Annotated in this window: 41 protein-coding genes and 2 rRNA genes (2 of these 43 running past the window's edge); 19 read left to right on the top strand and 24 right to left on the bottom strand. The window is 66.0% G+C overall.

The window, feature by feature from the left end; all coding sequences use genetic code 11:
* Nucleotides 1–1,617, top strand: a 23S ribosomal RNA gene (locus FOB72_RS23950); it begins 1,262 nt to the left of the window's first position.
* Nucleotides 1,618–1,742: 125 nt separating this feature from the next.
* Nucleotides 1,743–1,856, top strand: a 5S ribosomal RNA gene (gene rrf, locus FOB72_RS23945).
* A gap of 70 nt (nt 1,857–1,926) precedes the next feature.
* On the opposite strand, the gene FOB72_RS23940 is transcribed toward rrf, so the two are convergent.
* The 8 genes from FOB72_RS23940 to FOB72_RS23905 all read right to left on the bottom strand — a co-directional run bounded on the left by FOB72_RS23940 (nt 1,927) and on the right by FOB72_RS23905 (nt 9,785).
* Nucleotides 1,927–3,774: an IucA/IucC family protein gene (locus FOB72_RS23940; protein WP_150375162.1), complete on the bottom strand. Its 1,848-nt coding sequence runs from the start codon at nt 3,772–3,774 to the stop codon at nt 1,927–1,929.
* Nucleotides 3,758–4,381, bottom strand: a complete 624-nt coding sequence (locus FOB72_RS23935) for a GNAT family N-acetyltransferase (RefSeq protein WP_150375161.1) — start codon at nt 4,379–4,381, stop codon at nt 3,758–3,760. The genes FOB72_RS23940 and FOB72_RS23935 overlap by 17 nt, the downstream gene beginning before the upstream one ends.
* Nucleotides 4,371–5,567, bottom strand: a complete 1,197-nt coding sequence (locus FOB72_RS23930) for an MFS transporter (RefSeq protein WP_150375160.1) — start codon at nt 5,565–5,567, stop codon at nt 4,371–4,373. Before FOB72_RS23930 ends, FOB72_RS23935 begins: the two co-directional genes overlap by 11 nt.
* A complete protein-coding gene (locus tag FOB72_RS23925) occupies nt 5,564–7,018 on the bottom strand; it encodes a lysine N(6)-hydroxylase/L-ornithine N(5)-oxygenase family protein (protein WP_150375159.1) in 1,455 nt (484 codons plus the stop codon). The genes FOB72_RS23930 and FOB72_RS23925 overlap by 4 nt, the downstream gene beginning before the upstream one ends.
* Before the next feature lie 83 nt (nt 7,019–7,101).
* Entirely contained in the window at nt 7,102–7,608 is a 507-nt protein-coding gene (locus FOB72_RS23920) for a sigma-70 family RNA polymerase sigma factor (protein WP_191002395.1), read from the bottom strand.
* Nucleotides 7,609–7,808: 200 nt separating this feature from the next.
* The gene (locus FOB72_RS23915) at nt 7,809–8,177 is read right to left on the bottom strand and encodes a BON domain-containing protein (RefSeq protein ID WP_223851778.1); all 369 of its coding nucleotides are present in this window, start codon (nt 8,175–8,177) and stop codon (nt 7,809–7,811) included.
* A 69-nt stretch (nt 8,178–8,246) separates the two neighbouring features.
* Nucleotides 8,247–9,035, bottom strand: coding sequence for an aldolase (locus tag FOB72_RS23910; protein ID WP_150375157.1), 789 nt, complete (start codon nt 9,033–9,035; stop codon nt 8,247–8,249).
* 30 nt (nt 9,036–9,065) lie between these two features.
* Nucleotides 9,066–9,785, bottom strand: a complete 720-nt coding sequence (locus FOB72_RS23905; RefSeq protein WP_150375156.1) for a haloacid dehalogenase type II — start codon at nt 9,783–9,785, stop codon at nt 9,066–9,068.
* A gap of 111 nt (nt 9,786–9,896) precedes the next feature.
* Between FOB72_RS23905 and FOB72_RS23900 the strand changes: the two genes are divergently transcribed.
* The 7 genes from FOB72_RS23900 to FOB72_RS23875 all read left to right on the top strand — a co-directional run bounded on the left by FOB72_RS23900 (nt 9,897) and on the right by FOB72_RS23875 (nt 20,408).
* Nucleotides 9,897–10,754: a LysR substrate-binding domain-containing protein gene (locus FOB72_RS23900; protein WP_150375155.1), complete on the top strand. Its 858-nt coding sequence runs from the start codon at nt 9,897–9,899 to the stop codon at nt 10,752–10,754.
* A gap of 461 nt (nt 10,755–11,215) precedes the next feature.
* Entirely contained in the window at nt 11,216–11,338 is a 123-nt protein-coding gene (locus FOB72_RS32825) for a hypothetical protein (protein ID WP_263364836.1), read from the top strand.
* Nucleotides 11,339–11,558: 220 nt separating this feature from the next.
* On the top strand, nt 11,559–12,716 hold the full coding sequence (locus tag FOB72_RS23895; protein ID WP_150375154.1) for an efflux RND transporter periplasmic adaptor subunit: 1,158 nt from the start codon (nt 11,559–11,561) through the stop codon (nt 12,714–12,716).
* 27 nt (nt 12,717–12,743) lie between these two features.
* On the top strand, nt 12,744–15,890 hold the full coding sequence (locus FOB72_RS23890) for an efflux RND transporter permease subunit (protein WP_150375153.1): 3,147 nt from the start codon (nt 12,744–12,746) through the stop codon (nt 15,888–15,890).
* Nucleotides 15,887–17,356, top strand: coding sequence for an AdeC/AdeK/OprM family multidrug efflux complex outer membrane factor (adeC, locus tag FOB72_RS23885; protein WP_150375152.1), 1,470 nt, complete (start codon nt 15,887–15,889; stop codon nt 17,354–17,356). Before FOB72_RS23890 ends, adeC begins: the two co-directional genes overlap by 4 nt.
* A gap of 240 nt (nt 17,357–17,596) precedes the next feature.
* On the top strand, nt 17,597–19,090 hold the full coding sequence (locus FOB72_RS23880) for a metallophosphoesterase family protein (RefSeq protein ID WP_411859895.1): 1,494 nt from the start codon (nt 17,597–17,599) through the stop codon (nt 19,088–19,090).
* Nucleotides 19,091–19,097: 7 nt separating this feature from the next.
* On the top strand, nt 19,098–20,408 hold the full coding sequence (locus tag FOB72_RS23875; RefSeq protein ID WP_150375151.1) for a cytochrome-c peroxidase: 1,311 nt from the start codon (nt 19,098–19,100) through the stop codon (nt 20,406–20,408).
* Nucleotides 20,409–20,426: 18 nt separating this feature from the next.
* Here the strand turns inward: FOB72_RS23875 and rocF are convergent, their stop codons facing one another.
* From rocF to FOB72_RS23855, 4 genes are all read right to left on the bottom strand, one after another.
* Entirely contained in the window at nt 20,427–21,335 is a 909-nt protein-coding gene (rocF, locus tag FOB72_RS23870; RefSeq protein ID WP_150375150.1) for an arginase, read from the bottom strand.
* A gap of 84 nt (nt 21,336–21,419) precedes the next feature.
* Nucleotides 21,420–22,865 (bottom strand): short-chain fatty acid transporter, encoded by a 1,446-nt coding sequence (locus FOB72_RS23865; protein WP_150375149.1) that lies wholly within the window; start codon nt 22,863–22,865, stop codon nt 21,420–21,422.
* A 49-nt stretch (nt 22,866–22,914) separates the two neighbouring features.
* Nucleotides 22,915–23,832: an ornithine cyclodeaminase family protein gene (locus FOB72_RS23860; protein ID WP_150375148.1), complete on the bottom strand. Its 918-nt coding sequence runs from the start codon at nt 23,830–23,832 to the stop codon at nt 22,915–22,917.
* 28 nt (nt 23,833–23,860) lie between these two features.
* Entirely contained in the window at nt 23,861–27,262 is a 3,402-nt protein-coding gene (locus FOB72_RS23855) for a molybdopterin-dependent oxidoreductase (protein WP_150375147.1), read from the bottom strand.
* 109 nt (nt 27,263–27,371) lie between these two features.
* Here FOB72_RS23855 and FOB72_RS23850 point away from each other — a divergent pair, with 109 nt between their 5' ends.
* The 3 genes from FOB72_RS23850 (at nt 27,372) to FOB72_RS23845 (ending at nt 29,643) form a co-directional block, all read left to right on the top strand.
* A complete protein-coding gene (locus FOB72_RS23850; protein WP_150375146.1) occupies nt 27,372–28,277 on the top strand; it encodes a LysR family transcriptional regulator in 906 nt (301 codons plus the stop codon).
* Between the two features lie 81 nt (nt 28,278–28,358).
* The gene (locus FOB72_RS32290; RefSeq protein WP_191002394.1) at nt 28,359–28,517 is read left to right on the top strand and encodes a hypothetical protein; all 159 of its coding nucleotides are present in this window, start codon (nt 28,359–28,361) and stop codon (nt 28,515–28,517) included.
* 163 nt (nt 28,518–28,680) lie between these two features.
* Nucleotides 28,681–29,643, top strand: a complete 963-nt coding sequence (locus FOB72_RS23845; RefSeq protein ID WP_150375145.1) for an alpha/beta fold hydrolase — start codon at nt 28,681–28,683, stop codon at nt 29,641–29,643.
* 7 nt (nt 29,644–29,650) lie between these two features.
* On the opposite strand, the gene FOB72_RS23840 is transcribed toward FOB72_RS23845, so the two are convergent.
* Nucleotides 29,651–30,400 carry a glucose 1-dehydrogenase gene (locus FOB72_RS23840; RefSeq protein ID WP_150375144.1) on the bottom strand — a complete coding sequence of 250 codons (750 nt, stop codon included), beginning with the start codon at nt 30,398–30,400 and terminating at the stop codon, nt 29,651–29,653.
* A 263-nt stretch (nt 30,401–30,663) separates the two neighbouring features.
* Between FOB72_RS23840 and FOB72_RS23835 the strand changes: the two genes are divergently transcribed.
* Entirely contained in the window at nt 30,664–31,596 is a 933-nt protein-coding gene (locus tag FOB72_RS23835; RefSeq protein WP_191002393.1) for a helix-turn-helix domain-containing protein, read from the top strand.
* Nucleotides 31,597–31,801: 205 nt separating this feature from the next.
* Nucleotides 31,802–32,239, top strand: coding sequence for a DUF3293 domain-containing protein (locus FOB72_RS23830; protein ID WP_150375142.1), 438 nt, complete (start codon nt 31,802–31,804; stop codon nt 32,237–32,239).
* 1 nt (nt 32,240) lies between these two features.
* Here FOB72_RS23830 and FOB72_RS23825 read toward each other — a convergent pair whose 3' ends face one another.
* The 10 genes from FOB72_RS23825 to FOB72_RS23780 all read right to left on the bottom strand — a co-directional run bounded on the left by FOB72_RS23825 (nt 32,241) and on the right by FOB72_RS23780 (nt 42,426).
* Nucleotides 32,241–32,849: an ankyrin repeat domain-containing protein gene (locus tag FOB72_RS23825; RefSeq protein ID WP_150375141.1), complete on the bottom strand. Its 609-nt coding sequence runs from the start codon at nt 32,847–32,849 to the stop codon at nt 32,241–32,243.
* A 4-nt stretch (nt 32,850–32,853) separates the two neighbouring features.
* Nucleotides 32,854–34,386: a catalase gene (locus FOB72_RS23820; RefSeq protein ID WP_150375140.1), complete on the bottom strand. Its 1,533-nt coding sequence runs from the start codon at nt 34,384–34,386 to the stop codon at nt 32,854–32,856.
* 142 nt (nt 34,387–34,528) lie between these two features.
* Nucleotides 34,529–35,149: a PPC domain-containing DNA-binding protein gene (locus FOB72_RS23815; RefSeq protein ID WP_223851775.1), complete on the bottom strand. Its 621-nt coding sequence runs from the start codon at nt 35,147–35,149 to the stop codon at nt 34,529–34,531.
* Between the two features lie 17 nt (nt 35,150–35,166).
* Entirely contained in the window at nt 35,167–36,444 is a 1,278-nt protein-coding gene (locus FOB72_RS23810; RefSeq protein ID WP_150375139.1) for a TRAP transporter large permease, read from the bottom strand.
* 18 nt (nt 36,445–36,462) lie between these two features.
* Nucleotides 36,463–36,963 (bottom strand): TRAP transporter small permease, encoded by a 501-nt coding sequence (locus FOB72_RS23805; RefSeq protein WP_150375138.1) that lies wholly within the window; start codon nt 36,961–36,963, stop codon nt 36,463–36,465.
* Complete coding sequence (locus tag FOB72_RS23800; protein WP_150375137.1) at nt 36,960–37,919, bottom strand: amidohydrolase family protein; 960 nt, start codon at nt 37,917–37,919, stop codon at nt 36,960–36,962. Before FOB72_RS23800 ends, FOB72_RS23805 begins: the two co-directional genes overlap by 4 nt.
* Before the next feature lie 24 nt (nt 37,920–37,943).
* Nucleotides 37,944–38,924 carry a DctP family TRAP transporter solute-binding subunit gene (locus FOB72_RS23795; RefSeq protein WP_150375136.1) on the bottom strand — a complete coding sequence of 327 codons (981 nt, stop codon included), beginning with the start codon at nt 38,922–38,924 and terminating at the stop codon, nt 37,944–37,946.
* 75 nt (nt 38,925–38,999) lie between these two features.
* Complete coding sequence (locus tag FOB72_RS23790) at nt 39,000–40,208, bottom strand: fumarylacetoacetate hydrolase family protein (protein ID WP_150375135.1); 1,209 nt, start codon at nt 40,206–40,208, stop codon at nt 39,000–39,002.
* 3 nt (nt 40,209–40,211) lie between these two features.
* On the bottom strand, nt 40,212–41,195 hold the full coding sequence (locus FOB72_RS23785) for a Bug family tripartite tricarboxylate transporter substrate binding protein (RefSeq protein WP_150375134.1): 984 nt from the start codon (nt 41,193–41,195) through the stop codon (nt 40,212–40,214).
* Between the two features lie 85 nt (nt 41,196–41,280).
* Nucleotides 41,281–42,426 carry an iron-containing alcohol dehydrogenase gene (locus tag FOB72_RS23780; RefSeq protein WP_150375133.1) on the bottom strand — a complete coding sequence of 382 codons (1,146 nt, stop codon included), beginning with the start codon at nt 42,424–42,426 and terminating at the stop codon, nt 41,281–41,283.
* 235 nt (nt 42,427–42,661) lie between these two features.
* Here FOB72_RS23780 and FOB72_RS23775 point away from each other — a divergent pair, with 235 nt between their 5' ends.
* Genes FOB72_RS23775 through FOB72_RS23755 form a run of 5 tightly spaced genes read left to right on the top strand, consistent with a single transcriptional unit; the run spans nt 42,662 to nt 47,107 of the window.
* Nucleotides 42,662–43,441, top strand: coding sequence for an enoyl-CoA hydratase/isomerase family protein (locus FOB72_RS23775; RefSeq protein ID WP_150375132.1), 780 nt, complete (start codon nt 42,662–42,664; stop codon nt 43,439–43,441).
* Between the two features lie 31 nt (nt 43,442–43,472).
* Nucleotides 43,473–44,711: a CaiB/BaiF CoA transferase family protein gene (locus tag FOB72_RS23770; RefSeq protein WP_150375131.1), complete on the top strand. Its 1,239-nt coding sequence runs from the start codon at nt 43,473–43,475 to the stop codon at nt 44,709–44,711.
* Between the two features lie 41 nt (nt 44,712–44,752).
* Complete coding sequence (locus tag FOB72_RS23765) at nt 44,753–45,739, top strand: tripartite tricarboxylate transporter substrate binding protein (RefSeq protein WP_223851774.1); 987 nt, start codon at nt 44,753–44,755, stop codon at nt 45,737–45,739.
* Nucleotides 45,740–45,764: 25 nt separating this feature from the next.
* On the top strand, nt 45,765–46,676 hold the full coding sequence (locus tag FOB72_RS23760) for an amidohydrolase family protein (RefSeq protein ID WP_150375130.1): 912 nt from the start codon (nt 45,765–45,767) through the stop codon (nt 46,674–46,676).
* Nucleotides 46,677–46,699: 23 nt separating this feature from the next.
* On the top strand, nt 46,700–47,107 hold the full coding sequence (locus FOB72_RS23755) for a thioesterase family protein (protein WP_223851773.1): 408 nt from the start codon (nt 46,700–46,702) through the stop codon (nt 47,105–47,107).
* Between the two features lie 14 nt (nt 47,108–47,121).
* Here the strand turns inward: FOB72_RS23755 and FOB72_RS23750 are convergent, their stop codons facing one another.
* On the bottom strand, nt 47,122–47,609 hold the 3' portion of the coding sequence (locus FOB72_RS23750; protein ID WP_150375128.1) for a transcriptional regulator GcvA. 451 nt of this gene lie beyond the right edge of the window; the window shows 488 of its 939 coding nt (coding positions 452–939); its start codon lies off the right edge, out of view; its stop codon occupies nt 47,122–47,124.

Below are 47,609 nucleotides of genomic sequence, written 5' to 3'. Positions count from 1 at the left end.
AAAGGGGGTGAAAGGCCCCCTCGCCGTAAGCCCAAGGTTTCCTACGCAACGTTCATCGGCGTAGGGTGAGTCGGCCCCTAAGGCGAGGCAGAGATGCGTAGCTGATGGGAAGCAGGTTAATATTCCTGCACCGTCGTATGATGCGATGGGGGGACGGATCGCGGAAGGTTGTCCGGGTGTTGGAAGTCCCGGTCCCTGCATTGGAGAAGGCGCTTAGGCAAATCCGGGCGCGGAATTCAAGAGTGTGGGGCGAGCGGCTTTATGCTGCGAAGCAATCGGAAGTGGTTCCAAGAAAAGCCTCTAAGCTTCAGTCATACGAGACCGTACCGCAAACCGACACAGGTGGGCGAGATGAGTATTCTAAGGCGCTTGAGAGAACTCGGGAGAAGGAACTCGGCAAATTGGTACCGTAACTTCGGGATAAGGTACGCCCTGGTAGCTTGACTGGCCTGCGCCAGAAGGGTGAAGGGGTTGCAATAAAATGGTGGCTGCGACTGTTTAATAAAAACACAGCACTCTGCAAACACGAAAGTGGACGTATAGGGTGTGACGCCTGCCCGGTGCCGGAAGATTAAATGATGGGGTGCAAGCTCTTGATTGAAGTCCCGGTAAACGGCGGCCGTAACTATAACGGTCCTAAGGTAGCGAAATTCCTTGTCGGGTAAGTTCCGACCTGCACGAATGGCGTAACGATGGCCACACTGTCTCCTCCCGAGACTCAGCGAAGTTGAAGTGTTTGTGATGATGCAATCTCCCCGCGGCTAGACGGAAAGACCCCATGAACCTTTACTGTAGCTTTGCATTGGACTTTGAACCGATCTGTGTAGGATAGGTGGGAGGCTTTGAAGCGTGGACGCTAGTTCACGTGGAGCCGTCCTTGAAATACCACCCTGGTTTGTTTGAGGTTCTAACCTTGGCCCGTGAATCCGGGTCGGGGACAGTGCATGGTAGGCAGTTTGACTGGGGCGGTCTCCTCCCAAAGTGTAACGGAGGAGTTCGAAGGTACGCTTGGTACGGTCGGACATCGTACCTAAAGTGCAATGGCAAAAGCGTGCTTAACTGCGAGACCGACAAGTCGAGCAGGTGCGAAAGCAGGACATAGTGATCCGGTGGTTCTGAATGGAAGGGCCATCGCTCAACGGATAAAAGGTACTCTGGGGATAACAGGCTGATACCGCCCAAGAGTTCATATCGACGGCGGTGTTTGGCACCTCGATGTCGGCTCATCTCATCCTGGGGCTGTAGCCGGTCCCAAGGGTATGGCTGTTCGCCATTTAAAGAGGTACGTGAGCTGGGTTTAAAACGTCGTGAGACAGTTTGGTCCCTATCTGCCGTGGGCGTTGGAATCTTGACGGGGGCTGCTCCTAGTACGAGAGGACCGGAGTGGACGTACCGCTGGTGTACCTGTTGTCTCGCCAGAGGCATCGCAGGGTAGCTATGTACGGAAGAGATAACCGCTGAAAGCATCTAAGCGGGAAACTCGCCTGAAGATGAGGATTCCCTGGAGGCTTGACCTCCTTGAAGGGTCGTTCGAGACCAGGACGTTGATAGGCTGGGTGTGGAAGCGCAGTAATGCGTTAAGCTAACCAGTACTAATTGCCCGTAAGGCTTGATCCTATAACCAGTGTGTCTTGCCTGGTGATAGCGTTCCGCTAATGTGCCGGCCATATACGACACAACCCCCCCTTTACTACACCCAGATTCGTCACGCTGACCTCCGGTCAGCGTGACAACCCCTTATGCCTGGTGACCATAGCGAGTTGGAACCACCCCTTCCCATCCCGAACAGGACCGTGAAACAACTCCGCGCCGATGATAGTGCGGATTACCCGTGTGAAAGTAGGTCATCGCCAGGCTCTTATGCTCAGAACCCCTCAGCGCTTCCCGCTGAGGGGTTTTGTTTTTTAAGCTGCCGATTTCATTACGTCAGTTGCGCCGATATTTCGCCAGCGGATTTCTCAGTGTCCCCGCCATCGTCAGGCTCGAAGCCGGATCCGCGAGGTTGACCATCTGCAGGTTATTGCGCAGCTGCAGGCGGTTCAGGCACGAATGCCTGAATTCCGGCTGGAACAGGTCGTACCGCCTGAACTTGTGTTGCAGCGCGGGATGCGCGGCCTGGTATTCGTGCACGGTATCGGCAACCAATTGCCAGAATGCATCCTCGGTGCAGACGCCATGCTCGACGAGCAGATGGCTCAGGTGCCGGAAGACGCCGTCGAACACATCGATAAACAGGCCAAGCAGCTTGTAGTCGTCGGGCACATCCACCGCGAGACGGGCGACGTCGTCCGGCAGCGCCGCATCCTTGTCGAGGATCGCGGATTCTTCGGCGATATCCTTCATGAACACGCGCGTGACGCGATGCGCCGAGAGGACCAGGATCAGGTTCTCGCAGTGCGGCATGAACACCAGATCGTGCGCGTAGAAGCAGTGGACCAGCGGTTCCAGATACGCGCGCAGGTAGCTGCGCAGCCACGCCAGCGCCGGCATGCCCGAGCGTCGAATCAGCGCCGGCAGCAGCGCCCGGCCCGCGGGATCGACATGCAGCAGCGCCGCCATCGTCATCAATCGTTCGCCCTGTTGCAGCTTGCCGATCGGACTCTCGCGCCAGAGGGCCGACAGCATTTTCTTGTACGGGCTATCGCTCTCGAGCGCCGCTTCGTAGTACCGGTTGCGGTAGCCGACCGAAGCGACTTCTCGCAGAATCGAGAATCCGTAGTCCCGCAGCGTACCGTCGCTCGCGATCCGTTCGTGGAGATAGGCGTTGATGGCCGGTGTTCCCGCCATATAGTGCGGCGATAGACCGCGCATAAAGCCCATGTTCAGTACCGACAGCGAAGTCTTGACGTAGCACTTCTCGGGGTGCGACGTGTTGAAATAGGTGCGCACCGACTGCTGCGCCGCGTAGAGGTCCTCGCCGTAACCGAGTGCGACGATCCTGCGATTGGCCACATCGGCGGCGAATGCGATGCTCAGCTTGTTGAACCACTGCCACGGGTGGGCGGGCATGAACAGGTAGCGCGACGGATCGAGGTCCAGCCGATGCAGCGTCTGGCGGAACGAAGCCAGACGGTCGGCGCCTAGCTCGCGCGCCAGCAGCGTGTCGTGGTCGAGTCCGGGCACGCTCGCGAAATGCGCGTAGTCGCGATGCACGGCGAGCCAGACGATGGCGAAGCGCGAACCCGTCTCGGGCGCATAGGTTCGATATTCGTCCGCATCGAACCCCAGGCGGCCATTGTTGGCCACGAAGCACGGGTGTCCTTCGGTCATGGCGGCTTCGTAGACCTGATAGTCCTGCTCCACGAGCTCGTCGGCGGTGAGGTAGGGGCGCGTGTGCTTGTAGGCCGCGCCGAAGAGCGTGCTGCTGATTTCGTCGAGATAGATCGGGAGCTTGTCCGCGGGAATCCCCAGCGTGCGCCGAAAGTCGTTGACGAACGTCAGCGCATCGAGCGGATCGCCGGACTTCGGGCCGTCGGCGATGCGTTCGATGGAGGCGGGATCGATGCGCCAGTGGTGCAGGGCCATGATTCGCGCGCGAAAACGGTAGTGGCATCCCGCGGTGTCGGCATCGACGCGATACGCGCGCCAGTTGTCGGCATCGGGCTTGCCGGCCGGCGCCGGGGCGATGACGGACTCGTGGGCGAACTCGGCGAGTGCCTTGCGGACCAGCAGCCGGTTGACCGTGGCCCAGACGCTCGGGTCGAGGTGATCAACGACATGTTGCGGCTCGCGCGCGCGTCGCGCGGGCAGCGATACATCAGGCGGTGTATGCATCGGTAACGTCTCCAGAGAGCGATCGTTCGAAATCCGATCGGGTACAGAAGGCCAGCCACGCGGTTTTCTGCGGCAGCTGGATCTGACGGTCGTAGCGGAAACCGACCGCTTGATTGAGGGCGTGAACGCGTTCGTTGCGGACGTCGGGCTCCACGACCACGCGCCGCGCGCCCAGCGCGTAGAACGCGAAGGCCATGACATGGCGCAGGACGTCGCGTGTGAAATGGGGAATGCGTACCGAGACCGGCGCCACGAGGAAGTGCATGCCGATATCGTCGGGATGCACGGCGAAGTGACCGGCGAGCGGCTCGTGAGTGGGGTCGTAGAACTCGGCGACGAAGGCCCGCTGACCGTCGTGCGACCCGACGCATGCGCAGCCGTGGCCGGCCGTGTGCAGGTCGGCGTAGAACTGCCGGGTTTCCGCGAGACTCAGATGCTGCATGTTCCAGTAGCGCGCATAGTCCATGACGAACCAGCGGTGCAGCGTGGCGATATCGTCGTCGAGCGACAGGGCCCGTATGGCGAAGCGCGGGGCGAGCACCGCGCGCACGATGGCGGGGATATCCTCGCGGGCGGGGCGATCGGTGTGCCAGCGGTCAGGTGACATGTTCGGTCCGGCAGGTGGGTGGACGATGACGGGGCGTGCGGAAGCGGTCGATGCGAAAGAGCCGATGGTTCAGCGTCGCGGTCAGCAGCAGGCCCGCCGCGGCGATCAGGAACGGCATGGCCGTGCCGAACCGGTCGACGACGACACCGGCGCAAAACGACGACAGCAGCACGCCGAGGTTCTGGAAGCCGTTGGCAATGCTGAAGTCGCGCGCATAGGCGTGCGGCGTGCTGACGCGAAACAGCGTGACGTCCAGCCGCACGCTCACGCGGAACAATGCAATGCCGAACAGGCAGCGGCCGATCAGCATGGCCGGTGGCCATGGGGCGGCCTGCAGCATTAGCCCGGCCGTGCCGAGCAACAGATGCAGCGCAGTGGAGGCCGTGTCGCCGCGCGCGCGGCGGTCCATCGACAGCACGAGCAGTGCCATCAGCCCCGGAATGGCGAACACGAGGCCCGTGAGCGTCTGGCTGCCGATACCCGTCGCGGCCTCCCAGTACACCGAGAAGAACGGGCGCACCAGATAGGCGCTGAAATCGAAGACCAGCATCAGCGCGCTCAGCCGCAGCACACGCGGCAGCGTGGGACGGCGCGCGTCTGTCATCGACGTGGGCGGGTCCGCGCCGAGCACGCCGACGATCTTGCCCGCGCGTATCAGGTGGATGCACAGCGCCATCTGCACGAAGTCTCCGGCGGCCGTGGCCAGCAGGCAGGCGTCGGGTCCCAGATGCTGGAGCAGCGAGCCGCCCGCCATCGCGCCGAAGATCCCGCCGAGATGGACCACGACCGCGAGCAGTCCGACGGTGGCGCCGTGCGTGTCGGGAGGTTCGACGCGCATCAGGTACGGAAACATCAGCAGGTAGCTGCTCTTGGTCATGAACATGAGCAGCGTCACCGCCCAGTAGGCGGCGACCGTCTCCGCGCCAAGGCTCGCGAGGCCGAGCAGGCCCGCGATGCCCTGCGTGAGGACGACGAGGTGCATCGTCTCCACATGGCGGGCGACGCGGGCCCATAGCGGCAGCGTGAGCATGACCGCTATCGAGATCGCGGCGACATAGGCGCCGACGTGGATGGGGTCGGTCACGCCATAGCGCATGGCGAAGAACTGCGGATAGAACGCGATGAGAATGGCGTCGCTGACCACCCCGCAGGCGGTCATGACGAGAATGGCGAGGCGCAGCGTCATGGGCGGGGCGCGTCGATGTTGTCGTCGAGCGCGTCGTTCACCGCGACGTCCGCGTCCCGGGGGCGAGGCGCGGTCTGGCGGGCGGGCGCGGCGTCGGCGTCGGGCGATGCGCCGAGTCTCGTGAACCCGCTGTCCGCGCGCGGGGCGAAATCCTGGAACGTGGTGCGGGCCTCGGCGCGATAGTGATCGGCACCGGTCAGCGCATGCAGCAGTCGCGCATTGCGATGGCAGGCAAGGCCCAGGTCGGGGTTCGTGATGCCGCCCTCGAAGCCCGCGTTCTGCACATAGATTTCGTCGCCCGCGATATCGACGGCATAGTTGTCGGCCTGCACGTAGTGTCCTTGCGCATCCCATCGGATGCGGTCGCGGATGCCGCGCACGAATGGCGGGATGCGATGCGTGTAGCCCGTGGCCATGACGAGGCCGTCGGTAAGGTGGCGATAGCGCTCGCCGAGTTCGTTGTGCGCGAATGTGAGCGCGAAGCGCTTGCCCGCATCGTCGAGCGAGCAAGCCGTGAGCGCGAGGTTCGGCATGAGTTGCGTGCGCAGGCCGGGCTGGTGGCGCGTCTCGTCGAGCTGGTCGTAGATGCGGTCGATCAGCGTCTTGTTGATGCCGCTGTAGACGGCGCGCTGCCCCTGCGTCGCGCGGTGTTTCGCGGCATCGCCGAGTTTCTGGAAGTGCCCGATATACGCGGGCAGCAGGAACTCGAGCGTGAGCTTGGCCGTTTCCATCTGGAAAAAGCGCGGTGCCCGCGTGACCCAGTTGAGCGTGTAGCCATACAGGCCGCATTCGCGCAGCAGGTCGTAGTAGACCTCGGCGCCGCTCTGGCCGCTGCCGACGATCGTGATCACGCGCTGCTGTTGCAGCCATGCCTTGTGCGCAAGGTAGTGGGCCGAGTGGATGGGCCCGCGCGAGCCGGCGCGCAGCCCTTCGCAGCAGTCGGGCAGGCGTGGCTCGCTGCCGATGCCGACGACGAGGCGGCGGGTGCGATAACGGAACGGGGTGCCGTTATGCGTATCGACGCCCGTTACGACGTAGCCGGGCATCGTGGCGTCATAGTGGATATCGAGCACGTTGCGGCGGTACCGCACGTTGCGCAGTTGCGCGGCGGCCCATTTGCAGTAGCGGTCGTACTCCTGCCGCGTGAGGTAGTAGTTCTCGCGCACGTAGTACGTGTACAGCCTTCCCTGCTGCTTGCAGAAGTTCAGGTAGCTGAAGCGGCTGGTGGGATCGGCGAGCGAGACGAGGTCCGCGAGAAAGGGGTTCTGGAGGATGGTGCCGTCGATCAGCATGCCGGTGTGCCAGCCGAAGGCTTCTTTCTTTTCGAGGAAGAGGCAGCGCATGCCCGGGAGGGGATCCGCGAGGCATGCGAGGCTCAGGTTGAAGGGGCCGAGGCCGATGCCGATGAAATCGTAGGGTGTGTCATCCGCGCTGGTAGTCGTGTTGGTCATGATGGCTCGCGTGGTTTGGGAGAAATGGGCCGCGTTGCCGCAGCCGGCATTCATCAAGACGAACCAGCGATCGGAAACAACAACTACAACGACAGTGTGCCGAGCGTGTCGCGCGCATCCTGGAGGATGAAGCTCACCATCGCGGGCGAGATACCGAGCCGCGCGGCGATGGTCCGCTGCGACTGGTCTTCGAAGTAATACTGCGTGAGCGCGTCGCGCGTGCGTGGCGGCAGGGCGCGCATCGCATCGCGTAACGAACGTTCGCGTTCGCGGGCGCTGGCAATGCGGTCGGGGGAGTTGGTGTCGAGCGGGGCATCGGCTTCAGCGAATTCCGATGCGAAGAGGCGCCGTTCGATCTGCTGCCGCCGATAGCCATCGAGGGCGAGATTGCGCACCACGCGGCAGATGTAGCTCAGTTCGCTGCGCCATGGCCCATCGGGCGTATGAAAGATCAGCTTGAGGTAGGCATCGTGCAGGACGTCTTCGGCCTGCACGGGGCAGCCGAGAATACGCGTGGCAATGCAAAGAAGGTGACGACGGTGGACGATGAAGGTGCGGGCGATGGATGTGTGGCCGGCATTCCCTGGCATGCGCGCTCCATGGGTCGTGACGATGGAGCGGGCCATGCTATGCCAGATGTCGCGCACGTCCGCGGATGCCCTTGTCGGCATCGCGGCTACCGGGCATGTGTTCCTAATGCAGAGTTAAACGAAGCGCCCACGCCATGGTTGGGATGGCGTGGCGTTCCATGTAAAAACTGCCGCGGCGGTACTTCGATCTTTTCCGAAGTTCACTGGCCGGCGGCGCGTAACTCGTCCGAGACGGCGGTCACGCCGCTCGTATCCTTTGCGGCCTTGAGAACGGCCGCGCGCTGCGATTCATCGCGCACGTTGCCCTCGAGGCGGACCACACCATCGACGGTCTTCACGTCGATGCGACTGGCGTCGGCGCCCGGTATCGTGGCCAGCCTGGCTTTCACCGCGGTGGTGATGGTGCGGTCGGTCGTGGCCGCCGTGTCGCGTGGCGCCGTGGTGCGGCCGGTGGACGATGGCGTATCGGCATCGCCACCGGCGGCGTTCACGAGAATAGGCGTCGCGGTGACGGCGACGATCATGGCGGTAGCGGCGATCACCGCACCCGGGAATAGACGGACCTTCATGATCTTGCCCTCCATGTGGTCGTTTTATCGGAGGGTGGTGCATGAAGCGTGCCAGTGGCGCGATGCAGCCTACCGGTCGAACGGCACGTGCTGCGCGCGCAGGCGGCGCATGCCGCTGTCGAGGTGCGCGCGCGCACTGTCGGGATCGCCGACGCGCATCTGTTCGTACGTACGCTGCGCGATGTCATGCGGCACCGGCTTCAGCGTGCGTCCCGTGCTCATGGCCTTGAGCTGGACCTCGGCTGCGCGTTCCAGATAGTAGAGATCGTCCCAGGCCTCGGCGATGGTGGGACCCACCACCATCACGCCATGGTTCTTCAGGAAGACGACATCGGCGTTGCCCATGGCGGCGGCGATGCGATCGCCTTCGGTCTCGTCGAGCGCAAGACCGTTGTAGTCCTCATCGACGACGGTGCGGCCGTAGAACTTGAGCGCGGTCTGTCCGGCCCACACGAGCGGCTCGCCATCGAGCAATGCGAGTGCGGTGGCGTTGGGCATATGCGTGTGGAACGCGGCGCGCACGCGCGGCTGTGCACGATGGAGCCGCGCGTGGATATAGAACGCGGTGGCCTCCGGCTTGCCCTCGCCCGCGATGACGTTGCCTTCGTAGTCGCAGATGAGCAGATGCGAGGCCGTGAGTTCGTCGAAGGCATAGCCGAACGGATTGACGAGGAACAGATCGTCGTGGCCCGGCACGACCGCGGAGAAATGGTTGCAGACACCTTCCGCGAAGCCGTGTTGCGCGGCAAGGTGGAAGCATGCCGCGAGTTCGATGCGGGCCTCGTGCACGGCGTCGGCGTCGAGTCCGGCGCGCGTCTGCGCGCGTTCCGTGCGGAGAGAGGTCAGTGTGTGGGCCACGATGGTTTCCTTTCTTGGGGATCGCCGACTTTACCAGTCGAGTGTCTGGAACAGGGTGGGAACTTCGTCGAGCGTGTGTACGATCGCATCCGGCGTGTAATCCGGCAATAGCCTGCGGCCGGTGCCGCGGTCGACCCACACGCAACGGAAGCCGATATCGCGTGCGGCGGCGTGGTCGAGGTGCGGGCTTGCGCAGATATGAACGACTTCCTCCTTCGTCACGCCGAGTTGTTCGTGAGCATAGTCGAAGAGCCGGCGCGCGGGCTTGTACGCGCCGGCCTGCTGCGCGGTGATCACCCTGTCGATACAGGGGCCAGTCGCGTCGGCGAGTTGCGCGACGTTGCCCGCGATGATGTCGTCGTCGGTATTGGAGACGATGCAGGTGCGGAAGCCCATGGCCTGGAGGCGGCGCAGCGCCGGCACGACTTCGCGGAACGGCGGCATGGCCGAGATGCCCTGCGTGAGAACGGCGATATCGTCGGGCGCGGGTTCGAGATCGAATTCCTCGAGCGCGAGCCGCAATCCCTCGCCCGCGACCGTTCGGAAATTGCGATGCGGCGGCGTTTGCTCGAGGCGATGCTCGTGCCGGTCGTACACCTCGATCAGGCGGCCGGTGTCGATGGACGCCGGATTGCCCTTGTTGCGCAGGATGGTGTCGACGGCCCGCTGCAGCCCTTCGTCCCACTGGATGAGCGTGCCGTAGCAGTCGAAGGTGAGCCACTTGGGGCGGGGGGTGTGTTGCAGGGACATGGCGATCTCCGGAGCGGTTTGCGTTGACCGGAAGCGTAGTGAGTCTGGCCTCCATTTGAAAATGAAATTATGATATCCACGTCAGTGGATTTTCAAATAAGAGGCGCCGCGATGTTCGACGATCTGGTTCTACTCCGCACACTCGTTTCGGTCGTGGACGAAGGCAGCTTTACGCGCGCCGGAGACCGGGTGCACCGTACGCAATCGACGGTCAGCCAGCAAATTCGCAAGCTCGAAGAGGTCGTGGGGCGTCCGCTGCTGCTGCGAGACCGCTCGGGCACACAGGTCACGGCCACCGCGCATGGTGAACTGCTCGCGCAATATGCGCGGCGGCTCCTGGCCTTGTCGCAGGAGGCCGCGGATGCGCTGGCCAGCGATGGGCGCATCTCGACGGTCCGGATCGGCGTGCCCGAGGACTTCGATGCGCGGCGCATGTCGGCGATGCTGTCCGGTTTCGTGGCGGCGCGTCCCGAAGTGAGGCTGGAAACCGTCGCCGGCATGAGCAGCGACCTGCGACAAAAGCTCGCAGGTGGCGAGATCGAGATCGCCCTGGTCAAGCGCGAGCCGGGCAGCGGGCCCAGTCTTGCCGCCTGGCCCGAGACGCTTGTGTGGGCGACCGCCGCGGACAGCGCATGGGATCGTGACGACCGCGCGGAGGAACCGGTGCCGCTCGCGCTATTCCCCCAGGGGTGCGTCTACCGGCAGCGTGCGATCCGGGGGCTCGACCAGGCGCAGCGGCGCTGGCGCACGGCGTTCGGCAGCCATAGCCTGACCGGCATTCAGGCGGCGGTCTCGTCCGGGCTGGGGGTGTCGGTGCTGCCGACGACCGCATTGTTGCCCGAACACCGCCTGTGCGAGGGCTTTCCTGCGCTGGCCCCCACCGAACTGGCGCTGGTGGCAGGCGACAGTGCGCTGAACGCCGGGCAACGCTCGCTGGTCGATTTCCTGCGCGCACAGCTCGATGGCTGACGCCGCGATCGGTGATCAGATTTGAACGATTTGTTCAGAAAATCCGGTGCCTCATTGGTGATTGCACGCTGCAAGCCCGCGTGTAGCATGCATATGCCGCCATTTCGGGGGCTGCAATGACGTATTTCAGCGGATTACACGCCAATTCCTCATAACCGAACATTTCAGCAAACTGGTAGCATGGCGTGCTGCGAACATTTAGGCCAAGTGGAACAACTTCGCACCGCGTGCCTCAAATGCTGCAGCGCCGCGAAAAAACGCACGGACATACCGACCTGCCGGAGGGGGGAGGTCGGCTGACTTAGTCATTGAGGTCTTGTCCTGCGTGGCATACATTGCCGGAGGCGCATGTCACGGCGAAGCGTCAGATATTGACGCCGCGCCTGGGGTGAATTGCGAGTCGATGCCCACACCAGATCGGTGCACGAGCCTCGCGCATGGAACGGTAATACTGAGAAGCCATGATCGAAGCCTATTTTTCTGAAAACGGGGAGCGGTTCGGCGCGCGCGATGCGTGCCCGCGATGCGTACCACTCGAGGCCAGGGCACTGGCGAAAGCAGGGGTAATGGTCACGATCCGCTGAAACCCCGACTGAGCCCGACCGCAATCGTCCGGTCATGGGCATGGCTGTTGCTTCGTGCGGCACCCATGCCCCTGACCGGCTGTTCACACACAAAAGCGATGGGCCACGATGCCCGCCCCACCGTTCATGCGCGTGCATGCGGTACGGCACCGTGGACCACCCGCCTGGCATCGCACCAGGCTCCCATATTTGTTTCAGTTTCATCCTCGAGGAAATCGCTATGCAACCAATGCGCGCAAGGCGTGCTTTGATTCCGGCCATGCTGGGCATTGCCGTCGCGGTGCTCGCCGCTTGCGGCAAGAAGGCCGAAGCTCCCGCACCCCAGACCCCACAGGTCCAGGTCGTGACGCTCAAGGAGCAGTCGGTTACGCTGGAAACCCAATTGCCGGGCCGGACCAATCCTTACGCCATCGCCGAGGTGCGTCCGCAGGTGAACGGCATCATCCTCAAGCGGATGTTCAAGCAGGGCACCGACGTCAAGGAAGGGCAGCAGCTGTATCAGATCGATCCGTCGACGTACGAGGCTGCCTACAAGACCGCCGCCGCCACGCTCGAATCGTCGAAGCTGCTGGCACAGCGTTATGGCCGGCTGGTCGGCGACGAAGCCGTGAGCAAGCAGCAATACGCCGAGGCTCAGGCCGCCTACGAACAGGCGCAGGCTGCCGTGGACCGCGCGAAGATCGACCTGCGCTACACGAAGGTGCTGTCGCCGATCACGGGCCGCATCAGCCGCGCGCTCGTGACCGAAGGCGCGCTCGTGACCAACGGCCAGACCAACGCGCTGGCCACGGTGCAGCAGCTCGATCCGATCTATGTGGACGTGACACAGCCGTCGTCGTCGCTGCTGCGCCTGAAGCGCGAGCTTCAGGCCGGCCAGCTCGAATCGGCTGGCGCGAATGCCGCCAAGGTGACGCTGTTCCTCGAGGACGGTACGCCGTATCCGGAACCGGGCCGCCTCGAGTTCTCCGAGGTCTCGGTGGACGAAGGCACGGGCTCCGTGACGCTGCGTGCCGTGTTCCCGAACCCGCGCCATGACCTGCTGCCCGGGATGTTCGTGCACGCGCGCCTGCAGGAAGGCGTGCGCGCCAACTCCATTCTGGCGCCGCAACGTGGCGTGACGCGCGACCTCAAGGGTGCGGCGACCGCGCTCGTGGTCAATGGCAAGGAAGAAGTGGAACTGCGTCAGCTGACGACCACGCGCACCATCGGCGACAACTGGCTCGTGACCGACGGCCTGAAGGCTGGCGACCGCGTGATCGTCGAGGGCCTGCAGTTCGTGCGTCCGGGTGTCAAGGTCAAGGCCGTGGAAGCCTCCGCCGCGCCGGCGGGCGGTGCCTCCGCGCCGGCCGCTGCGTCCGCGCCCGCGGCCAAGTCCTGAGCGCGACCGCAAGCATAAGGATTCGCCATGTCTAACTTTTTTATCGAGCGGCCGATCTTCGCGTGGGTGATTGCGCTGGTGATCATGCTGGCTGGCGTGCTGTCGATTCGCGCGCTGCCGGTGAACCAGTACCCCGCGATCGCGCCGCCAACGATCGCCATCTCCGTGACCTACCCGGGTGCGTCCGCGCAGACCGTGCAGGATACGGTGGTGCAGGTGATCGAGCAGCAGCTGAACGGCCTCGACGGCCTGCGCTACATCTTCTCCGAATCGAACTCCGACGGCAGCATGACCATCACCGTCACGTTCGAGCAGGGGACCAACCCGGATATCGCGCAGGTGCAGGTGCAGAACAAGCTGCAGCTCGCCACGCCGCTGCTGCCGCAGGAAGTCCAGCAGCAGGGTATCCGCGTGACCAAGTCCGTACGGAACTTCCTGGTCATCGTGGGTCTGGTCTCGACGGACAAGAGCGTCACGCGTGAGGACTTGTCGAACTACATCGTGTCGAACCTGCAGGATCCGCTGTCGCGGACGTCCGGCGTGGGCGACTTCCAGGTGTTCGGTTCGCAGTACGCGATGCGTGTCTGGCTCGATCCGGCGCGGCTCAACAGCTATCAGCTGACGCCGCTCGACGTGAGCAACGCCGTCAAGGCGCAGAACGTGCAGGTGGCTTCCGGCCAGCTGGGCGGCCTGCCCGCGGTGCGTGGCCAGCAGCTCAATGCGACGATCATCGGCAAGACCCGTCTGCAAACTGCCGAGCAGTTCGGCGACATCCTGCTGAAGGTCAACACCGACGGTTCGCAGGTGCGCCTGCGCGACGTGGCCGATATCGGCCTCGGCGGCCAGGACTACACCATCAACGCGCAGTACAACGGCGCGCCGGCTTCCGGTATCGCCATTCGTCTGGCGACGGGCGCCAACGCGCTGAACACCGTCAAGGCTATTCACCAGACGCTGGGCCAGCTCGAGGGCTTCATGCCGCCGGGCATGAAGATCGTGTTCCCGTACGACACCACGCCGGTGATCGCGGACTCGATCCACGAGGTGATCAAGACCCTGCTCGAAGCTATCGTGCTGGTGTTCCTGGTGATGTACCTGTTCCTGCAGAACTTCCGTGCCACGCTGATCCCGACGATCGCCGTGCCGGTGGTGCTGCTGGGCACGTTCGGCGTGCTGGCCGCGTTCGGTTACTCGATCAACACGCTGACGATGTTCGGGATGGTGCTGGCCATCGGTCTGCTTGTTGACGATGCGATCGTGGTGGTGGAGAACGTCGAGCGGGTGATGGCCGAGGAAGGGTTGCCACCGAAGGAGGCGGCTCGAAAATCGATGGGACAGATCCAGGGCGCGCTGGTCGGTATCGCGCTCGTGCTGTCCGCGGTGTTCCTGCCGATGGCATTCTTCGGCGGCTCGACCGGCGTGATCTATCGTCAGTTCTCGATCACGATCGTCGCATCGATGGTGCTGTCCGTGCTGGTGGCGCTGATTCTGACGCCCGCGTTGTGCGCGACGATGCTGAAGCCGATCGAGAAGGGTGACCACGGCGAGCACAAGAAGGGCTTCTTCGGCTGGTTCAACCGGGGCTTTATCAAGACGACGCACCGGTACGAGCGTGGCGTGCAGGGGATTCTGCGGCGCCGGATGCCGTTCGTGATCATCTATATCGCGATCGTCGCGGGGATGGCGTTCCTGTTCACGAAGATCCCGACCTCGTTCCTGCCGGAAGAAGACCAGGGCGTGCTCTACGCGCAGGTGCAGACGCCGCCGGGTTCGACCGCGGAGCGCACGCAGCAGGTCCTCGACCAGATGCGCGAGTATCTGCTTGGCGACGAAGGCGGGGTGGTGGAATCGCTGTTCACGGTGAACGGCTTCAACTTCGCCGGCCGTGGCCAGAGTTCGGGTCTCGCGTTCATCCTGCTCAAGCCGTTCAAGGAGCGTAGCGGCGATGCCACGAGCGTGTTCGACCTGGCCAAGCGGGCGCAGGCCAAGTTCTTCACCTTCCGCGATGCGCTGGCTTTTGCCTTCGCGCCGCCTGCGGTGCAGGAACTCGGTAACGCGACCGGTTTCGACTTCTATATCCAGGATCAGGCCGGTCTCGGTCACGAGAAGCTGATGGAGGCGCGCAACAAGTTCCTCCAGCTGGCGGGACAGAATCCGGCGATGCAGCGCGTGCGGCCCAACGGCCTGAACGACGAGCCGCAGTATCTGCTCGATATCGACGACGAGAAGGCGCGCGCGCTGGGGCTGTCGCTGGCCGACATCAACAGCACGGTGTCGATCGCGTGGGGTTCCAGCTACGTGAACGACTTTATCGATCGCGGCCGCGTGAAGCGCGTGTACGTGCAGGGGCGTCCGAATTCGCGGATGTCGCCGGAAGACCTGACCAAGTGGTTCATCCGCAATGGTAATGGCGACATGGTGCCGTTCTCGGCATTCGCGACGGGGCACTGGGGCTACGGTTCGCCGAAGCTGCAGCGCTACAACGGTGTGCCGGCGGTGGAAATCCTCGGCGAACCGGCGGCGGGCAAGAGTACCGGCGAGGCGATGAACGCGGTGGCGGACATCATGAAGCAGATGCCGCCTGGCATCGGCTATTCGTGGACCGGCCTGTCGTATGAAGAGCGCCTGTCGGGTGCCCAGGCGCCTGCGCTGTATGCGCTGTCGCTGCTCGTCGTGTTCCTGTGTCTTGCGGCGCTGTACGAAAGCTGGTCGATTCCGTTCTCCGTGATGCTGGTGGTGCCGCTCGGTGTGGTCGGCGCGCTGATGGCGACGCTGTTGCGCGGGTTGTCCAACGACGTGTTCTTCCAGGTGGGTCTGCTGACGACCGTGGGCCTGTCCGCGAAGAACGCGATTCTGATCGTGGAGTTCGCGAAGGAGCTGCACGAGCAGGGCAAGGGGCTCGTGGAAGCCGCGATCGAGGCGTGCCGGATGCGTTTGCGGCCGATCATCATGACGTCGCTGGCCTTCGTGCTCGGCGTGTTCCCGCTGGCGGTGTCCACGGGCGCCGGTTCGGGCAGCCAGCACGCGATCGGTACCGGCGTGATCGGCGGCATGATCACGGCGACCGTGCTTGCGATCTTCTGGGTGCCGCTGTTCTTCGTCGCGGTGACGTCGCTGTTCAAGGGCCGAAAGCCCAAGGATGACACCTCCCTCGAGAAGGGAGCCCTCTCATGAGAAAAACACTAGTTAGCCTTGCAGCCGGCGTCTTTCTGGCTGGCTGCAGCCTGATTCCGAAATACGAGCAGCCGGCCGCGCCCGTGGATGCCGCCTATCCGACCGGGGATGCTTATCCGGTTGGCGGCGACGCCGCCAGCGGGCAGGTGGCCGCGGCGGAGCTCGGCTGGCGCGACTACTTCACCGATCCGCGGCTGCGCCGGCTGATCGAGGTGGCGCTGGAGAACAATCGCGACCTGCGCATTGCCGCGCTGAACATGGACGCCTATCGCGCGCAGTACCGCATTCAGCGCGCGGAACTGTTCCCGGAGCTCAATGCCACCGGCCAGTACACGGCGCAACGCGTGCTGTCGCCCCTGTCGTCCGCATCGACGGGGATCGTCGGCAGGCAGTTCGGTGTGGCGCTCGGCATCACCGCGTGGGAAATCGATCTGTTCGGCCGCCTGCGCAGCCTGAACGAGGCGGCGCTGCAGACGTACTTCTCCAGCGCGGAAGCGCGCCGCAGCACCCATATCGCGCTGGTGGCGAGCGTTGCCAATGCGTATCTGACGATGCGCGCGGATGAGGAGCAGCTGAAGCTCACGCGCGACACGCTCGGCACGTACGAGCGTACGTTCAACCTGACGCGCCGCAGCTTCGAGGAAGGCATTTCGTCGCGGCTGGACCTGCGTCAGGCGCAGACGAGCGTGGAGAACGCGCGTGCGACCCTGGCCCAATACACGCGGCAGGTGGCGCAGGACAGGAATGCGCTGTCGTTGCTGATCGGTGCATCGGTACCGGGCGACCTGCCCGAGGGCCTGTCGCTCGACGACAAGCTCGTGGCCGAAGTGCCGGCGGGTCTGCCGTCGGATCTGCTGCGGAACCGGCCGGACATCCTCTCTGCCGAGCATCAGCTGATGGCGGCCAATGCGACGATCGGTGCGGCGCGCGCGGCGTTCTTCCCGAGCATCAGCCTGACGGCTTCGGCCGGCACGGCGAGCCGGCAGCTGTCGGGCTTGTTCGAAGGGGGATCCGGCACGTGGCTGTTCAATCCGCAGATCAATGTGCCGATCTTCACGGCGGGCAGCCTGCAGGCCAGCCTCGACTACTCGCGCATCCAGAAGGACGTGACGGTGGCGCAGTACGAGCGGACGATCCAGTCGGCATTCCGCGAAGTCGCGGACGGGCTGGCCGCGCGCGGTACGTACACCGACCAGCTGCAGGCGCAGGTGCGACTCGTCGCGGCGAGCCAGGATTACTACAAGCTCGCCGACCAGCGTTATCGGACCGGTGTGGACAACTACCTGACGCTGCTCGATGCGCAGCGCCAGCTGTTCTCCGCGCAGCAGACGCTGATCACCGATCGTCTGAATCAGCTGACGAGCGAGGTGAATCTGTACAAGGCGCTGGGTGGTGGCTGGAACGAGACGACCACGGCGCCGGCGGCGGCGGCGGGCGAATCGCCCACGGCGAAGCCACAGTCCTGATCCCGCAGTCCTGAGCGCCCGGCAGCACGAAAGGGGCGAGTAAGGGCCGAGTAAGCGCCAAGTAAGCGCCAAGTAAGCGCCAAGTAAGCGCCAAGTAAGGGCCGAGTCCTGTCTCGCACAGGGCTCGGCTTTTTTTTGTTCGCGCCCGGCGTCATGGTTCTTTCATATCGGTGGGGTAGGGTGGCCACCCACACAGGGAAGAACCATATGCGCCCACAAAAAAAGAACACCATCGTCTGGATGGCAGGTACGGCCGCGATCGCCATCATGGCGGCGCTGCATGGCTGCGGCAGCGATGACAGCAGCAGTTCCAGCAATACCGCCAGCAACAATCCGCCCGCCACGACGCCGACGCCCGCGCCGGACGCGGCCACGGCGAGCGCGAATATCCAGGCCGCATGGGTCGAGATCGGCGATGGCAACCAGGCATTGGCGCGTGTGGTGACGCGCTATACGGCCGAGGCCGGCGCCGGCGCGAACGCCCAGTGCCCGCTGTTGACGGTCGATGGCAAGGCCGCGCGCATGACGCTGCGCGTCGGCCCCGCCACGGCGCCGTTGCGTACCACGGCCAGCGCGGCGGCCGACTCCAAGCCATCGGAGTTTCCGGTGTCCGTTTGCGAAGCCACGCTGCCGGCCGGCGCCGCCAGCGCCGCCATCGGGGCGCAGGTGCTGCCGCTGCCGAAGGCCACGCCGCAACGTATCGTGGTGCTGGCCGATACCGGCTGCCGCCTGAAGAAGGCCGACAACGCATGGCAGGCCTGCTCCGATACCGAGGCCTGGCCGCTGGCGTCGCTGGCCGCCACCGCGGCCGGTTTCAATCCCGACCTCGTGCTGCATATCGGCGACTACCACTATCGCGAGAACGCCTGCCCGCCCGATATCGCCGGCTGCCAGGGCAGCCCGTGGGGCTATGGCTGGGATACCTGGCAGGCCGATCTGTTCAAGCCGGCCGCGCCGTTGCTGGCCAAGGCACCGTGGGTCGTGGTGCGCGGCAATCACGAGGAGTGCGCGCGTGCCGGTCAGGGCTGGGCCCGCTTCCTGGATACGCGTCCGTATGACGCCACGCGTTCGTGCGACGATCCGGCCAACGACGCCATCGCCAACTATGCGGACCCGTATGCGGTGTCGCTCGGCGGCGGCTCGCAGGTCATCGTGTTCGACTCCGCCAAGGCGGGCAAGGCCGCGCTGGCCACCAACGACCCGCAGTTCATCGCCTACCAGAAGCAGTTCCAGACGGTGGCGACGCTGGCCGCGAAGACGGGCATGACCACCACGATCTTCACCAATCACCATCCGATCCTGGGGTTCGCTCCGGTGGCTGGCGCGAATCCCGCGCCGGGCAATCTGGCCCTGCAGTCGGTGATGTCGAACCTGAATGCGCAGGCCTACTATCCGACCGGCATCCAGCTCGCGTTGCACGGCCACGTGCATGACTTCCAGGCCATCAACTTCGCGTCGGCGCACCCGGCCACGATCGTCTCCGGCAACGGCGGCGACAATCTCGATGTCGCATTGCCCGATCCGTTGCCTGCCGGCAGCGTGCCCGCACCCGGTACGACCATCGATCGCATCACGCATCACGCAAGCTTCGGCTTTCTGGTGATGGACCGTCATGCATCGCCAGCCACGGGCTGGCAGTTCAAGGCGTACACCAAGGCCGGCAAGCTGCTGGCCACCTGCGACCAGACCGGCAACACGCTCACCTGCGACAAGACCGGCTTCCTGACGCCCTGATGCCCTGATGCCATATGCATGCCGCCGTATCGCCGCCCGCGCCACGCTGCTGGCGTGGGCGGTAGCATTCCCCGCGCTGGCGGCGGAGACCATGCTGCTGCCGGGCGCGCCCCCCGCGACGGTCGTGGCGACGATCGGTAACGGGACCCCCAAGGTCACGGCGAAGGTGGATGTCACCGGCGCGGTATTCCGTCCGGACCCGGCTCTGGTCGCGCTGGGCAGGCGCGTGTTCTTCGATGCGCGTCTGTCGATGCCGCGCGGGCAGTCGTGCGCCAGCTGCCACGATCCCGCGCGCGCGTTTGCCGCCACGCTGCCCGCAAGCACACCGGGGGTGACGCAGGGCAGCCGCCCCGGACACTTCAGCCTGCGTAATCCGCCTTCGTTGCTGTACGTCCGCTACGTACCGCGCAGGCACTTCTACCAGGACGACGATGCGCCCGCCGCCTCGCCGTTCGGCGGCCTGTTCGCCGATGGCCGCGCCGATACGCTGGCCGAGCAGGTGCGCGGTCCGCTGCTGGATCCGAATGAAATGAACAACGGCACGCCGGCCGGGCTGCTGCGCAATATCAACGGCACCGACCTCGCTCCCGTGCTGGCCGCGCAATTCGGACCGGGCGTGCGCAAGGACCCCGAGGCGATGCTGCGCGCGCTCGGTGCCGCGCTGCAAGCCTATATGCAGAGCGACGAGATGGCGCCATTCACGTCGCGCTTCGACGATTACCTGCGCCGGCGCGCGCCGCTGACGCCGCAGGAAACCCGCGGCCTGGCGCTGTTCAAGAATCCGGACAAGGGCAACTGCATGAGCTGCCACACGTTGTCCGATACGTCGAGCCGCCCCGAGCGCTCGTTGTTCACGGACTTCGGCTACGACGCCATCGCGGTGCCGCGTAACCGGGCACTGCCCGCGAACCGTGACGCGAAGCATTTCGACAACGGCCTGTGCGACACCGCACGCCGGTTGCGCTGGCCCGAACCCACGCAGTGGTGCGGCTATCTGCGTACCCCGGGCCTGCGCAACGTGGCGGTACGCCAGCGCTTCATGCACAACGGCGTGTTCACGTCGTTGCGTGACGCCGTGGCGTTCTACAACACGCGGACGATCGATCCGGGCAAGTGGTATGCCGATGGCAAGGTCTTCGACGATGTCCCCGCCGCGTATCGCGACAACATCAACGTGAATTCGCCGCCGATGAACCGCAAGCCCGGCATGCCCGCTGCGCTGACAGAAGCAGACATCGACGACATCGTGGCATTCCTGCGCACGCTGACCGATGCCGCGTATGTGCCCGCGATGCCGCCGTTGCAAGGCCGGCGCTGAACGCCGGGCCTGCCGGCGTCAACGCAGCAGCGTCGATTTGCCGAACAGGCTTTCCAGCAGGTCCACCACGAGTTCCGCGGTCTGATTCTGGATATCGCGGGCGGGGTTCAGTTCCAGTACGTCGAGCGAGCCCAGTGCCTTGGTGTCCGCGATCATCTCCAGCGCGAGGTGGGTTTCGCGGTAGGTGGGACCGCCGCGCACCGGCGTGCCGACGCCGGGCGCGATCTGCGAATCCAGGAAATCCACATCGAAGCTCACGTGCAGGTGCGTGTTGGCGTCCACGCCGGCCAATGCCTGGCGCATGGTTTCGCGCATGCCGTTTTCGTCGATGAAGCGCATGTCGAATGCGGGCAGGCCGAGCTGGCGCAGGCGGCGTTTTTCCTCGGGATCGACGCTGCGGATGCCGACCTGGCGGATATCGTTCGGCTGCATCGCGGGGCGCGTGCCCGAGAGTGTGGTCAGCGGCTCGGGGCCGTCGCCGCAGAGGCAGGCGACCGGCATGCCGTGGATGTTGCCCGTGGGGCTCGTGCTGCCGGTGTTGGCATCGGCGTGGGCGTCGAGCCACAGGACCAGCAACTGCTTGCCCGATTCGCGGCAATGCCGTGCGGCCGCGCTGATCGAGCCGATGGCCAGGCAGTGGTCGCCGCCCATCAGCAGCGGCATACGGCCGTTTGCAAGAATTTCATAGGCGCCGTGGAACACCGCGGTGTTCCACGCCACGACTTCTTCCAGATGGCGCATGCCGTTGACCGGAGCATGGCCCGGATTGCCCGGGCCGGCGAGGTTACCGAGGTCGGTGACCTGGAGCCCGTTGCGCGCCAGAGCGCTGGCAATATCTGCAACGCGTAGCGCTTCGGGGCCCATCGACGTACCGCGAATGCTTGCGCCGACGTCTGTGGGGGCTCCTATCAGCTGGATGGGTTTCATGGAAGCTCCTTGGATGGGATGCTTCCATAATAGGTTGGTTCTCTTGCCCCCTCTCCCCCATGGAGGGAGCAGCAAACCGTCAGGTCATGGCATGACCGGCGGCCGATACTCCAGCGTCATCGCGAACGCCCACAGCATGAACAGCACCAGTGGCGTATGCACGATCAGCTGCGTGAACGTGAAGCCCACCACGTCCTTGGCGCGGATGCCCAGTACGCCGAGCAGCGGCAGCATCCAGAACGGATTGATCAGGTTCGGCAGGGCTTCCGCCGCGTTGTAGACCTGTACCGCCCAGCCGAGGTGGACGTGCAGTTCGTTGGCCGCCTGCATGACGTACGGTGCCTCGATGATCCACTTGCCGCCGCCCGACGGGACGAAGAAGCCCAGTACCGCCGAGTAGATGCCCATGACCGCGGAGAACGATTCGGTGGTCGCCATCGAGACGAACGCGGAAGCCAGGTGGTGCGACAGCGTGGCGCCATCGCCACCGGTGGCCTTGGTCAGGATGAAGGCGATGCCGCCATACAGCGGAAACTGGATCAGCACCCCTGCCGTGGAAGGCACCGAGCGGGCCACGGCGCGCAGGAACCGGCGGGGACGCCAGTTCAGCAGCATGCCCAGCATCAGGAACAGGAAGTTGTAGGTGTTCAGGTTCGAGATCGCGAGGATCGGGTCCTTGGTGGTGAACTCGTGATAGAGCCAGCCGGCACCGAGCGCGACGAGCAGCAGCGTCAGCAGCGGGCTGTACTCGAGCCATTCGCCGGGACGCGTCGGCCTGGTGATGGCGTCGTCGCTGTCGTCGAGATCGACGCCCATGTCCGCGGCCGTGCGCGCGCGGTCGCCGGTCGGTGCCGAGAAGTACGCGACCACGAGCGAGGCGACGATCAGCACCCCGGTCATCGCCATCGACTGCCAGAGGAAGATGGTTTCCGAGAACGGAATCACGCCTGTGATGTCGAGCAGCGACTTGGGCAGGCTGGCCGGGTTGGCCTGCAGCTGCGCGGCCGACGAGGACAGGCCGAGCGCCCACGTGGCGCCCATGCCGAGGTAGGCGGCCGCGCTGGCCGCGCGGTAGTCCATGCGCAGGTCCGTGCGGCGCGCGATGGCGCGCACGAGCAGGCCGCTGAAGATCAGGCTGATGGCCCAGTTGACCAGCGACGTGCCGAGGCTGATCAGCGCGACGAACGCTACCGCGCCCCGTGCCGTGCGCGGCATGGACGCGAGCCGCGCGATGAGCATGGACGCGGGCGGCGATACGGCGACGACGTAGCCCGCGATGGCGACGACCGCCATCTGCATCGTGAACGGAATGAGGCTCCAGAAGCCGTCACCGAACGCGCGTGCCACGCCTTGCGCGGGAGCGCCGATGAGCATCGCGCCGATGGCCACGACGACGACCGCGATGGCCGCGAAGATGTAGGAGTCCGGAAACCAGCGTTCGGACCAGTCCGTGACCCGGACGGCAAGGCGTTCGAGGCCCCCGCGCGCGGGTGGCGCGTAGGCTGGGGCGGATAGCGGTGTGTCTTTCATGGCAAAACCTCCTGGATGCGTGTCGATTCTCGTTCGGGGTTTGGATCTCTCAGTTGTGAACTTCGAAGCAGATCGCTGCTGCCGCGAGGTCTTCCAGTGCCGTCCCCACGGCCTTGAATACGGTGATCTCGTCGTTCGATGCGCGGCCCGCGTGCGCGCCACGGCAGAGCGCCGCGAGGTCCGCGCGCACGTCTTCCGCGCGGAACACGCCGGCGGCAATCGGGTGCAGCAGGTCGCCGGCCTTCATGGTGGCTTCCGCGGTGTCCACGAACACGGACGTGTCCGCGAAGCAGGCGTCGTCGGCTTCGCGCATCTGCGGCGTGAAGCCGCCGATGAGGTCGATATGGGTGCCCGGCGCGATATGCTGGCGCTCTATCAGCGGCACGGTGGACAGCGTGGCCGACGTCACGACGTCCACGTTGCCAAGCACGTCTTCCACGCACGCGGTGGCGCGCGCGTCGATGCCTTCGTCGCGCAGGCTGCCGGCCAGCCGCTCCGCCTGCGCGGCGTCGATGTCCCAGATATGGATCTGCTCGATCGGCAGCACCGCGCGATAGGCGTGGGGCAGCAGGCTCGCGACGCGGCCCGCGCCGATGACGAGCAGCTTGCGCGCATCGGCGCGCGCGAGCATCGAGGCCGCGAGGGCGGAGGCGGCGGCCGTGCGTCGCGACGTGATCTCGTTGCCGTCGATGAGCGCGAGCGGTGCGCCTGTCGATGCATCGTAGAGCATGTACGTCGAATGCAGGCCCGGCAGGCCGCGTTGCGCGTTGCCGGGAAAGATCGAGACGGTCTTCACGCCCATATAGCGATCGCTCCAGGCCGGCATCAGCAGCACCGTGCCGTCACCGACCGTGTGGTGATGGCGCAGCGGCACTTCGCAACCGGCAACGAACGCGGCGCGCAGCGAAGGAATCAGCGTGTCGAAGGGCAGGCGGGACCGGGTGGTGGCGGCGTCGAGAATGAGCATGTCGTCGTTTCGGTTGAAAAGGAATCGGTCAGGCGTCGAGCACGAGGTCGCTCGTGGGAATCGCCTGGCAGGCCAGGCACGTATCGGCGTCGTCGGGCTCCTGCCCGTGCAGATGCCTGACCGTGCCGTTCAGTACCTTCACGGCGCAGCTTTCGCACTGTCCCACGCGGCAGCCGCTCGGCAACTGCACGCCATGGCGTTCGGAGAAGCCGAGCAGCGAGCCGTCCTCGGGTTTCCATTCGAGTGCGCGGTCGGATCGCGCGAAATGCACGCGGTACTGCTGTCCAGGCGCGAGTTTCGCGGTAACCGGCGAGCGGAACACCTCGCGCAGGATGTCGAAGCGTGGCACACCGCGCGCGATCATGCCTTGCGCAAACGCATCCATCATCGCCGGCGGACCGCACATGTAGATGAGGGGGCGCAGGGCGAGCAGCGCGTCGTCGATATGCGCGGGCGAGATGCGGCCGTGGACGTCATAGTCCTTGCCGGCGATATCGTCGGGGCCTGGCTGCTCGTAGTAGTCGATGACCGAGAGCGACGGCAGTGCAGACTGCAGCGTGCGGATGCGCTCGCGGAACGCATGCGCCGCGCGGTTGCGATTCGCGTAGAGCAGCACGATGCGCGGCGGCGCGGGCTCGTCGGCCAGCGATTCGAGCAGGTTCATGAAGGGCGTGATGCCGATGCCGCCGGCCACGAGGATCAGCGGGCGCCGCGATTGACGCGGCATGACGAACGTGCCCGACGGCGCGCGCAGATCGACGACATCGCCGATGGCGAGCGTGCCGTTGATATGCGTCGAGGCGATGCCATCGACGCGCATGCCGTCGGCGGCCACGCCGGTCGCGCGGCGTACCGAGATGCTGTAGTGGCGTCGGCTGGCCATGGCGGCCGGGCCGGTCAGCGAGTACGAGCGCACGACTTCCGTGCCCGCGCGCGTGCGCAGGCGGATGGTGATGTGCTGGCCCGGCGAGAAGTCGGGAAGCAGCCCGCCGTCGAGCGCGTCCATGCGGACCGTGGTGACGTCGCTGGCTTCCTTCGTCAGCGCGGCCACGCGGAACGGGCGGAAGCCGTCCCATGCGCGGCGGCGGTCGAACGCGGGGTCGATCTCCACGCGGCAGCGATAGGCGCGCAGCGGCGTGGAGCCGCTGACGGGGTCTTGCCGTTCGCCACCGACGAGCGCGTTGTAGTTGCTATGGCGGCCGCCCAGCGCATCGATGCCGGGCTGGCCCAGCGCGTCGCACGCCTGCCACCAGCCGTACTCGCCGACGACCACGGCCGGATGCAGTGCGGCGTCGATGCGCACGCTGAAGGTGGCCATGCCACCTGGCGTGGTCACGCGCACGAGATCGCCGGCTTCGATGCCGATGGATCGCGCCAATGCATCGGAGACGTCTAGCGAAGGCCGCAGTGCGCGACGACGCAGCGAGGCGTTGCCGCGATGCTGGCTGTGGCAGTAGTAGCCGCTCTTGGCCGAGGTCATGACGAGCGGGAAGTCGGCATGGTCGGCTTCGGTGCGATCCTCGTGCGTGGGCAGGGGCGGATAGCCATGCTGCAGCAGGCGTTCGGAGTACAGCTCGACGAGGCCGGTCGGCGTGGCGAACGGCTTCGGTTGCGTGCGGTACTTGCGCTCGGCGCACGCCGCCGGAACGCGGATGCCCTCGGGGTGCGCGCGCAAGGCCGCCACATCGACGTTGGCGGGGGCGAGCATATGGTTCCATCCGCGCTCGAGGCTGCCGTCGAAGAACAGGTCGCCCATGCCGATGCGCGTGGCGAGGTCGAACACGATGTCGTTGTCCGCGCGCGATTCGCCGCGGGGCGGCACCATGCGCTGCCGCAGCTGGATGAGCTCGTCCGCCTCCGCGGTGATCTCGAAGCCGATGCGCAGGCCTTCGCGTTCCCACGGCGTGTTGATCGGCAGGAAGATGTCCGCGTACTGCGCGCTCGGCGTCATGAACAGATCGCAATGCACGTGGAAGTCCAGCGCGCGCAAGGCGCGATCGCCGAGTTCCACGTCGGGTTGCGAGAGCAGAAGGTTGGTGCCGAATGCGACGAGCGTGTCGACGCGGTACGGTCGTTCGTCGAGCACCGCGTGGTAGAAATCGCGACCTGTCACCCATCCATTGGCGGCCGGCCCGAGCGGGCGTTCGTCGATGCCGAGGGCCTTGGCGTGCTGCGCGCCGGAGAGCAGATCGAGGCCATTGACGGCGCGGTGCGGCGGCTTGCGGTGCACGCGGTTGCCGCCGTCGACGTCGAAGCTGCCGGTCAGCGCGTACAGGCATGCGATCGCGCGTTCGGTCTGCGTGGCGTTTTCGTGCTGGCCCACGCCCGACCATGCGTGATAAGCGACGCGGCGCGCGGAGCCGAGCAGGCTGGCCGCGTGACGGATATCGCCCTCGGGAATCCATGTGAGGCGCGCGGCCACATCGACGGGGTATTGCGCGCAGGCGCGGGCATAGCGTTCGAACGCGGGCTCGCACGCGATGTCTCCCTCGGCATCCGCGAGGCGCAATGCAAACGTGCCGCGCAGTGCGATCCGCTCGAGGCCGTCTTCATGCGGATGCACGACGGGCCGCCCGGCCACGGCGTCCCACGCCACGAAGGCGTCGGCATCGGTGCCGGAGAATCCCACGTCCCGGCCGCGCACGAAATGGCCGTTGTCGCCGCGCACGAGCAGGGCGCCGTTGGTCCACCGCCGCACGAACTCGACGTCGAACGCATTGGCTTCGATCAGCAGGTTGGCGATGGCCATGGCCAGCGCGGCGTCGGTGCCGGGCTTCACGCGCAGCCACTGGTCGGCCTGGCCGGCCAGCGCGGTACGGCGGGGATCGACGACGATCATGCGCGCGCCGGCGGCCCGGCCCGTGCCGATGGCCTCCGCCTGCGCGAGCCACGTGTTGGTCGGGTTGTGGCCCCAGAGCAGGATCAGCTCGGCCTGCCGGTAGTCGGCCGTGGGAATGCCGCAGCCGAACGTGAAGACGTGCGCGAAATCCTTGTGCCAGTTGCAGATCTCGGTGGCGTAGATGATGTTGGGGCTGCCGTAGCCGCGTACGAAGCGTTCGATCCAGTCGATGCTGTCGGTGAGCGGGGTGCCGCTGGGCGTGGTGACCGCGAACGCCACCGATTCCGGGTGCCCGCGCTCGCGCGCGGCGCCGAGGCGCGCGGCGATTTCGGTCAGCGCTTCTTCCCAAGAGATCTGCTGCCAGCCGGGGTCGGCAGCGTCCTTGGGCTGGGTCCGGCGCATCGGGTGGAGGACGCGGTCGGCGCTATGCACGAGCTCGGGCGCGGACTTGCCCTTGAGGCACATGGCGCGTCCGGTGGGGTGCGTGGGGTCCGGCCGCACCTCGACGAGGGTGTCGCCATCGACCACGTTGATGGTTCCGCATCGCGAACGGCACAGCGTGCAGAACCCCTTCTTTTCCTCGATTGTCATCCCGGACCCGCTGCCTCTCGATCGATAACTTGTTTCCGGGTTCGATGCTAGCTAGCATAGGCAGGTATTTCTAATTCATAGTTCTGAAATCGCAATATCGATTTTTTCGATGCTTCCCACGCTCAAGCAACTTCAGTACTTCGTGGCCATTGCGGAGACCGGGCAGGTGTCCCGTGCGGCACTTCGGTGCCATGTTTCGCAATCGTCGATGACGGCGGCGCTCAAGGGTCTCGAGGAGATCGTTGGCGCGGCGTTATTCACGCGCCATGCATCGGGCGTGCGGCTGACGGAGGCCGGTATCCGGTTTCTGCGGCACGCGCAGCAGATCGAGCAATCGATGCAGGAGGCGGTGACCGCGGCGAGCGTGCGGCCGATGCCGCTGGCGGGCGTGGTGCGGGTGGGGGTGACCGAGACCATCACCGCGTATGTATTGCCGCGGCTGCTGCAGGCCGTGGAGCAGAAGTTTCCGCGGCTGGAGCTGCAGATCGTCGAGCGCGAGCGGGACGATGTCGAACGCGGCATCCACGCGGGCGAGATCGATCTGGCGCTGCTGCTGGTGTCGAACCTGCCGGAAATGGACCATATCGGCTGCGAGACGCTGCTGCGATCGCCGCGCCAGTTATGGGGGCATCCCGATCATCCGCTGATGCAGCGCGCGGAGATTCACCTGGCGGATGTGGCGCGGCACGACTACATCCTGCTCGACATGGACGAGCATATCTCCACGGTGATCAAGTACTGGGGCCAATACGGGCTGGCACCGGCCATCCGCTACCAGAGCTGCTCGATCGAAGCGGTACGCAGCCTCGTCGCCTCGGGCCGCGGCGTGGCCATCCTCTCGGACCTCGTCTACCGCCCGTGGTCGCTGGAGGGCCAGCGCATCGTACGACGCGCCCTCGCGGACCGCGTCCCGTCGATGGACGTCGGCGTGGTGTGGAAGCACGGCGCCGAAGCGAACGACACCGTGCGCATGCTGCGCGATTTTCTGGGACTGGCGTTGCGCGATGTCGGGTGAAGCGTTCGCCGTTGCCCCTCCACAACATACCCTCCTTCACCGTGCGGCATTGAGCCGCAAGGGCTACGGACCCTGCCCGGCATGGCCATCGATATCGCGTGCGAAAGCACCGCGAACGGGACCATGACGTCGCGCTACGTGTTTGCCTATATCGAGCGTCTGCGCCTGACGCTGACCCGCCGCATGGAGTATCGGGACGCCGCCTACCAGATGATGTATCAGTCCGTCGTCGCGCAGTGACCACGCCGGCACCGACGCGGCGCCGCCGCAGGTGTGCGAAGTGCCCTGCGCGCGGGGGTTGAGAGAGAGCAGTCGCCTCGGATTATACGTAACCGTCAAAATTTAGTTTGACGGGTTAGCTTTGGGCGACTACTCTGAGCAGGACTTCCAACGAGGAGCCCCCATGCTCAAATCGATTCTCTCCCTGCTGATCGCGTCGGCCTCGCTGGCCGTCGTGGCGAATGGCCACGCCGCGGCGCCGGCTGCCCCGGCGCCCACCGAGGCCGGCGTGACCCAGTACCGTACCGTCACCGTCAACGGCCTGCGCATCTTCTACCGCGAGGCGGGGCCCGCGAATGCGCCCACCTTGCTGATGCTGCACGGCTTTCCGTCGTCGTCGCGCATGTTCGAGCCGCTGTTCGCACGGCTATCCACGCGGTATCACCTGATTGCCCCAGACTATCCCGGGTTTGGCCATAGCGATGCACCGGCCGCGACCGAGTTCGCCTACACGTTCGACAACCTTGCGAGAGTCGTGGATGGCTTTACCGAGGCGGTGGGGCTGCAACGGTATGTGTTGTTCATGCAGGACTACGGCGGTCCGGTCGGGATGCGCCTCGCGGTTGCGCATCCCGAGCGCGTGCAGGCGCTGATCGTGCAGAACGCGGTGTCGCACGAGGATGGGCTGGGGCCGCTGTGGGTCAAGCGCCGCGAGTACTGGGCCAATCGCGCGGCCAATGAGGCGGCGCTGCGGGCGGCGTTTCTCTCGCTCGCGACCACGAAGCAGCGGCATGTCGGTTCGAATCCGCATCCGGAAACCGTGGACCCGGACCGCTGGACCGACGAGTTTGCGTTCCTCTCGCGGCCCGGGCAGCAGGACATCCAGGCCGACCTGTTCTACGACTACCGCACCAACGTCGCCAGCTATCCGGCGTGGGGCAAGTGGCTGCGCGATCATCAGCCGCGTTCGCTCGTACTCTGGGGCAAGTACGACCCGTCGTTCGAGGTGGCGGAAGTGGCCGCGTTCCAGCGCGATGTGCCGAAGGCAGAGGTGCATGTGCTCGACGGCGGCCACTTTGCGATCAACGACAGGCCCGACGAGATCGCGCAACGGGTCGATACGTTCCTGTCTCGCCAGCCGCATTGAGCGGCGCCTACGACAGGATGCCGCCGTTCACGCGTACGGACTGGCCGTTGATCCAGCCCGAGCTGTCGCTGACGAGGAACGCCACGACTTCGGCGATATCCTCGAGTTCGGCGATGCGCCCGAGCGGCGTGGTCAGGTCGCGCATATGCGTGACGAGGCCCGTTCCGGTGGGCCCGGGTGCCACGGCGTTGACGCGGATGCCGCGTGGCCCGAGCTCCTTCGACAGGCTGCGCGTGAGCGCTTCCACGGCGGCTTTCGATGCGCAGTACGAGCCGTAGCCCGCTGGCGACATCCCCGCGACGCTGGTGGAGATATTGACGATGCGGCCGTTGTCTCGCATGCGCTGGGCGGCCAGCTTGAGACCGTTGAGCACGCCACGCACGTTGATGGCGAACATCCTGTCGAACGTGAGTTCGTCGATGCTGCCGATAGGCATGTTGCTCGCAAGGCCGGCGTTGTTGACGAGGACATCGACGCCGCCGAATTCCGCGGTGGCGGCGTCGAACAGTTGCGCGAACGCGTCGTGGCGGGATACGTCCGCGCGCACGGCGATCGCTCGTCCGCCTGCCGCGCGGATGGCCGTCACCACATGCTGCGCGGCGGCATCGTCGACGGGATGATTGACCACGACGTTGAAGCCTTGCGTCGCGAGCTTGCGCGCCATCGCGGCGCCGATGCCGCGCGCGGCGCTCGTGACGATGGCGGTCTGTTGGGGAAGTCCGCGCACATAGGCGCCTTCCGGTCTGGACGAAGCCATGGTTACACCTTTCTGGGCAGGTAGGGGTCGCAACTGAGAGTGCGCTCAGGCTATGGCGAGCGTACTGCGTCGGCTTTCGTATTCGCAGCCCGGATTTCGCGTATGAAACGCGTCGTGGCGACGCCTGCTGCCGAGGTATGAGTACGTTACGCCAAGGCATGAGTTCGGCGACCCAAGGCAGAATGGCGCGGCCCCGCCGCCATGGGTACCTTTGCACTGTTGCGCTGGCGGGTCCGGCGCGTGCGATCAGAGGATATGACGCAATGAGTGCTCTCAACACCGATCCGATCGTTCAGGCCGATGGCTGGCGTGACGTGCGTGCCGCGCGGCACGACGGGAAGGAAGGCGATGCCGGCCGGGTCATCGTCTCGCGATGGACCGATGCGGCGGTGCCGGAACCCGTGGCGGTCTCCCACGCCGGGCACAAGGATCTGCATTGCGTGGCCCTGACGCTGCGCGGCGCGAATCTGCGCTTCGTATCGCGGGAGCAGGTGCTGTGCGATGGCCGCGTGCCCGCGGGCATGATCCAGATCACCGCGCCGGGCACACCCGTGAGCGTGACATTCCACACGGCCTACGACGTGCTGCATCTGTTCGTGCCGCAACGCGTGCTGGCAACGTGCTACGAGGCGCGCTTCGGGCATCCTCACGAAGGGCCGATCGTGCTCGACGACCCACGGCTGTTCGGCGATCCCACCGTGGAACGGCTGGCGCAGGCCCTCGCGCTCGCGCATGCCAACGACGCGCACCTCAGCCATATGTTCTGCGAGAGTGTCACCATGGCGATCGTCGCGCGGCTGGTCGCGCAGCATTTCTCGCAGGCAGCGATGGCGGGCCCGCTGCCCGCGCGGCAGCTGTCGCCATTGCCGCAGTGGCGGCTGCGACGGGCCATCGAGTTCATCGATGCGCATCTTTCCCGGCCGCTGACGCTCGAGGAGATCGCGCGCAGCGTCGGATTGACGCGCATGTACTTCGCGGCGCAGTTCCGGCGCGCGACAGGCGTGCGCCCGCAGGAGTTCGTGCAGCGGCGGCGCGTGGAACGGGCACAGGAAATCCTGCGCCGCGAGCAGTGCTCGGTACTCGATGTGGCCATGCATTGCGGCTTTCGCTCGCAGGCGCACTTCACCACCGTCTTCAAGCGCTTCGTGGGCCGGCCGCCACTGGTCTGGCGCAACAGCGGCGGCGCGGCATCGTAACGCGCCCGCGGCCGATCGGAAGGGGGAGGGATGTCCCATGGCGCGGCACCCGGTAGCCGGGGCATCGATGGTGCCGATGCTCTTTCCGGGCACCTGGGACACACTGCCTAACGGCGCGGCGCCGCCGATCCTGATGGTCGCAATTGCAAAGAATTGTGGCGGGGCATGCTTGACGCATGGCTGTCGGCCATGACACGCTCGGCGCATGAACCCTCACGACCCGCATACCGCGATTCCGCGCGACATCATCGATGCCTATCTCGAGACCGAATATCGCGTCGGCGGGGAGATGCCATGCGTGCTGAAGGTGGGTGAAGCGTCCGCAACGCTGGCCGCATTGCATCGCTTCCATGGTGTGGGGTGCAGCGCATTCGTGACCGCGTGGAATCCGTTCAGCGAAGCCGATACGCCCGCCCGTAACGCCGCACGCCAGCGTGAGCTGGTGTCGTGGCTGGCGGAGAAGGGGTTGTCGTGGGTGCCCGGCGTGGGGCAGCATCCGGCGAACGACTGGCCGGGCGAAGAGAGTTGTCTCGTGCCCGGTCTTCCGCTCGACGTGGCGCGCGCGCTCGGCGTGCGGTTCGGCCAGAACGCGATCGTATGGAGCGGCGCGGATGCCGTGCCGCAACTGATATTGCTCAGGTAACTCAATCCGCCCCGAGCCGCTTCAGTACGTCTTCCGCCTGCCGGTTGCCCTGCGTCTGCGCGGTGCGCATCGGTGTATTGCCGCGCGCGCTCTGGTGGTTCGGATCGGCACCGTGCGCGATCAGCGACGGCATGATGGCATAGCGGCCGAACAACGTGGCGAACGTCAGCGCGGTCTCGCCGCTGTTGTTCTCCTGATTGGGGTCGCAGCGCGCATCCAGCAGCACCCTGGCCGAATCCATCTCGCCCTTGAACAGGGCTCCCATCAACGCCGTATTGCCGCTGTTGTCGCCGAGGCACGCATCCGCGCCGGCCTGCATCAGGTGCTGAACGGTATCGGGATGGCCGTTGTACGCCGCGAGGATGACGGCCGTGAAACCGCGTGGATTGGCACGATCGACCGGATAGCCGGCCTGCAGCAAACTGTCTAGCACATCCCAGCGGCCCTGGCGCGCCGCGTCGAACCAGTAGCCGTCGAACTGGCTGGCACTGACGCGTTCGCCGGGGACGAGCGGTGGGGCCTCGACGGGTCTGGAGCTTGCACACCCGCCGAGCCAGAGCGTCGCGCAGAGCGCGGCGGCCGACAGCAGTAGCCGAGTCTCTGCGCGCATGACGTCAATCGTCCGTCAGCTTGTCCGACAGCGCCTTGACCTTCGCGCCATCCGCATCGAGGGCTTTCACGAGCCGCGCGCCGAAGCCGCTATCGGCCTTGTTGAAGTACGACAGCATCGTGTACAGATTGCCCCGGTTGCGCACGTGACGCAGATCGGCGGAGAGCGCGGTGACGAGGTCGGCCTTGTCCTGCTCCGAGAGCGAGCGGAAATAGACGCCGGCCTGCTTGAACGGCTGCTTCTTGTCGATGGCACGCTGCTGCGTGGTGCCCGACAGCGGCAGGTTCGAGTACTTGTACCTGGCGTCCTGCCCGATTTCGGCGATGGTCGAAGGCTCGTAGTTGACGTCGCCCGTGCGGCCGCTCGCGTTCATCGCGCCGTCCTGGTTGTTGTTGCGCACCGGAACGAGCGGCTTGTTGATCGGCAGCGAATTGAAGTTCGCGCCGAGCCGGTACATCTGCGTATCGGCATACGAGAAACCGCGGCCCTGCAGCATGCGGTCTTCCGACAGTTCGATGCCGGGCACGAGCCGTGACGGCGCGAAGGCCGACTCTTCCGTGCTCTCGAAGTAGTTGTCGGGCACGCGGTTCAGCACCATCGTGCCGACCTTGCGCTCGGGAACGCCGACCCATTCCTTGGTGTCGTCGAGCGCGTCGAAGTCGAACTGCTGCAGATCGGCGGGCTTGAGCACCTGGATATACAGGTCCCACTTCGGGAAGTCGCCATTGCGGATGGCGCCGTACAGATCGTTGGTCGTCACGTTCCAGTCCTTGCCGATCGACGCGGCAATCTCGTTGGGACGCAGGCCATGAATGCCCTGCTGGCTCTTCCAGTGGAACTTGACGTAGTGCACCTCGCCGCGCGCATTGACCAGCTTGAACGCATGCACGCCGAAGCCATCCATCTTGCGATAGGAGTCGGGCATGCCCGCCACGCTGTACAGGTGCGTCAGCATGTTGGTGGCTTCGGGCGTATGCGCGAAGAAGTCGAAGGCGAGATCGGCATCCTGCACGCCGGTGACCGCGCTGGGCTTGTTCGCGTGCACGAAGTCCGGGAACTTGATGGCATCGCGGATAAAGAAGATCGGCCAGTTGATGCCGACCATGTCCCAGTTGCCCTGCTGCGTATAGAACTTGATGGCGAAGCCGCGCGGATCGCGGGCCTGCTCGGGCGAGCCGCGATAGCCCATGACCGTGGAGAAGCGTACGAACACCGGCGTCTTGCTGCCGGGCGTGAAGACCTGTGCCACAGAGAGATCGCTGAGGTCCGCGGTGGGTACGAACTCGCCGAAGGCACCCGTGCCGCGCGCATGCACCACGCGCTCGGGGATGCGTTCGCGGTCGAAGCGCTGGAGTTTCTCGATCAGGTGGGAGTCTTGCAGCAGCACGGGGCCATTGGGGCCTGCGGTCTGCGAGTTCTGGTTGTCGCCGACGGGCGATCCGTTATCGCGCGTCATCTGCGCGTGGGCCAGGGGAACGGCGGCGACAAGTGCGAGGGAGAGTGCGGCACGCAGTGATGTTTTTTTTCGGCTTTGCATGGAGTTTCCGTTCGATGGGGACTCGACATTGGGAATGCAGCGTCGTGCGACGGAGCAGTGGAAATGTAGTCCCGCATCGTGGATTCACTCCAATACCGATTTCCAATCAGCGCGATAGGCGGAGGGTGGCCGGTGAGGCATTTCAGTGCGAACTCGACAATTGCAGCACGTTTGCGCCAATGCGCGGATCGACCGCGCGCTCGAGTTTCTCCGGGATCAATGTCACGGTGACTTCGAGCGAGCCGGTGCCGACCTCCATCGAAAGGATATGGCCACCGTAAGTGTCGAACTGCGAGTCGCCCGCCACGCCGTGCGCATGAATCGACGGCTTGCCATTCTTCCATGCGAGGCTGCCGACGATGCTTGCCATCTCGACATTGCGGTAGGTCTTGGGATTGAAATCCTGCTTGCCCGCATCCCAGAAGCCGAACGTGACGTTGGCAAAGCCGATGGCGGAGAGGCTGGCGGCCGGCACGTTCTCGCAGATCGCGAACGACTCGAGTTGCTCGAATACATTGTCGCCCATGCGCAGGACGATCAGATAGCCCGTGGGTGTCTTGATGTAGCGCGGCACGGTGTCGCGCGGGTAGTTGCGGTTGTCGGGGCGGGTGTCGTGCGCGGCCTTGCATGCGGCGGCGTGGCTGTCGGCGCGCGTTTGCGCGTGTGCGGGCGTGAGGGGCGTGAGGGCCGTGAGGGCCGTCAGTGCGGCGAGCGCGACGGCCGTGGCCAGCAGCGCGGGGGCAGATTTCATCGCAGGGGTCATGTTGGGTCTCCAGTTATTCAACGCAGCCAGGTGGCCGGCACCAGGATCAGCTGGGGGAACAGCACGAACAGGAACATCAGCGCGGTAAGACTCAGCAGGAACGGCCAGACGCCGCCGATCACGCTGTCGAGGCTGCAGCGCGAGGTTCCGGCGACGACGTTGAGCACGGTGCCGACCGGTGGCGTGAGCAGCCCGATCGCGTTGTTGAGCACGAACATCACGCCGAAGTAGACGGGGTCGATCCCCGCCTTCGTGATCACGGGCATCAGGATCGGCGTCATGATCAGGATCGTGGGCATCAGATCGAGCGCGGTGCCGACGATGATCACGAGAACCATGATGATGAACATGAGCAGGATCTTGTTATCGACGAACGGGTCGAGCAGGGCGGTGACCTGCGCCGGAATGTTCGCGATGGTGATGAGCCATGCCGATACCAGCGCGCAGGCGACGAGGAACAGCACGGTGCTCGAGGTCTTGGACGCGGTGACGATCAGCGACGGCAGCTCGCGCAGCTTGAGCTCGCCATAGACGAAGCGGCCGATCGCCATGGCGTAGACGACGGCCACCACGGCGGCCTCGGTCGGCGTGAACGCGCCGATCTTCATGCCACCGATGATCACGATCGGCAGCACCAGCGCCCAGACGCCCTCGCGCAGCGACTGCAGCAGCTTGCGGGCGGAGAACGGCTGCACGGGCCCGAGCGTCTCCTTGCGCGCGCAGACGTACCACGTGGCCGCAAGCGTGACCGCCATCATCGCGCCCGGTGCGATACCGGCGAGAAACAGCTTGGTGATGGAGATCTGCGCGACCACGCCGAACACGACGATCGCGATCGACGGGGGAATCACGGGCGCGATAATGCCGCCGGCGGCAATCAATCCGGCCGCGCGCGGTACGTTGTACCCGGCCTTGCGCATCATCGGGATCAGCAGCGCGGCCACGGCGGCCGTGTCGGCGACGGCGGAGCCCGAGATGCTGGCTACCACCGTGGCGGCGATGATGGCCACGTAGCCGAGGCCCCCACGAACGTGCCCGACGGCCGCATCGGCCACGCGCACGATGCGCTGGGACAGGCCGCCCGCGTTCATGAGCTCGCCGGCGAGCATGAAGAACGGTACCGCCATGAGCGGATAGTTGTTGACGCCCTCGAGCATGTTTTGCGCGAGGATCTGCGTGTCGAAGTTGCCGAGATGCAGCATCAGGGCAACGCCCGATGCGAGCAGCGCGAACGCGATGGGCATGCCCAGCGACATGGCGCCGAGCAGCGAGCCGACAAAGACGAAGATGGTCATGATGGGACTCCTTCGCGCTTATTCGCCGCTCGTGCCGGACTGCGGCACCAGTTCGTGCTGCGCCATGCGCCCGCTGATCAGGCGCCACAGCGAATGCAGCAGCATGGCGGCCATGCCGAGGCTGCAGATGAGGAGCGAGGCATAGACGATGCCGAGCGGCACGCCGGTGACGGGCGCGCGATCGTCCATGCCGATCTCGACGAGCTGCCAGGCGCCGTGCGCGAGCAGCAGGCAGCAGGCAAGGGCGCCGGCATCGGCCAGCAGGCGGCACGCGCGCTGGGCGTTCTCGCCCAGATGGGACACCACGGTGGACATCCCGAGGTGGGCCTTGTCATGCATGACGAGCAGCGCGCCGATCAGCGTCAGCCACATAAAGAGGAAACGCGATGCCTCCTCGGAGAAGGCGATGCCGGAGTTGAAGACATAGCGCAACACGACGTTGCCGAAGACCAGCACGATCATGGCGGTCATCATCGCGACCATGAGCGCGCGCACGATGCGGACGGATAGGGAGTTCATGAACTTGCTCCTGCTTGTTGCGTGATGCGGTAGATGCGTAGCGCGTTGTCGTGCCAGACGGCACGGGCGTCGGATGCGGGCAATCCCTCGAGCGCGGCGCCGACCGTGGCGACGATCTCCGGCAGGCTGGCGCGCAGGCCCGAGACGGGGAGGTTGCTCGCGAACATGCAGCGGTGCGCGCCGAAGAGGGACAGGACCTCGCGGATCACGGCGACGTTGCTCTCGCGCTGCCACGGGGTTTGCGGCAGGCCGAACTCGGACAGCTTGATGGACACACGGGGCAGGCTGGCCAGCGCGGCCAGGCCGCGACGCCAGCGAGCGAGGCCTTCGGGCGAGCGGTCCCACGGCAGGCCCGCGTGTTCGACGACGACGTCGAGTTCGGGCACGGCGGCGATCGCCTCGGCGGCTTCTTCGAGGTGCCAGTACGGGACGCGAAGATCGTAGATCAGGCCCCGATCGGCCAGCGCGCGCAGGCCGGCGCGCCATTGCGGATCCTGCAGCGTGCCGGACTGGCCCGCGAGCGCGGCCGCGGCGTCGGCGCTTGCCGCCGTAAGCGGCTTGCACCGTACGCCGCGCACGAGCGGATAGTCGAGCTGCGCGCGCAGGTCGTCATCCAGCGTCGGGGAGAGGAAATCCACGTGTGCGATCACGGCGTTCGGGAAGCCCGCTTCCCGATGCACCGCGTGCAGCCATGCGGTCTCGGCCAGCGATTCGGCGCGGTCGCGCTCGGCTTCCACGTGGACCGTGGCGGCCAGCGTCACGCCCGGTACGCGCCGCCAGTGCGTGAGGTAGTCGGCGGTATCGAAATCCCGGCGCAGGGACGCGTAGTCGCCGAGGAAAAAGGCAGCGGCGTCGTAGCGGTCCTGCAGCCATGGGTAGTGGCCCGTTTCCAGGCGCCACAGATGGTGGTGCGTATCGACGACGGCGGTGGGCAGTGCGGGGGGCGACGTACTCATTGGCGACTCCGGTCGGTTCGGCACTCAGCGCGCGGTTTCCATGGCGCGCAGCACCGCGTCGCCGTTCTTCTGCACGTAGAGCTGGCGTGTCTCTTCGCGGACCACGTTGCGGATGCTCGCCACATCCGGCTGCTCGTTGACCTGCACGCCCTTGGCGCGCAACTGCGCGATGGCCGAGCGTTCGTTGTCGGCATTGAGCTTGCGCTGGAACGTGGCGGCGGCCGCGGCCTCCTCGAGCAGGATCTTCTGGTACTCGGGCTTCAGCGCATCGAACTTCGTCTTGTTCATCAGCACGACGAGCGCGGTGTAGGCATGCCGCGTCATGGACACGTACTTCTGCACTTCGTACAGCTTGGCGGAAACCATCAGCGTGGGCGGGTTCTCCTGGCCATCGACGGCACCCGACTCGAGCGCGCCGAAGACCTCGGCGAACGGCATCGGCTGCGGGCTCGCGCCCAGCAGCTGGAACGCCTTGATATGCGAAGGATTCGGCGTCGTACGGATCTTGAGTCCGCGGATATCGTCCGCCTTGTTGATCGGCCGCTTGTTGTTGCCGAGGCTGCGGAAGCCGATCTCCCAGAACGCGAGGCCCTTGATGCGGTGTGCGCCGAGCTCGTCGAGCAGCGATCGGCCGACGGGGCCATCGAGCGTGCGATAGGCGCTGGGGCCGTCTTCGAACTGATAGGGCAGGTCCAGCACGTTGAGCTTGGGCACGAGGCCGGTGACGAAGGGGTTGCCGGTGGCGCCGATGTCGATGGTGCCGCTGCGCACGCCGGTCACGAGGGTCGTATCGTTACCGAGCTGGCTGTTGGCGAAGACCTGGATCTCGACATCGCCGTTGGTGCGTGCCTTGACCTGCTTGGCGAACTGCAGCGCGGCCTGATGCTGGGAGTCGCTCTCCGGGACGGTATGGGCAAAGCGCAGCTTGACGCTCTGCGCGAAGGGGGAGGTGCTGGCGGCGGACAAAAGGGTGGCCAGCACGATGCGTGCGATCGTGGTTTTCATGGTGTCTCCTGAAATCGGAAGGGGTGGCCCGCGTGAGGATCGCGGGCTCGGGTCTCGGTGGCGTCGGGGGCGGCTTCAGGGGGGCGGATGCAGCAGCCCGCGTTGCGCGAGGTTGGTCATCAGCGCGCCGATGCCGAAATTCCACGGCGGCAGCTGCGTACAGTCGCCGACCCAGTTGACGAGCGCGCCGAGCTTCGGGGAAGCGATGGCGACGCGATCGCCGAGGTGATGCGTGAAGCCGGCGCCGGGCGCGTCGCGATCCTTCACGGGTGCGAACAGCGTGCCGCAGAACAGCATGATGCCGTCCGGGTACTGGTGATGCGGTCCCATCGCGTTGGCCACGAGTTCGTGCGGCGAGCGGCTGATCTGCTTCATCGTGCTGGTGCCATCGAGCACGAAGCCGTCGTCGCCTTCCACGCGCAGGGTCAGGTCGGCGGCTTCGATATCGGCGATACCGAAGTGCGCGTCGCACAGGCGTATCCACGGGCCGATGCTGCACGAGGCGTTGTTGTCCTTCGCCTTGCCGAGCAGCAGCGCGCTGCGGCCTTCCACGTCGCGCAGGTTGACGTCGTTGCCGAGTGCCGCGCCGACGATATGGCCATTGGGCGCCACCGCGAGGACGATCTCCGGCTCGGGGTTGTTCCACGTCGACATCGGATGCAGGCCGACATCGGCACCGGCGCCGACCGAGGCGAGTGGCGCGGCCTTGGTAAAGATCTCGGCGTCGGGGCCGATGCCGACCTCCAGATACTGCGACCACAGGCCCTGCGCGACCAGTACCGCTTTGACGCGCATGGCCTCGGGCGAGCCGGGGCGCAACGCGGCGAGGCTGTCGCCGACGATGCCGGCAATGCTTTCGCGGATCGCCGCGGCGCTGCCCGCATCGCCACGCGCGCGCTCCTCGATCACGCGCTCGAGCATGCTGTTGGCGAACGTGACACCGGCTGCCTTGACGACCTGCAGATCGTTCGGTGCCAGCAGATGACGATGGGCGGGGTCCGCGCCATGTGCGCAGGTGTCGTCGAGCCAGGCGCGCAGCGGCCCGAGCGACGGGCCTCGCGCGCGGCGCACGCGTTCGGCGCAGTCGTCGAAGGCCAGCAGCGCCGAGACCGTCGGTGCCAGCGCGCCGATATCGACGAGCATGCCGTCGCGCACGGTGACGAGCGTCGGGCCGCCCACGCCGCCCACGCCGGCCGCGCTGGCGGGCTGCCAGACGCGGCCGACCAGCACGGCACGGTCGGCGTCCGCCGGCAGGATGGTGTCCATGTCGATATGCCGGGTCATGGCTTATACCTTCACGTTGGCTTCCTTCACCACGCGCGCCCACTTGACGCGCTCCGTCGCGATGAACTCGGCGAAGCGCGCCGCGGTGCCGCCGCCATCCTCGGCGCCAAAGCCTTCGAGCTTGGCCACGACGTCGGGCATCGCCATCACGCGATTCATATCCGCGTTCATGCGGGCGACCATGGCGGGATTCATGCGGGCGGGGCCGACGAGGCCATACCATGTGCCCGCGTCGAAACCCGGGAAGCCGGACTCCGCGAGCGTCGGGACGTTGGGGAAGTTCTTCGCGCGGTGCGTGCGCGTCTGCGCAATCGGTACCACCTTGCCGCCTTGCACCTGTGGCGTGGCCGAGGTCATGGTCTCGAAGCACAGGTCGATCTGTCCGCCGATGAGGTCGGTGAGCAGCGGCGCGGAGCCCCGGTACGGGACATGCAGCGCATCGACGCCCGCGCGCAGCTTGAACATTTCCAGCGTGAGGTGCTGCGAGGCCCCGGCACCCGACGAGCCGAACGTGATCTTGCCGGGATTGGCGCGGCATAGCGCGATGACGTCGGCCACGGTCTTGGCCGGACCGCCCGTGCGGCAGATGAGCAGGTTGGGGGTGACCCCGACGAGCATGATCGGCGTGAAGTCCTTCTCGACCGAATAGCTGATCTTGGGATACAGACTCGGGGCGATGGCGTGGTTGCTGATATTGGTCATCAGCAGCGTGGTGCCGTCCGCGGGCTGGCGCGCCGCATATTCGGCGGCGACGACGCCTGCCGCGCCGGGGCGGTTCTCGACGAGCACGGTCGTTTGCCACAGCGTGGAGAGTTTCTCCGCCAGCACGCGCGCCATGACATCGGTGCCGCCCCCCGGGGGGAAGCCGACGACGATGCGGATGGGCTGTGTGGGCAGGTCCTGCGCGAACAGGCGCGTGGAGAAGGCTGCGGGAAGTGCGGCGGCGAGCGTGGCGGTGCCCGCGCGCAGGAAGGTGCGACGTTGCATGGTGGTCTCCTCTTGTATCGTGACGGCGATCTGCGTCGCCCCCTGCGTGCTGCTACCTGCTACCTGGTACTTCTGCGTTTCGCGGTCATACCTGCATCGATGCCGTCAGTATGGCGAGGTAATCCTCGGCACTCGCCACACGCGGGTTGGTCTTGTGGCAGTGATCGGCCAGCGCATACTCGATGACGCGCGGAAAGATCTCCGGATCCACCCCCATGGCGGCAAGGCCGGACGGCAGGCCGAGCCGCTGGCTCATGTCCGCGATGGCGGCACCGGGGTCTTCGCCCCGGGGCAGGTCCATGGCCTGCGCCATCCGTTCGAGCCGTTCGTCGTTGCGTACCGAAGGCGCCTCCGCGTTGAAGCGAATGACCGCGGGCAGCAGCACCGCGTTCAGCGTGCCGTGGTGCAGCGTCGGCATCAGGCCCCCAAGCGCGTGGCTCAGGCTGTGCACGCAGCCAAGGCCCTTCTGGAACGCCAGGGCGCCCTGCATGGACGCGCTCATCATCGACAGGCGCGCTTCCCGGTCCTGCGGCTCGTTGACGGCGCGTTCGATGTGGCGCCATGCGCGGCGCAGGCCGTCGAGCGCGATGCCGTCGGCGGGCGGATTGAATGCAGGCGCCATGAACGTTTCCATGCAATGCGCGATCGCATCCATGCCGGTGGCCGCGGTGAGCGAGCGAGGCAGGCCAAACGTCAGTTCCGGGTCGCAGATGGCCACGCGGGGCACGATATGCGGCGACAGCACGCCGACCTTGCGGCCGTCGTCGAGGATCAGCACCGCGCCGCGGCCGACTTCGCTGCCGGTGCCGGCCGTGGTGGGGATGGCGATGACGGGCGCGGTGGCTGCGGTAATGCGCGCCACGCCGCCCTCGATCGCCGCGAACTGGCGCAGCGGGCCATCGTGCGTTGCACAAATTGCGACGCCCTTGGCGAGGTCGATGGGCGAACCGCCGCCCACCGCGACGATGCCGTCGCAGCGGTAGTCGCGATAGAGCGCCACGGCCTCGCGCATCGCGCGTTCGGTCGGATTGGACGGCGTGCCGTCGTAGATCACCGCTTCCATGCCCGGCGGCAGCTGCTCGAGCACGCGCTTGGCGATACCGGCCGCCTTGACCCCGGCGTCCGTGACGACCAGCGGGCGGGTGATGCCGATACGCTCGCATTCCTGTGCCAGTAGCGCCACGGCGCCAAAGTCGATCTGGATCTGGGTGATGTAGTTGATGAGGGCCATGCTGTCTCCACGCGGCATCGATGTAATTGGTGACGAAGTCTAGGAAACAACGGCCACAGGTCACAACGTGGATTTACTTGAAGGGCCACCGAAAAAAACTCACAGCAGCCACGGCCCAGTTTTTCTTGAAGCGCCCCCGAGATTTTCTCGTTTTGCCACGCGCGGCGCGGGCCCTAGACTCTGGATGGCCGGACGGCACGTCGCCGGGACCCGAATACCGATACCTATGACAACCATGAGACAACCGATCCTGACCGAGCGCGAGGGGCAGATCGCCACCGTCACGCTGAACAACCCCGAGAAGCTCAATGCGCTGGACCTCGGCATGTGGCAAGGCCTGACCGAGACCATGACGGCGCTTTCCGCCGACGACTCGGTCCGCTGCGTGGTGCTGCGCGGCGCGGGCGACAAGGCCTTTGCGGCCGGCGCCGACATCGAGGAATTCCGCACGCGGCGCTTTACCCGGGACCAGGCGCGCGAGTACGGCGAGATCACCCACGCCACGATGCGTGCGATCCAGGACTGCCGGCATCCGACCATCGCGCTGATTCAGGGCGCGTGCGTGGGAGGCGGGCTGGAAATCGCATCGATGTGCGACCTGCGCATTTGCGGGCAGTCGAGCCGCTTTGGCGTGCCCGTCAACCGCCTTGGCCTGGTGATGTCGTATGGCGAGCTCGGCGGGCTGATGGCGCTGACCGGGCCGGCGGCCGCGATCGAGATCGTGCTGGAAGGCCGGGTGTTCGATGCCGCCGAGGCGCGCGAGAAGGGGCTCGTGACGCGCATCGTGGCCGATGCCGATGTGCCTGAGGAGGCCTACGCGGCCGCTCGCCGCATTGCACAAGGCGCGCCGCTGGTCGCGCGCTGGCACAAGCAGTTCGTGCGCCGTCTGCTGGACCCGACGCCGCTGCGTCCCGAGGAAGCCGACGAAGCCTATGCGTGCTTCGATACCCAGGACTTCCATATCGGCTTCGAAGCCTTCGTCGGCAAGACGAAGCCGCAATTTTCCGGACGCTGATCCCTCCGGGCGCTTACTCAAAGGTGTATTCATGACTTTGCCGTTGTCGAAAATCAAGGTGCTCGATGTCAGCCAGATCATGGCCGGCCCGTTCTGCTGCATGCTGCTGGGCGACATGGGCGCCGACGTCATCAAGGTAGAGACGCCGGGCGTCGGCGACCAGACCCGCAAGGCGATGGGCTTCCGGCTCAAGGGCGACGATAGTGGTGGCTTTCTGGCGCTCAACCGCAACAAGCGCAGCGTCGAGATCGACCTCAAGAATCCTGCCGGGCTCGAAGCGTTCTACGAACTCGTGCGCGGCGCGGACGTGCTGGTCGAGAACAATCGCCCCGGCGTGGCCGCGCGGCTCAAGATCGATTACGCCACGCTGCGCGAGATCAATCCGCGGCTCGTGTACGCGAGCATCTCGGGGTTCGGGCAGACCGGCCCATGGTCACGCCGGCCGGGGCTGGACCTGATTGCGCAGGCGATGTCGGGCGTGATGAGCGTGATGGGGCATCCCGGCGCGCCGCCGGTGAAGTCCAGCGTGCCGATCGCCGATCTGGGCGCGGGGCTGTTCACCGCGTACGGTGTGCTCAGCGCGCTGATGGGCCGCGAGCACTCGGGGCAGGGCCAGTATGTCGACGCGTCGCTGTTCGAGACCGCGCTCGGGCTGTCGGTGTGGGAGTCCGCCGAATACTGGGGCACGGGGCAGGTGCCGGTGCCGATTGGCAGCGCCAACCGCATGAGCGCGCCGTATCAGGCCGTGCGCGCGTCGGACCGCCATTTCGTGATCGGCGCCGCGAATCCGAAACTGTGGACCGCGCTGTGCGACGTCATCGGCCGGCCGGACCTCGTTGCCGATCCGCGCTTTGTCGACAACGCGGCGCGCATCAGGCATCGTGATGCGCTGATCGAGGCGATCGAAGCCGAGTTCGCGCGGAAGCCGGCCGACGAGTGGGTCGAGGCGTTGCTGGCGGCCGGCGTGCCCGCGGCACCGATCTATACCTACGACGAGGCGCTGGTCAGCGAACAGGCCGTGGCGCGCGAGATGGTGCTCGATATCGAGCATCCGGTGGAGGGCCCGGTGAAGGTGCTCGGCTTCCCGGTGAAGCTGCACGGCACGCCGCAGCAGGTTCGCCATCCGGCGCCCCTGCTCGGGCAGCATACCGATCAGGTGCTTGGCGAGTTCGGCTTCGATGCGGCGACCATTGCCCGGCTGCGCGGGCAGGGCGCATTCGGCCGGCCGCCCGAGCAGACCGCGCCCGTGCCGCAGCGCAAGACCGCGTGACAAGTTAAGCGGCACCAGAAAGAAAAAAGCAGGAGACAACCATGAACTACGTACCGATGACGTGGCGAACCCTCGCCGCGTCGATGGGGCTCGCGGCGCTCGCGCTGATGCCATGCGCGCAGCAGGCCGTGGCGGCCGACATCTATCCCAGCAAGCGCATCGAACTGGTCGTGCCGTGGCAGGCGGGCGGCGGCGCCGACGTGGTGGCGCGCGCGCTGTCCGCCGCGGCGGCAAAGCATCTTCCGCAGCCCATCGTCGTGATCAACAAGCCGGGCGCCACAGGCGCCGTGGGCCTCGGCGAAGTCGTGCACGCCAAGCCCGATGGCTACAAGCTCGTGCTGTCGTCGAGCGAACTGACCTTCCTCAACTACATGGGGCTCGCCAAGTTCACGTACCAGGACCTCGTGCCGATCGCGCGACTCAATGCCGACCCCGCCGCGGTGGCGGTCCGCGCGGATGCGCCATGGAAGACCATCGAGGAGTTCATCGCGGACGCGCGCAAGCCGGACAGCAATATCCGCGTCGGGAACGCGGGGCAGGGCTCGACGTGGCATATGGCCTCCACCGCGCTCGCGGAGAAGACCGGCGCGCGCTTCAACTACATCCCCTTTGCGGGCGGCGCTCCGGCCACGCTCGCGCTGCTCGGCGGCCATATCGACGCGGTGACCGTCAGCACCGCCGAAGTGGCCACGTATGTGGAAGCGGGCAAGCTCAAGGTGCTCGCGGTCATGGCGGACCAGCGCGTGCCGGGCTACGACAAGGTGCCGACGCTCAAGGAGCGCAATATCGATCTGTCCATCGGCATCTGGCGCGGCATCTCGGCGCCCAAGGGCACGCCGCCCGAGGTGCTGGCCGTGCTCAAGACCGCCATCGCGAAGTCGGTGCGCGAGCCGATCATGGTGCAGACGCTGGAGAAGCTGCACTTCAGCACGGACACGTACGCCGATGACGCGGCGCTGCAGGCGCAGATGGTGCGCGAGTCCGCGCAGTTCCGGCAGCTCGCCACCCGCATTGCCGCGCAGCAGTGAGCCGCCCCGCCATGCATGACATGCCATGAGTCATATGCTCAACGAGCCGTTCGTCGACGCGCACCAGCATTTCTGGAACCTCGACGTGAATCCCTATCCGTGGCTCCAGGGCGAGACGGTGCCCAACTTCCGCTACGGCGACTACAGCGCGCTGCGCCGCAACTATCTGCCTGAGGACTACACGCGGGACACGGCGGCCTGTGCGCCAGCGCTGACGGTGCACGTCGAGGCCGAATGGGCACGCGACGATCCCGTCGCCGAGACGCGCTGGCTGATGGACGTGGCCGACGCCCACGGCCGGCCGACCGTGATCGTGGGCCATGCGCAACTCGACCGCGGCGATGTGGAGGCGGTGCTGGCCGGGCACGCGGCCTCGGCGCGAATGCGGGGCATCCGCAACAAGCCGGCCACCGCCGCGCGCCGGGACGATGTGCGGCGTGGGGCGCCGGGGTCGATGGACGACGAGCGCTGGCGCCGGGGCTATGCGCTGCTGGAGCGCCATGGCATGTCGTTCGACCTGCAGGCGCCGTGGTGGAACCTCGACCAGGCCGCCGATCTCGCGCGCGATTTTCCGCGTATCCAGCTCGTGCTCAATCACACGGGGCTGCCGTCCGACCGGAGCGAGGCGGGGCTGCAGGCCTGGCGCGAGGCGATGGCGCGTCTGGCGCGCGAGCCCAATGTGGCCGTCAAGATCTCGGGGCTCGGGTTGCCGGGGCGTGCGTGGACGCAGGCGGACAACGTGCCGGTGATCCGCGACGCGATCGATATCTTCGGCCCCGAACGCTGCATGTTCGCGAGCAACTATCCGGTGGACAGCCTCGTGGCTCCCTACGAGACGATTCTTGCCGGCTTCGTCGCGGCGATCGACATCTATGGCGCGCAGCAACGGCGCGGCCTGCTGCATGACAACGCCGTGCGCATCTATCGCATGGCATGACAACTTCTTTCGGAGAACGACACGTGGACGCACTCAAGACCGGCACCGCCTTTTCCCGCACGCTGAACGTGGATCGCGCGCGGACCATCGACTTTCTTGGCGAAGCGCTGCGTATCTACGCGACGCCGGAACTCGTACGCGATATCGAGCAGACGTGTCTCGATCATCTGCAGGCTTTCCTCGGCGAAGGCGAGAGTTCGGTAGGCACCGAGGTGTCGATCGCCCATACCGGCGCCACGCCGCTGGGCGGCGATGTGCGCATCGACGCGGAGATCACGGCCATCGATGGGCGTAGCGTGACGTTTCGCGTCAGCGCGGCGGACCGTGTGGAGACGATCTGCACCGGCACGCACAAGCGCTTTGTCGTCGATATCGGCAAGCTGGCGGCGCGCGTGCAGAAGAAGACCGACGCGGTGCGCGCGGCGGCCTAGCCGTGTCGTAACGCTCAGGCTGGCGTGGCGGCGGGCGCGGCGGGCTGTCGCGTTGCCGCCGTTTCCGCGCGGATCCACTCCGTGAAGCAGCGGACGCGGCGGTCGTCGAGCCGGTCGGTCGGAAAGACCACGAAATAGGAGAACTCCACCGGCAGGCGGATCGACTCGAACAGCCGCACGAGGCGGCCCTCGGCCAGATCCTGCTCGATCCAGTTCTTCTTGATCAGCGCGACGCCCAGTCCGCTGATGGCCGCGTTGATGACGAGGTGGCTCGGCCAGAACGAGGGGCCGCGCGTGGCATCGACGTCGGTCACGCCCGCGTGTTCGAGCCACATCGACCAGTCGGGATTGCTGACGTCGGTATACGTGCTGTCGTCGTGCAGCAGCGTGTGATGGCGCAGGTCCGACGGCGTCTCCAGCGGCCGGTCGCCGTTGAGCAGCGACGGCGCACACACCGGAATGACCTCGACCGGCAGGCACAGCTCGGCATGCAGGCCGGGAT

This window comes from Cupriavidus pauculus, from assembly GCF_008693385.1.
GTDB classification, from domain to species: domain Bacteria; phylum Pseudomonadota; class Gammaproteobacteria; order Burkholderiales; family Burkholderiaceae; genus Cupriavidus; species Cupriavidus pauculus_D.
Note: the sequence above shows the minus strand (reverse complement) of the source record. Positions and strands in the feature narration are given on the sequence as shown.

What these genes read in the sequence shown, in the direction of transcription:
- FOB72_RS23940 (WP_150375162.1), bottom strand. Translation starts at nt 3,774, where the DNA reads ATGCATACACCGCCTGATGTATCGCTGCCCGCGCGACGCGCGCGCGAG.
- FOB72_RS23935 (WP_150375161.1), bottom strand. Translation starts at nt 4,381, where the DNA reads ATGTCACCTGACCGCTGGCACACCGATCGCCCCGCCCGCGAGGATATC.
- FOB72_RS23930 (WP_150375160.1), bottom strand. Translation starts at nt 5,567, where the DNA reads ATGACGCTGCGCCTCGCCATTCTCGTCATGACCGCCTGCGGGGTGGTC.
- FOB72_RS23925 (WP_150375159.1), bottom strand. Translation starts at nt 7,018, where the DNA reads ATGACCAACACGACTACCAGCGCGGATGACACACCCTACGATTTCATC.
- FOB72_RS23920 (WP_191002395.1), bottom strand. Translation starts at nt 7,608, where the DNA reads ATGCCAGGGAATGCCGGCCACACATCCATCGCCCGCACCTTCATCGTC.
- FOB72_RS23915 (WP_223851778.1), bottom strand. Translation starts at nt 8,177, where the DNA reads ATGAAGGTCCGTCTATTCCCGGGTGCGGTGATCGCCGCTACCGCCATG.
- FOB72_RS23905 (WP_150375156.1), bottom strand. Translation starts at nt 9,785, where the DNA reads ATGTCCCTGCAACACACCCCCCGCCCCAAGTGGCTCACCTTCGACTGC.
- FOB72_RS23900 (WP_150375155.1), top strand. Translation starts at nt 9,897, where the DNA reads ATGTTCGACGATCTGGTTCTACTCCGCACACTCGTTTCGGTCGTGGAC.
- FOB72_RS32825 (WP_263364836.1), top strand. Translation starts at nt 11,216, where the DNA reads ATGATCGAAGCCTATTTTTCTGAAAACGGGGAGCGGTTCGGCGCGCGC.
- FOB72_RS23895 (WP_150375154.1), top strand. Translation starts at nt 11,559, where the DNA reads ATGCAACCAATGCGCGCAAGGCGTGCTTTGATTCCGGCCATGCTGGGC.
- FOB72_RS23890 (WP_150375153.1), top strand. Translation starts at nt 12,744, where the DNA reads ATGTCTAACTTTTTTATCGAGCGGCCGATCTTCGCGTGGGTGATTGCG.
- adeC (WP_150375152.1), top strand. Translation starts at nt 15,887, where the DNA reads ATGAGAAAAACACTAGTTAGCCTTGCAGCCGGCGTCTTTCTGGCTGGC.
- FOB72_RS23880 (WP_411859895.1), top strand. Translation starts at nt 17,597, where the DNA reads ATGGCAGGTACGGCCGCGATCGCCATCATGGCGGCGCTGCATGGCTGC.
- FOB72_RS23875 (WP_150375151.1), top strand. Translation starts at nt 19,098, where the DNA reads ATGCCATATGCATGCCGCCGTATCGCCGCCCGCGCCACGCTGCTGGCG.
- rocF (WP_150375150.1), bottom strand. Translation starts at nt 21,335, where the DNA reads ATGAAACCCATCCAGCTGATAGGAGCCCCCACAGACGTCGGCGCAAGC.
- FOB72_RS23865 (WP_150375149.1), bottom strand. Translation starts at nt 22,865, where the DNA reads ATGAAAGACACACCGCTATCCGCCCCAGCCTACGCGCCACCCGCGCGC.
- FOB72_RS23860 (WP_150375148.1), bottom strand. Translation starts at nt 23,832, where the DNA reads ATGCTCATTCTCGACGCCGCCACCACCCGGTCCCGCCTGCCCTTCGAC.
- FOB72_RS23855 (WP_150375147.1), bottom strand. Translation starts at nt 27,262, where the DNA reads ATGACAATCGAGGAAAAGAAGGGGTTCTGCACGCTGTGCCGTTCGCGA.
- FOB72_RS23850 (WP_150375146.1), top strand. Translation starts at nt 27,372, where the DNA reads ATGCTTCCCACGCTCAAGCAACTTCAGTACTTCGTGGCCATTGCGGAG.
- FOB72_RS32290 (WP_191002394.1), top strand. Translation starts at nt 28,359, where the DNA reads ATGGCCATCGATATCGCGTGCGAAAGCACCGCGAACGGGACCATGACG.
- FOB72_RS23845 (WP_150375145.1), top strand. Translation starts at nt 28,681, where the DNA reads ATGCTCAAATCGATTCTCTCCCTGCTGATCGCGTCGGCCTCGCTGGCC.
- FOB72_RS23840 (WP_150375144.1), bottom strand. Translation starts at nt 30,400, where the DNA reads ATGGCTTCGTCCAGACCGGAAGGCGCCTATGTGCGCGGACTTCCCCAA.
- FOB72_RS23835 (WP_191002393.1), top strand. Translation starts at nt 30,664, where the DNA reads ATGAGTGCTCTCAACACCGATCCGATCGTTCAGGCCGATGGCTGGCGT.
- FOB72_RS23830 (WP_150375142.1), top strand. Translation starts at nt 31,802, where the DNA reads ATGAACCCTCACGACCCGCATACCGCGATTCCGCGCGACATCATCGAT.
- FOB72_RS23825 (WP_150375141.1), bottom strand. Translation starts at nt 32,849, where the DNA reads ATGCGCGCAGAGACTCGGCTACTGCTGTCGGCCGCCGCGCTCTGCGCG.
- FOB72_RS23820 (WP_150375140.1), bottom strand. Translation starts at nt 34,386, where the DNA reads ATGCAAAGCCGAAAAAAAACATCACTGCGTGCCGCACTCTCCCTCGCA.
- FOB72_RS23815 (WP_223851775.1), bottom strand. Translation starts at nt 35,149, where the DNA reads ATGACCCCTGCGATGAAATCTGCCCCCGCGCTGCTGGCCACGGCCGTC.
- FOB72_RS23810 (WP_150375139.1), bottom strand. Translation starts at nt 36,444, where the DNA reads ATGACCATCTTCGTCTTTGTCGGCTCGCTGCTCGGCGCCATGTCGCTG.
- FOB72_RS23805 (WP_150375138.1), bottom strand. Translation starts at nt 36,963, where the DNA reads ATGAACTCCCTATCCGTCCGCATCGTGCGCGCGCTCATGGTCGCGATG.
- FOB72_RS23800 (WP_150375137.1), bottom strand. Translation starts at nt 37,919, where the DNA reads ATGAGTACGTCGCCCCCCGCACTGCCCACCGCCGTCGTCGATACGCAC.
- FOB72_RS23795 (WP_150375136.1), bottom strand. Translation starts at nt 38,924, where the DNA reads ATGAAAACCACGATCGCACGCATCGTGCTGGCCACCCTTTTGTCCGCC.
- FOB72_RS23790 (WP_150375135.1), bottom strand. Translation starts at nt 40,208, where the DNA reads ATGACCCGGCATATCGACATGGACACCATCCTGCCGGCGGACGCCGAC.
- FOB72_RS23785 (WP_150375134.1), bottom strand. Translation starts at nt 41,195, where the DNA reads ATGCAACGTCGCACCTTCCTGCGCGCGGGCACCGCCACGCTCGCCGCC.
- FOB72_RS23780 (WP_150375133.1), bottom strand. Translation starts at nt 42,426, where the DNA reads ATGGCCCTCATCAACTACATCACCCAGATCCAGATCGACTTTGGCGCC.
- FOB72_RS23775 (WP_150375132.1), top strand. Translation starts at nt 42,662, where the DNA reads ATGAGACAACCGATCCTGACCGAGCGCGAGGGGCAGATCGCCACCGTC.
- FOB72_RS23770 (WP_150375131.1), top strand. Translation starts at nt 43,473, where the DNA reads ATGACTTTGCCGTTGTCGAAAATCAAGGTGCTCGATGTCAGCCAGATC.
- FOB72_RS23765 (WP_223851774.1), top strand. Translation starts at nt 44,753, where the DNA reads ATGAACTACGTACCGATGACGTGGCGAACCCTCGCCGCGTCGATGGGG.
- FOB72_RS23760 (WP_150375130.1), top strand. Translation starts at nt 45,765, where the DNA reads ATGAGTCATATGCTCAACGAGCCGTTCGTCGACGCGCACCAGCATTTC.